This window comes from Arsenicicoccus sp. UBA6765 (assembly GCF_002453335.1).
Taxonomy (GTDB): domain Bacteria; phylum Actinomycetota; class Actinomycetes; order Actinomycetales; family Dermatophilaceae; genus Arsenicicoccus; species Arsenicicoccus bolidensis.
Map to the genome: position 1 here is coordinate 1 of NZ_DKGR01000036.1, position 43620 is coordinate 43620.

Annotated in this window: 37 protein-coding genes and 1 riboswitch; of the genes, 19 read left to right on the forward strand and 18 right to left on the reverse strand. The window is 72.2% G+C overall.

Annotated elements, in window-relative coordinates:
- Window positions 1–25: 25 nt before the first annotated feature.
- The gene (locus B4K29_RS10150; protein WP_286959249.1) at window positions 26–556 is read right to left on the reverse strand and encodes a GNAT family N-acetyltransferase; all 531 of its coding nucleotides are present in this window, start codon (window positions 554–556) and stop codon (window positions 26–28) included.
- A 98-nt stretch (window positions 557–654) separates the two neighbouring features.
- Entirely contained in the window at window positions 655–3708 is a 3054-nt protein-coding gene (locus tag B4K29_RS10155; protein WP_286967239.1) for a glycine--tRNA ligase, read from the reverse strand.
- 102 nt (window positions 3709–3810) lie between these two features.
- On the opposite strand from B4K29_RS10155, the gene pcrA reads away from it, so the two are divergent.
- Window positions 3811–6264, forward strand: coding sequence for a DNA helicase PcrA (gene pcrA / locus B4K29_RS10160; RefSeq protein WP_286967222.1), 2454 nt, complete (start codon window positions 3811–3813; stop codon window positions 6262–6264).
- A 363-nt stretch (window positions 6265–6627) separates the two neighbouring features.
- On the opposite strand, the gene B4K29_RS10165 is transcribed toward pcrA, so the two are convergent.
- A complete protein-coding gene (locus B4K29_RS10165) occupies window positions 6628–7494 on the reverse strand; it encodes a M23 family metallopeptidase (RefSeq protein WP_286959251.1) in 867 nt (288 codons plus the stop codon).
- A 185-nt stretch (window positions 7495–7679) separates the two neighbouring features.
- On the opposite strand from B4K29_RS10165, the gene B4K29_RS10170 reads away from it, so the two are divergent.
- From B4K29_RS10170 to B4K29_RS10190, 5 genes are all read left to right on the forward strand, one after another.
- On the forward strand, window positions 7680–8081 hold the full coding sequence (locus B4K29_RS10170; RefSeq protein WP_286959253.1) for a cobalamin B12-binding domain-containing protein: 402 nt from the start codon (window positions 7680–7682) through the stop codon (window positions 8079–8081).
- A 364-nt stretch (window positions 8082–8445) separates the two neighbouring features.
- Window positions 8446–10602 carry a M4 family metallopeptidase gene (locus tag B4K29_RS10175; RefSeq protein WP_286967223.1) on the forward strand — a complete coding sequence of 719 codons (2157 nt, stop codon included), beginning with the start codon at window positions 8446–8448 and terminating at the stop codon, window positions 10600–10602.
- Window positions 10603–10883: 281 nt separating this feature from the next.
- The gene (gene sucC, locus B4K29_RS10180; protein WP_286958046.1) at window positions 10884–12065 is read left to right on the forward strand and encodes an ADP-forming succinate--CoA ligase subunit beta; all 1182 of its coding nucleotides are present in this window, start codon (window positions 10884–10886) and stop codon (window positions 12063–12065) included.
- A 34-nt stretch (window positions 12066–12099) separates the two neighbouring features.
- Window positions 12100–12987 carry a succinate--CoA ligase subunit alpha gene (gene sucD / locus B4K29_RS10185; RefSeq protein ID WP_019285584.1) on the forward strand — a complete coding sequence of 296 codons (888 nt, stop codon included), beginning with the start codon at window positions 12100–12102 and terminating at the stop codon, window positions 12985–12987.
- Between the two features lie 160 nt (window positions 12988–13147).
- Window positions 13148–14359 (forward strand): DUF6350 family protein, encoded by a 1212-nt coding sequence (locus B4K29_RS10190; protein ID WP_286958049.1) that lies wholly within the window; start codon window positions 13148–13150, stop codon window positions 14357–14359.
- A gap of 61 nt (window positions 14360–14420) precedes the next feature.
- Here the strand turns inward: B4K29_RS10190 and B4K29_RS10195 are convergent, their stop codons facing one another.
- Window positions 14421–14915, reverse strand: coding sequence for a hypothetical protein (locus tag B4K29_RS10195; protein WP_239265224.1), 495 nt, complete (start codon window positions 14913–14915; stop codon window positions 14421–14423).
- A 37-nt stretch (window positions 14916–14952) separates the two neighbouring features.
- On the opposite strand from B4K29_RS10195, the gene purN reads away from it, so the two are divergent.
- From purN to B4K29_RS10220, 5 genes are all read left to right on the forward strand, one after another.
- On the forward strand, window positions 14953–15570 hold the full coding sequence (purN, locus tag B4K29_RS10200) for a phosphoribosylglycinamide formyltransferase (protein WP_286958050.1): 618 nt from the start codon (window positions 14953–14955) through the stop codon (window positions 15568–15570).
- 98 nt (window positions 15571–15668) lie between these two features.
- Window positions 15669–15746: riboswitch (ZMP/ZTP riboswitch) on the forward strand.
- A 35-nt stretch (window positions 15747–15781) separates the two neighbouring features.
- Window positions 15782–17431: a bifunctional phosphoribosylaminoimidazolecarboxamide formyltransferase/IMP cyclohydrolase gene (purH, locus tag B4K29_RS10205; protein ID WP_286967224.1), complete on the forward strand. Its 1650-nt coding sequence runs from the start codon at window positions 15782–15784 to the stop codon at window positions 17429–17431.
- Window positions 17421–18467, forward strand: a complete 1047-nt coding sequence (locus B4K29_RS10210) for a DMT family transporter (protein ID WP_286967225.1) — start codon at window positions 17421–17423, stop codon at window positions 18465–18467. Before purH ends, B4K29_RS10210 begins: the two co-directional genes overlap by 11 nt.
- Before the next feature lie 5 nt (window positions 18468–18472).
- Complete coding sequence (locus B4K29_RS10215) at window positions 18473–19336, forward strand: bifunctional methylenetetrahydrofolate dehydrogenase/methenyltetrahydrofolate cyclohydrolase (RefSeq protein WP_286967226.1); 864 nt, start codon at window positions 18473–18475, stop codon at window positions 19334–19336.
- Entirely contained in the window at window positions 19333–19611 is a 279-nt protein-coding gene (locus B4K29_RS10220; protein ID WP_286967227.1) for a DUF3017 domain-containing protein, read from the forward strand. Before B4K29_RS10215 ends, B4K29_RS10220 begins: the two co-directional genes overlap by 4 nt.
- 76 nt (window positions 19612–19687) lie before the next feature.
- Here B4K29_RS10220 and B4K29_RS10225 read toward each other — a convergent pair whose 3' ends face one another.
- The 3 genes from B4K29_RS10225 to aqpZ form a co-directional block, all read right to left on the reverse strand.
- Window positions 19688–20683 (reverse strand): hypothetical protein, encoded by a 996-nt coding sequence (locus tag B4K29_RS10225; protein WP_019285589.1) that lies wholly within the window; start codon window positions 20681–20683, stop codon window positions 19688–19690.
- Between the two features lie 206 nt (window positions 20684–20889).
- Window positions 20890–21870 (reverse strand): malate dehydrogenase, encoded by a 981-nt coding sequence (locus B4K29_RS10230; RefSeq protein ID WP_286967228.1) that lies wholly within the window; start codon window positions 21868–21870, stop codon window positions 20890–20892.
- Window positions 21871–22006: 136 nt separating this feature from the next.
- Window positions 22007–22804 carry an aquaporin Z gene (aqpZ, locus tag B4K29_RS10235; protein ID WP_029212054.1) on the reverse strand — a complete coding sequence of 266 codons (798 nt, stop codon included), beginning with the start codon at window positions 22802–22804 and terminating at the stop codon, window positions 22007–22009.
- A gap of 406 nt (window positions 22805–23210) precedes the next feature.
- Between aqpZ and B4K29_RS10240 the strand changes: the two genes are divergently transcribed.
- Window positions 23211–25433: an NADP-dependent isocitrate dehydrogenase gene (locus B4K29_RS10240; protein WP_286967231.1), complete on the forward strand. Its 2223-nt coding sequence runs from the start codon at window positions 23211–23213 to the stop codon at window positions 25431–25433.
- A 128-nt stretch (window positions 25434–25561) separates the two neighbouring features.
- Here the strand turns inward: B4K29_RS10240 and B4K29_RS10245 are convergent, their stop codons facing one another.
- From B4K29_RS10245 to B4K29_RS10285, 9 genes are all read right to left on the reverse strand, one after another.
- Window positions 25562–26452 carry a hypothetical protein gene (locus B4K29_RS10245; RefSeq protein WP_286967232.1) on the reverse strand — a complete coding sequence of 297 codons (891 nt, stop codon included), beginning with the start codon at window positions 26450–26452 and terminating at the stop codon, window positions 25562–25564.
- Between the two features lie 107 nt (window positions 26453–26559).
- Window positions 26560–27066: a hypothetical protein gene (locus tag B4K29_RS10250; protein ID WP_286961651.1), complete on the reverse strand. Its 507-nt coding sequence runs from the start codon at window positions 27064–27066 to the stop codon at window positions 26560–26562.
- Window positions 27067–27114: 48 nt separating this feature from the next.
- The gene (locus B4K29_RS10255; RefSeq protein WP_286961650.1) at window positions 27115–28704 is read right to left on the reverse strand and encodes a CapA family protein; all 1590 of its coding nucleotides are present in this window, start codon (window positions 28702–28704) and stop codon (window positions 27115–27117) included.
- A complete protein-coding gene (locus B4K29_RS10260) occupies window positions 28701–30680 on the reverse strand; it encodes a poly-gamma-glutamate biosynthesis protein PgsC/CapC (RefSeq protein ID WP_286960007.1) in 1980 nt (659 codons plus the stop codon). Before B4K29_RS10260 ends, B4K29_RS10255 begins: the two co-directional genes overlap by 4 nt.
- 18 nt (window positions 30681–30698) lie before the next feature.
- The gene (locus tag B4K29_RS10265) at window positions 30699–31031 is read right to left on the reverse strand and encodes a hypothetical protein (RefSeq protein WP_286967233.1); all 333 of its coding nucleotides are present in this window, start codon (window positions 31029–31031) and stop codon (window positions 30699–30701) included.
- Entirely contained in the window at window positions 31028–31885 is an 858-nt protein-coding gene (locus tag B4K29_RS10270) for a hypothetical protein (RefSeq protein ID WP_286967234.1), read from the reverse strand. Before B4K29_RS10270 ends, B4K29_RS10265 begins: the two co-directional genes overlap by 4 nt.
- On the reverse strand, window positions 31857–32006 hold the full coding sequence (locus B4K29_RS10275) for a hypothetical protein (RefSeq protein WP_019284199.1): 150 nt from the start codon (window positions 32004–32006) through the stop codon (window positions 31857–31859). Before B4K29_RS10275 ends, B4K29_RS10270 begins: the two co-directional genes overlap by 29 nt.
- Window positions 32007–32327: 321 nt before the next feature.
- On the reverse strand, window positions 32328–33623 hold the full coding sequence (locus tag B4K29_RS10280) for a C39 family peptidase (RefSeq protein ID WP_286961647.1): 1296 nt from the start codon (window positions 33621–33623) through the stop codon (window positions 32328–32330).
- 140 nt (window positions 33624–33763) lie between these two features.
- A complete protein-coding gene (locus tag B4K29_RS10285) occupies window positions 33764–35089 on the reverse strand; it encodes an APC family permease (RefSeq protein WP_019284197.1) in 1326 nt (441 codons plus the stop codon).
- 112 nt (window positions 35090–35201) lie between these two features.
- On the opposite strand from B4K29_RS10285, the gene B4K29_RS10290 reads away from it, so the two are divergent.
- The 4 genes from B4K29_RS10290 to B4K29_RS10305 all read left to right on the forward strand — a co-directional run bounded on the left by B4K29_RS10290 (window position 35202) and on the right by B4K29_RS10305 (window position 37788).
- Complete coding sequence (locus B4K29_RS10290) at window positions 35202–35786, forward strand: DUF2243 domain-containing protein (RefSeq protein WP_019284196.1); 585 nt, start codon at window positions 35202–35204, stop codon at window positions 35784–35786.
- A complete protein-coding gene (locus B4K29_RS10295) occupies window positions 35783–36610 on the forward strand; it encodes a cytochrome c oxidase assembly protein (RefSeq protein WP_286967235.1) in 828 nt (275 codons plus the stop codon). Before B4K29_RS10290 ends, B4K29_RS10295 begins: the two co-directional genes overlap by 4 nt.
- Window positions 36611–36677: 67 nt before the next feature.
- Window positions 36678–36890, forward strand: coding sequence for a hypothetical protein (locus B4K29_RS10300; RefSeq protein ID WP_029212063.1), 213 nt, complete (start codon window positions 36678–36680; stop codon window positions 36888–36890).
- Window positions 36883–37788, forward strand: coding sequence for an oxygenase MpaB family protein (locus B4K29_RS10305; protein WP_286960015.1), 906 nt, complete (start codon window positions 36883–36885; stop codon window positions 37786–37788). Before B4K29_RS10300 ends, B4K29_RS10305 begins: the two co-directional genes overlap by 8 nt.
- Window positions 37789–37975: 187 nt before the next feature.
- On the opposite strand, the gene galK is transcribed toward B4K29_RS10305, so the two are convergent.
- On the reverse strand, window positions 37976–39148 hold the full coding sequence (gene galK / locus B4K29_RS10310; protein ID WP_286967236.1) for a galactokinase: 1173 nt from the start codon (window positions 39146–39148) through the stop codon (window positions 37976–37978).
- Between the two features lie 128 nt (window positions 39149–39276).
- On the opposite strand from galK, the gene B4K29_RS10315 reads away from it, so the two are divergent.
- From B4K29_RS10315 to B4K29_RS10325, 3 genes are all read left to right on the forward strand, one after another.
- Window positions 39277–40659 carry a UTP--glucose-1-phosphate uridylyltransferase gene (locus B4K29_RS10315; protein WP_029212071.1) on the forward strand — a complete coding sequence of 461 codons (1383 nt, stop codon included), beginning with the start codon at window positions 39277–39279 and terminating at the stop codon, window positions 40657–40659.
- A 130-nt stretch (window positions 40660–40789) separates the two neighbouring features.
- The gene (gene trpS, locus B4K29_RS10320; RefSeq protein ID WP_029212072.1) at window positions 40790–41812 is read left to right on the forward strand and encodes a tryptophan--tRNA ligase; all 1023 of its coding nucleotides are present in this window, start codon (window positions 40790–40792) and stop codon (window positions 41810–41812) included.
- A 16-nt stretch (window positions 41813–41828) separates the two neighbouring features.
- The gene (locus B4K29_RS10325; protein ID WP_019284189.1) at window positions 41829–42371 is read left to right on the forward strand and encodes a 2'-5' RNA ligase family protein; all 543 of its coding nucleotides are present in this window, start codon (window positions 41829–41831) and stop codon (window positions 42369–42371) included.
- A 32-nt stretch (window positions 42372–42403) separates the two neighbouring features.
- On the opposite strand, the gene B4K29_RS10330 is transcribed toward B4K29_RS10325, so the two are convergent.
- Window positions 42404–43620, reverse strand: a 1217-nt coding sequence (locus B4K29_RS10330) for a D-alanyl-D-alanine carboxypeptidase family protein (protein ID WP_286967237.1), incomplete at its 5' end; no start/stop codon positions are given.

The following is a 43620-nucleotide window of genomic DNA, read 5'->3' on the forward strand; positions in this document are numbered from 1 at the left end:
CGCCGGGGTTCGCACGGGCGCCTCGTCACAGCGCGATCCAGTAGCGGCGCGTCCGCGCCCCCGGCGCGTGCTCGCGCACGTCCTCCAGCTCGCCGCCGTTGCGCTCGATGACCGCGGCCGACGCCAGGTTGGTGTCGTCGCAGGTCACGAGGATGCTGTCGAGGTCGAGCCGCCGGGCCCGGGGGAGGACCTCACCGAGCGCCCAGGTGGCCAGCCCGCGCCCGCGGGCCGACGGCCGTATGCCGTAGCCCACGTGGCCGCCGACCTCGAGCAGGTGCGGGTTGAGCGTGTGACGGAGCTGGATCGCGCCGAGGTAGCTGTCATCGTCCGCGACCCACAAGGTGGTGGCCGGCACGTAGCCGTGGGGACGCTCGGACGTCGGGTCGGCCTGCAGCAGCAGCTGCTCCACCCAGTCTGCGAAGCCCGCTGCGCTGCGGAGCGCAGGGACGTCAGCCGGGAGCGAGGCCCCGTCCTGGTGGACGCCCGGTCCCCACTCGTCGAGCGATGCCAGCCAGGAGCGGTGCAGACGGGTGGTCGGGGCGATCAGCTGCGGCATACGGCCCACCCTCCCAAAAGATCGTGAGGGTTTCCCCCAACTTCTTCGAGGAAACCCTCACGATCTCGGGTCAGGGGGTTCGGGTGGGGCGGGTCAGGTCAGGCCAGGGCCGTCGACAGCGCGGACCAGTCGACCTGGCGCGGCGCCGCGGCGCGGACCGAGGCCAGCAGCCCCAGCCGGGCGGCCCGCACCTCGGGGTCCTCGGCCATGACCAGGATGTCGTCGAAGAACCGCGCCACCGGGTCGACCAGCGCCTTGCCCTGCGCCGCGAAGGTCTCGAGGTCGGCGCTCGACCCCTCGGGCAGGCCCTCGAGGGCCTCGCGCAGCTCGACCTCGGCCGGCTCGGTGAGCCGGGAGGCGTCGTATGCCGTCGCGGTGCCCTCCGGCACGATCCGCCCGATGCGCTGCAGGGACGCCACGATCGACCGGAATCCCTCGTCGCCGCGCAGCGCCTCGGCCTGGGCGAGCGCCGTGGTGGCCTCGCCGGGGGTGGCGGCACCGGGCAGGACGGCGTCGATGAGGTGCACCGAGGTGCCCTCGTCGCGCAGCAGCTGGGCATAGCGCCCGACCGTGAACTCCAGCGCGGCGTCGACGGACTCGTCGGACACCTCGACTCCCTGGGACCGCAGCCGGACCGCGGCGGCCTCGAGCCCGGAGCGGATGGACAGGTCGGCGAGCGCCTGGCCGACGGGGCCCTGGTCGCGCAGGATCCGCACGACGCCGAGGGCGGCGCGGCGCAGGCCGAAGGGATCGGAGGACCCGGTGGGCTTGGCGCCGATGGCGAACATCGCCATGAGCAGGTCGAAGCGGTCGCCGAGAGCCAGCAGGGCGCCGGGCACGGACGCGGGCAGGGCGTCGGCGCTGGTCTTGGGCTGCTCGGTCTCGTAGAGCGCGTCCGCCACGGCTTGGGGCTCGCCGGTGCGGACGGCATACTCGCGGGCGACGAAGCCGGCCAGGGAGGTCATCTCGGTGACCATCTGGGTGGCGAGGTCGTACTTGGCGAGAGCGCCTGCGCGCGTGAGGGTCTCGCGGTCGGCGGCGCTGAGGCGGACCTGGTCGGCGAGGGCGCCGGCGACGTCGGCGATGCGGCGGGCGCGCTGCCCGACCGAGCCGAGGCGGTCCTCGAAGGTCAGCTGGTCCAGGCCGGGCACGAAGGACTCGACGGAGTCGGTCTGCAGGTCGGCGTTCCAGAAGAACAGCGCGTCCTCGTAGCGGGCGCGGATGACCGACTCGTTGCCGGCCTTGACGGTGGCGTCGTCGCAGCGGCCGTTGGCCATGGTGACGAAGTGCGGCAGCAACGCCCCGGACGCGTCCAGCACCGGCAGGTAGCGCTGGTGCTTGCGCATGACGGTGGTGAGGATCTGCGCGGGCAGGTCGAGATAGCGCTCGTCGAAGTCGCCGAGCACGCCGTGCGGCTCCTCGACGAGGTTGGTGATCTGGTCGACCAGGGCCGCCTCGGCCTCCACGTCGACCCGGCCGCCGGCCCGCGCGGCGAGGGCCTCGGCCTGCTCCACGACGGCGGCCCGCCTGGCAGCGGTGTCCAGCGCGATGCCTCCGCGGCCGATGGCAGGGAGCAGCTCGTCGGCCGAGGGCACCTCGACGTGGCCCAGCAGCACGCCGTCGCCCCGCTCCTGCCGCTCGACGCCACCGGTGGTGCGCTGCAGGTAGGTCTCGCGTCCCGCGACCAGGCGCGACACCTGCACGGGCACGACGGTCTCGCCCCACAGGGCCACCAGCCAGCGGATCGCCCGCGAGAAGGACAGGGACGGGTCGGACCAGCGCATGTTCTTCTCGGCGCGCAGGCCCGTCACGACCTCGGCGAACAGCGGGGTCAGCACGTCCATGACGGTGCGACCGGGCTGCTCGACCACGACGCATGCGTGCTCGGCGCCCTGCACCTCCAGGCGCTGGACCTGGTCGACCGAGACCTTCTGGCCCCGGGCGAATCCCTCGAGCGCCTTGGTGGGGTTGCCCGCGGCGTCATACGCGGCCTGCCACTTGGGGCCCTTGCGGACCTGCTCGGTGTCGGGCTCGCGCGCCGCGACGCCCTCGACGACGGCGACGATGCGCCGAGGCGTCCCGTCGACGCGGATGGCGCCGTGCTCGAGGCGGGTGGCGGCGAGGCGCTCCGTCAGGGCCGCGCGGACCTGCTCGACGGTCGCGGGCACGACGTGCGGGGGCAGCTCCTCGACGCCGATCTCGAGGGCCAGGGTCTGCGGCTCGGTCGGCAGCGCGGACTCGTCGACCGTGGGCGGCTCGGCCGCCGGCGGCTCGACGGACCGCATCAGCGGGTGGCCCAGCTCGGCGCGGCGCTCGATCCACAGGGCCGCCGTGTCGCGCATGAGCCGCCGCATCGTGGCGAAGGCGCGGGCGCGCTCGGTCGTCGAGATCGCGCCGCGGGCGTCGAGGACGTTGAACGCGTGCGAGGACTTGAGGATGTAGGAGTGCGCGGGGACCGGGAGGCGGGCCTCGACCATGCGCGTGGCCTCCGCGACATAGCTGTCGTAGAGCGCGCGGTTGGTGTCGACGGACGCGTCGTCGAGGTAGTAGCGGCTCATCTCGTACTCGGACTGGCCGAAGGCCTCGCCGTAGGTGATGACCTCGCCGGAGGGCTTGCGGGCGTAGGCGATCTCCTTGAAGTGCGTCACGCCCTGCACGGCCATGAGGATGCGCTCGACGCCGTAGGTCAGCTCGACGGGGATGGGGTCGAGGTTCTGCCCGCCCACCTGCTGGAAGTAGGTGAACTGAGTGATCTCCATGCCGTCCAGCCAGACCTCCCAGCCGAGGCCCCAGGCGCCGATGGCCGGCTGCGCCCAGTTGTCCTCGACGAAGCGCACGTCGTGGGCGGCGAGGTCGATCCCGAGCGCCTCCAGGGACCCGAGGTAGAGCTCCTGCGGGTCGCCGGGCTCGGGCTTGAGGATGACCTGGAACTGCGTGTGCGTCTGGAGGCGGTTGGGGTTCTCGCCATACCGGCTGTCGTCGGGCCGCACGGAGGGCTCGACGTAGGCGACGTCCCAGGGCTCCGGTCCGAGGACCCGCAGGACGGTCGCGGGGTTCATCGTCCCCGCTCCCACCTCGGTGTTGAAGGGCTGCACGGAGAGGCAGCCCCGCTGGGTCCAGTAGTCGGACAGGATGCGGAGGGCGTCTTGCATGGTCAGCACCCGCCCAGCCTACGTGGTTCGGCGGCGTCGGCCCGTCACCGAGACCCGTCCGGCGAGGGTCTGTCAGTGGTGGGCCGTAGTCTTGTCGCTGCGATGGAATCCCTCTTCGACGACCTGCCCATGTCCCCTCCCACCCCCGCGATGCGCCCGGCCGCGGCCTCCGGCGACGTCGACGAGTCCGGCCTGCCCGCCTGGGCGCTGTCCGACGACGTGCCGCCTCCGACGGACGCCGACGCTCCTCCGTTCGACGACGGGTCGTATGCCGCCGCGCCCGGCCTCCACGGGGGCACCGGACGGGGCGCGTTCGCCGCCTCGCGCGATCCCGAGCAGATCGTGGCGGGCCTCAACCCGCAGCAGCGCGAGGCCGTCGTCCACGAGGGGGGGCCGCTGCTCATCGTGGCCGGCGCCGGCTCGGGCAAGACCCGCGTTCTCACCCAGCGCATCGCCTACCTCCTGGCGGCGCGCGGGACCCAGCCGGGCGAGATCATGGCGATCACCTTCACCAACAAGGCGGCCGCCGAGATGCGCGAGCGCGTCGAGGCCATCGTCGGGCCGCGGGCCAAGGCGATGTGGGTGTCGACCTTCCACTCGGCGTGCGTCAAGATCCTGCGGCGCGAGGCCAAGGCGGTGGGGCTGAGCTCGAGCTTCTCGATCTACGACGCCGCCGACTCCCAGCGCCTGATGGCGATGGTGCTGCGAGACATGGACCTCGACCCCAAGCGCTACCCGCCGCGGTCGTTCAGCCACCAGGTGTCCAACCTCAAGAACGAGCTGGTCGACGAGGAGACCTACCGAGACCGCCTGGGGGAGAGCGCGACCCACCAGGAGCGCCTGCTCGGCGAGGCCTACGTCGACTACCAGCGCCGGCTGCGCCAGGCCAACGCGATGGACTTCGACGACCTGATCATGACGACGGTCAACATCCTGCAGGCCTTCCCGCAGATCGCCCAGCACTACCACCGCCGGTTCCGGCACATCATGGTGGACGAGTACCAAGACACCAACCACGCGCAGTACGAGCTGGTCCGGCAGCTCGCGGGCGGGCCGACGGTCGAGGGCGAGCTGCCGATGGCCGAGCTCGTCGTCGTGGGTGACGCGGACCAGTCGATCTACGCCTTCCGCGGCGCCACGATCCGCAACATCGTCGAGTTCGAGCAGGACTACCCGCAGGCGCGCACGATCCTGCTGGAGCAGAACTACCGCTCGACCCAGACGATCCTGCAGGCCGCCAACGCCGTCATCGCCAAGAACCCCGACCGGCGCAAGAAGTCGCTCTGGTCCGACCAGGGTGACGGCGCGCCGATCGTGGGCTACGTCGCGGACAGCGAGCACGAGGAGGCGTCCTTCGTCGCGCAGTCCATCGACCGGCTCGGCGACGAGCACGGGGTCAAGCCGCGCGACGTCGCGGTCTTCTACCGCACCAACGCGCAGTCCCGTGCCCTCGAGGAGGTGTTCGTGCGGGTCGGCCTGCCCTACAAGGTGGTCGGCGGCACGCGCTTCTACGAGCGGCGCGAGGTCAAGGACGCGCTGGCCTACCTGCGGGTGATCGCCAACCCCGAGGACACCGTCAACCTGCGCCGGATCCTCAACGTCCCCAAACGCGGCATCGGCGACCGCGCCGAGGCGTGCGTGGCGGCGCTGGCCGAGCGGGACCGCACCAGCTTCGTGGCGGCGCTGGGCCACCCCGAGGACGCGCCGGCGATCGCCACCCGGTCGGTGACGGCGATCAAGGGCTTCACCTCGCTGCTCGAGGGGCTGCGCGAGGTGCGTGACGCCGGAGGCGGCGTCGGCGAGCTGCTCGAGGCGGTCGTGGACCGCTCCGGCTACCTCGCCGAGCTGCAGGCCAGCCACGACCCTCAGGACGAGACCCGCATCGAGAACCTCAACGAGCTCGTCGCCGTGGCACGGGAGTTCGACGAGACCTATCCCGAGGGCGGGCTCGACGACTTCCTCGAGCAGGTGTCGCTGGTCGCCGACTCCGACGAGATCCCGGACGAGGACGACGGCTCCGGCGTGGTCACCCTCATGACCCTGCACACCGCCAAGGGCCTGGAGTTCCCGGTCGTCTTCCTCACCGGCATGGAGGACGGCACCTTCCCGCACAGTCGCGCCCTGGGCGACAGCAAGGAGCTCGAGGAGGAGCGGCGCCTGGCCTACGTCGGCATCACGCGGGCCCGCGAGCGGCTGCACCTGTCCCGGGCCGCCGTCCGATCCGCCTGGGGGCAGCCGCAGTTCAACCCCGCCTCGCGGTTCCTCGACGAGATCCCCGACGAGCTGCTGGACTGGCAGCGCACCGAGTCTGCCCTGATGGGGCGGTCCTCGGCGCCGACGGTCGCTCGCCTCGGCGGCATGCGGCAGGCGCGCGGCCCGGCCAGGCCGGTGCCGTCCCTGTCCGCGGGCGACCGGGTCAACCACGACTCGTTCGGCCTCGGCTCGGTCGTGCGCGTGGAGGGCGTCGGCCCCAAGTCCATGGCGACCGTCGACTTCGGCGGCGACACCGGCGTCAAGCGCTTCCTGCTCGGGATCGCCCCGCTCGAGAAGCTCTAGCGAACGGTCTGCCACCCGATCCCGGGCACGACACGACCCGCTCGACGGCCCCCCAAGGCCGGGCGCTCTTGGCGGACGGCACCCCGAGACCTCCGGGGCGTGCGGCAGCGCTCGCTCAGCCCAGCGGGGCGAAGCCCTGAGCGGTGAGCAGTCGCGCTATCAGGTCGTTCCCCTGCTGGGAGGGATGGGTGTAGTCCACCGCGGCGCAACCAGCTGCTGCACAACGGGCCGACGCTGCGGATGGGGCTGTTGCGGCACAACGGAATTCGTGGAACGACCACTCAGATATGCAGCAGTTGTGCACGCCGCGTGCCGTCGCGGCGGGGCGGCGTGGTGTGCCGGGTTCGCGCTGGGAGCGCGGGGTCAGACGCCGACCTTGCGCTTGCGGAGCTCGATCTCGGGGTCGGCGGCGTCCTTGAGGTTCGGGTCGCCGTGCGGGTGGATCTCGAGGTGCAGGTGCGGTCCGGTGGAGCGGCCGCTGTTGCCGGACAGCCCGATCGTCTGGCCGGCACCGACCTTGGCGCCCAGCGCGACGTCGGCGCGGCTGAGGTGGGCGTATCGAGCCAGGCTCCCGTCGGTGAACGTCACGTCGATGTAGGTGCCGTAGACACCGTGCCCCGTCTTGACGTCGGTGATCACGCCGGTGGACAGGGAGCGCAGGGGGGTGCCGATCGGAGCCGCGAAGTCCAGGCCGTGGTGGACGCCACCCCAGCGGGGGCCGAAGCGCGAGGTCAGGCGGTAGGGACCGCCCATGGGGCCGACCCACGCAGGGGGAGCGGGCTTGGCCGGGGTGGCGGCCGCGGGCGCGGCCGGGGGAGCGGCGATCGCCGCGGGGACGGTCACCGTCGACGGCGTCGTGGCGGCGCGGTAGAGCGCGCGGGGGACGGCGACGGTGCGGACCGAGCGGTCGGCGCGGTCCAGCCGGCTGGAGCGACGAGCGAGGAGCGAGGAGGTGTCCTCGGCCGGTGCGGGGGCCACGGCGGCGGGAGCCAGGGCGACCGGGGCCGCGGCGGGCACGCTCGCCGCGACGCGAGAGGCGGCCTGTGCCGACCCGGTCCGGGCGTCGTCGCCACCCACGGTGGTGACGGTGACAGCCACGGCGACGGCCGTCAGGGTCGTGACGGCTCCTGCCGTGGCGAGGCGGGGGCGAGGACGGGTGCTGCCGCTCGCGCGGTGCCGACCGGAGCTGCCGTGGACGTGCGCAACCTCGGACAGAGGGGGGAGGGGCATGCGGGTTACCTGACATCGGCGGGCGAGGGGGCAAGTCAGGCTAACCCGTGATGTTTTCGTTACGCAATGCGAGCGTACGGGTGAAGCGGTGCGTCTGACCTGCGCAGATCCACGTCCAGGCTCCGCCACGTGGCACGCATCACCCCGCCGGTGCCGAGCGGGTCCCCCTGGGCTAGGCTGGCGGCATGAGCGAGTCCAGGTTGCGAATCCTTGTGGCCAAGCCGGGTCTTGACGGCCACGACCGTGGTGCAAAGGTGGTGGCTCGCGCGCTGCGTGACGCCGGCATGGAGGTCGTCTACACCGGCCTGCACCAGACCCCCGAGCAGATCGTCGAGGCGGCGATCCAGGAGGATGCCGACGGTGTCGGTCTGTCCGTCCTGTCCGGCGCCCACATGACCTTGTTCAAGAAGGTCATCGACCTCCTGCAGGCCAAGGAGGCATCCGACATCGTGGTCTTCGGCGGCGGCATCATCCCCGAGGACGACATCAAGCCGCTCAAGGACATGGGCGTGGCCTATGTCTTCACCCCTGGGGCCACCACCACCGAGATCGTCGAGTGGGTCACCTCCAACGTCGACGCCCACTGAGCTCAGCAGATCGCACCGCACCCCTCTGGACCATCAGGGGCATCCTCGCCGGACCGGCGAGGGTGCCCCTTCCTCATGCCGCCGTCACGGCCCCCGTGCGGGTGTGCCGTTGCCTGGATGCGACCTGGTAATGACCTGACCACATGTAACGCCATGTCACACATTCCCGGGTAATCGGCTTGAAGTGGGTCAAATCGCCACCCGTTCGGCCCAACTTGGCTCACCGGTATTTACACCCGAACGAGGGTGTGTGAGATTCCGTGCACCGGTCGGCGGGCCCATCAGGACAGCTCACGTCCCCCACCTCCGGTCCCCCTCGGCAGCGCTCTGCTCGGCGCTGCCGCGTACCCGCAGGAGCCATCTCATGAAGCGAATCACCATCGGAGCTGCGTTCGCGATCGCGTGCGCCACGGCCGCCACGCCCCTGGTCGTCACGGGCGCCCAGGCCGCCGACCAGAGCGGCAGCGGCAACGACAAGGCCACGGTCTTCGTCGCCGCCGACGCCCGCGCAGGCCTCGTCAAGACCGCCCAGGCGGACTCCGCCGCGCTCGTCAGGGCCGTCGGCCTGTCCGCCGACGACGCGTTCGTCGTCAAGGACGTCATCAAGGACGCCGACGGCAGCTCGCACGTCCGCGTCGACCGCACCTACAAGAAGGTGCCCGTCGTCGGCGGCGACCTGGTCATCCACCGCGACGCGTCCGGCAAGGTCACGGGTCACGACGGCACCTTCGACGGCGCCATCACGATCGACCTGTCACCCAAGGTGTCCAAGGCCCAGGGTGAGGCCAGGGCGCTCGCCGCGGCCAAGGAGCACAACGGCGACAAGGGCCTGGCGGGTGCCGCCGTCAAGCAGACCGGCCTGGTCCTCTACGTCGACGGCGCCGGCACGCAGCACCTCGCCTACGAGGTGCGCACCACGGGCGTGGAGAAGGACAAGACGCCGTCGCGCATCGCGAGCCTGGTCGACGCCGACACCGGGGCCAGCCTGCGGTCGTACGACGAGATCCACCAGGGCAGCGGCACCGGCATCTACGTCGGCGGCGTCCCGCTGTCGACGACCTACTCCGGCGGCACCTACTCGCTGCGCAACCCCTCGACGGGCAACTACACGACGGACTCGGGCAACACCACGACGACCGGCACCACGATGACGGACGCCGACGACCGCTGGGGCACCGGCTCCAACAGCAACCGCCAGAGCGCCGCCGTCGACGCGCAGTTCGGCGCCGACAAGACCTTCGAGTACTTCAAGACGACCATGGGCCGCAACGGCATCTGGAACGACGGTCGTGGTGCCCGCTCGCGGGTCCACTACGACAGCAACTACACCAACGCCTTCTGGGACGGCAGCCAGATGACCTACGGCGACGGGGCCGGCAACGCCAACCCGCTCACCGAGATCGACGTCGCCGCCCACGAGATGACGCACGGCGTCACGCAGAACACCGCCGGTCTCGTCTACTACGGCGACGCCGGTGGCCTCAACGAGGCGTCCTCCGACATCCTCGGCGCCGGCGTGGAGTGGTACGCCAACCTGGCGGCCGACAGCCCCGACTACCTCATGGGCGAGCAGATCGACCTCAACGGCAACGGCACCCCGCTGCGCTACATGGACAAGCCGTCCAAGGACGGTCAGAGCTACGACTGCTGGAACTCCTCGATGAACAGCTGGCCGGCCAAGGGCACGGGTGACCCCCACCTGACGTCCGGCCCGCTCAACCACTGGTACTACCTCGCCTCCGAGGGCTCGGGTGCCAAGAGCATCAACGGCGTCTCCTACAACAGCGCCACCTGCAACTCCTCGACCGTGACGGGCGCGGGCCATGACAAGATCGAGAAGATCTGGTACCGCACGCTGTCCACCAAGCTTACCTCCGCGTCGCGCTACACGGCGGCCCGCGAGGGAGCCATCCAGTCGGCGATCGAGCTGTATGGCGCCTCGAGCCAGGCCTGCGCCTCGGTGGAGAAGGCGTTCAGCGCGATCAACGTGCCCGCCGGCACGGCCAGGTGCTCCAGCACGACGCCCACCCCGACGCCCACGCCGACCCCGACGCCCACCCCGACCCCGACCCCCACGCCTACGCCGGGCAGCAACGCGGTCGTCAACGGCGGCTTCGAGTCCGGCCAGACCGGCTGGACCGGCACCACCGGCCCCATCACCAACAACGCCGGACGCCCCGCCCACACCGGCACCTGGAAGCTCTGGCTCGGCGGCAACGGCACCACCGCCACCGAGTACCAGCAGCAGACCCTGACCGTCCCGGCCGGCGGCAAGCTCACCTACTGGGTCGCCGTCGACAGCGCCGAGACCTCCGGCTACACCGCCTACGACAAGGCCACCGTCACCATCAACGGCTCCGCCGTGGCGTCCTACTCCAACCTGACCAAGACCAACGGCTACGTCCAGAAGACCGTCGACCTGTCCAGCTACGCCGGACGCAGCGTCACCCTCAAGATCACCGCCACCGAAGACTCCTCCGCCCAGTCCAGCTTCGTCTTCGACGACATCACCGTCCAGTAACCCCAGCACCACAAGAGTCACGCACGAGGCCGTATGCCGGGACCCCCCTTCCCGGCATACGGCCTCGTCGTCCGGCACCGCCCCCCAGGCACAGCCCACCGGATCACCCGACCGACCCCGGTCCAGGAACCGACCGGGTGGACCGACCGGCTCGCCCGACCCGCGCGGGCGCGCCCTCGGTGTGGCATCGGTCGCAGGGGGACGGTTGGCGTGGGCCGGTGCGTCGGAACCGCGTTATCCTCGCGAAGACACTCCACCACCTAACCCAAGGACGGATGAGCGTGGATCTTTTCGAGTACCAGGCACGCGACATGTTCGAGAAGCACGGCGTGCCGGTCCTGGCGGGCCAGACCGCCGAGACCCCCGAGCAGGCTCGGGCCGCCGCAGACGAGATCGGGACCAGGAGCGGCGGGGTCACCGTCGTCAAGGCCCAGGTCAAGACCGGAGGTCGCGGCAAGGCGGGTGGCGTCAAGGTCGCCAAGTCCGCCGACGAGGCCGAGCAGCACGCCCAGCAGATCCTCGGCATGGACATCAAGGGCCACACCGTCCACACCGTGATGATCGCGCAGGGCGCCAAGATCGCCGAGGAGTACTACTTCTCGCTGCTCCTGGACCGCGCCAACCGCAACTACCTGGCGATGTGCAGCAAGGAGGGCGGGATGGAGATCGAGCAGCTCGCCGTCGAGCGCCCCGAGGCCCTCGCCCGCATCGCCGTCGACCCGCAGGTCGGCATCGACGAGGCCAAGGCCACCGAGATCGTCGAGGCCGCGGGCTTCGACGCGGAGACCGGCGCCAAGATCGTGCCGGTGCTGCAGAAGCTGTGGGACGTCTACCGCGAGGAGGACGCCACGCTGGTCGAGGTCAACCCCCTCGTCAAGACCGAGGACGGCGACATCATCGCCCTGGACGGCAAGGTCACCCTCGACGACAACGCGTCCTTCCGCCAGGCCGACCACGCAGCCCTGGTCGACGAGAAGGCCGCGGACCCGCTGGAGGCCAAGGCCAAGGCGATGCACCTCAACTACGTCAAGCTCGACGGCAACGTCGGCATCATCGGCAACGGCGCAGGCCTCGTGATGAGCACCCTGGACGTCGTCGCCTACGCCGGCGAGGACCACACGGGCGGGGCCAGCAAGCCCGCCAACTTCCTCGACATCGGTGGCGGCGCCTCGGCCGAGGTCATGGCCAACGGCCTGGACGTCATCCTCGGCGACGAGCAGGTCAAGGCCGTGTTCGTCAACGTCTTCGGCGGGATCACGGCGTGCGACGCCGTTGCCAACGGCATCGTCGGCGCCCTCAAGTCGCTGGGCGACCAGGCCACCAAGCCGCTCGTCGTCCGTCTGGACGGCAACAACGTCGTCGAGGGTCGCCGCATCCTCGAGGACTACAACCACCCGCTGGTCACCGTCGAGGAGACCATGGACGGCGCTGCCCGCAAGGCCGCCGAGCTGGCCGCCAAGTAAGCGTTCGAGCGAGAGAGACAGGACTACACAACCAATGGCTATCTTCCTCAACGCCGACTCCAAGGTCATCGTCCAGGGCATGACCGGCTCCGAGGGCATGAAGCACACCACGCGCATGCTCGCCTCCGGCACCGACATCGTCGGTGGCGTCAACCCCAAGAAGGCCGGCCAGACGGTCGACTTCCCCGAGGGCAAGCAGGTCCCCGTCTTCGGCTCCGTCAAGGAGGCCATGGACGCGACCGGCGCCAACGTCTCGGTCGTGTTCGTGCCGCCGGCCTTCACCAGGTCCGCGGTCGTCGAGGCCGTCGACGCGGGGATGCCGCTGCTCGTCGTCATCACCGAGGGCATCGCGGTCAAGGACTCGGCCGAGTTCTACAACTACGCCGCGGCCAAGGGCACGACCCGCATCATCGGCCCCAACTGCCCCGGCATCATCAGCCCCGGGCAGTCCAACGCCGGCATCATCCCCGCCGACATCGCGGGCGCCGGCCAGATCGGTCTGGTCTCCAAGTCGGGGACCTTGACCTACCAGATGATGTACGAGCTGCGTGACTTCGGCTTCACCACCGCCGTCGGCATCGGTGGCGACCCGGTCATCGGCACCACGCACATCGACTGCCTCGAGGCCTTCGAGAAGGACCCGGAGACCAAGGCGATCGTCATGATCGGCGAGATCGGTGGCGACGCCGAGGAGCGCGCGGCGAAGTTCATCCAGGACAACGTCACCAAGCCGGTCGTCGGCTACGTCGCGGGCTTCACCGCCCCCGAGGGCAAGACCATGGGCCACGCCGGCGCCATCGTCTCGGGTGGCGCGGGCACTGCCGCCGCCAAGAAGGAGGCCCTCGAGGCCGCCGGCGTCAAGGTCGGCAAGACGCCGTCCGAGACCGCCGAGCTCATGCGCGAGATCATGAAGTCCCTCTGACCCTCACCGGTCACGGCGAGAGCCGGTCACCCCTCCTCGGGGTGGCCGGCTCTCGGCATACGACAGCCTCCGCCGGGGCGGGCCAGGTGGCTCCGGTGGCCGCCGGACCGGCGAGCCGGGTCGGGCCGCGGGGCCCCGGTGGGAGACGATGAGGGCACCCATGACTGACTCGCCCCGCCTCCGCCCCGCCGCCGTCCCTGCCACCCGGGCCGTGCGCGCGGCCGCCGTCGCCGTCGTGACGAGCTGGCTGCCGCTCGTGCTCCTCTCCGTCGTCGCCTGGGCCGGGTCGGCGGGTGCCACCGGGGGGTGGCCCGCCGCGCTGGGCGTGGGGTCGCTGGCCTGGGTCGCGGCGCACGGCGGCTCGGTGCGCCAGGCCGGGGTCGTGCTGTCGCTGACCCCGCTGCTGCTGACGGCGCTGGCCGTCGCGTCGGCCGCGGTCGCGGCGCGCACCCTCGCCGGGCCCGTCGAGGACGACCGCTCGCCGCGGCTCGGCTGGCTGGGCGGGATGCGCTCCGGGGTGGCCCGGCTCGTCGGGGCCTTCATCGGCTCGTATGCCGTCCTGGGGCTTCTCGTGGCCCTGCACGCGTCGAGCCTCGCGATCCGGCCGTCCTGGCCGTCCACGGTGCTGGGCGACGTCGTCGTGCCGCTGCTCGGCGTGCTGGTCGGGCTGCGGCACGCGTGGGCCCGGCCGGCCGCCGCTCCCGGGTGGCACGACCAGGTCGTCGGGCTCGTCCCCGTGGCGGTGCGCCGCGCCCTGGGGGAGGGGCTGCGCGGCGTGGGTCTGCTGCTGCTGGCCGGTCTGGTGCCCGTGGTCCTGGGGTTCGTGACGCACCTGGGGCGCGTGCGCGACCTGACGTCGTCGCTGGACGCCGGCGCGGTGGGCAACGTCCTGCTCGCCGTGGTCCAGCTGGCCTGGCTGCCCGACGCGGCGGCCTGGGGCCTGTCGTGGCTGGCGGGGCCGGGGTTCTCGCTGGGGCTGGGCTCGACCTACACCTGGTCGCAGGCCCAGTCGGGCCTGCTGCCCATGGTTCCGTTCCTCGGCTCGCTGCCGGACAACGGGGCGCTGCCGTGGTGGGCGCGGCTCGCGGGGCTGCTGCCGGTGATCGTGGGGGCCGTGGTCGCGCACCGGGCGATCGGTCGGCTGGCGACCCTGTCGACGTTGGGCGCCAAGGCGCTGGCCGCCGCCTCGGCCTGGCTGGTCATGGTCCTCGGGTCGCTGGTCGTGATGCTGCTGTCGAGCGGCTCGATGGGCTCGCGGGCGCTGGTGTCGGTGGGGCCGCACGCGTGGTGGGCGACGCTGGCGCTGGCCGGCGAGCTCGCGGTGGGGGCGCTCCTGGCGCTCCTGCTGACCTGGCGCCGCTACCACCACTGACCTACCTGAGGTAGGCACATCGACCCGGGTTGGACGCCAAGCCGGTCAGACGCGGAGCCGGTCAGAGGCCGAGCGCGCCCGACAGCCAGGACGGCACCGACTCGTCGAGACGGGCGTCGCACTGCGCCTGCGCCACGCGAGTGTTGGCGCCGGCGGTGCACGTCGACCAGGTCGTCATCTGCGTCGGATAGATCGACTGCAGGGCCGCCGTGAACAGCAGGTAGCCGCCCAGCGTGACCCCCACGAGCTGCCACGACGCCCAGCCGTAGCGCTTGGCCCGCAGCTGCAGCGCGACCGCCCGCCCCGCGAACCACATCGCGGCCAGGCTCGTCGCCACCGCCAGCAACGACCAGGGGTGGTGCAGCGACAGCAGCGGCACCGTGACCACGATCGCCAGCGCCGCCCGCATGCCGTCGGTCGCCCCGGGTGGTGGTGCCGGTCGCCGTCCGCCGTCAGCAGGGCCTCGCCCGCCACCGGCCCCAGGGCCTCGCCCGGCGTCGTCCGGGCGCCGCTCGTCGTCGGACGGGCGCGGTCTGGGGGCTCGGTCGGCAGGCACGCGCCCCATCATCCCCCATGCCACTAGGGTGCTGGCTGTGAGCGACTCGCCCCAGCCCGTGCCGATCGTCGTCCTCGTGTCGGGCTCCGGCACCCTGCTCCAGGCGCTCATCGACGCGAGCGCCGACCCTGGCTATGGCGTGCGGATCGCTGCGGTGGGGGTCGATCGCGACGGCACGCTGGGGCAGGAGCGGGCCGAGCGCGCGGGGATCCCGACCTTCGTCGTCCGCCCCGCCGAGCACCCTGACCGGGCTGCCTGGGACGCCGCCCTCGCCGCTGAGATCGCCCGTCACGCACCGCAGCTCGTGGTCAGCGCCGGCTTCATGCGGATCCTTGGGCCGCAGGTCCTGGCCGGTCCGACCGTGATCAACACCCACCCCGCGCTGCTGCCGAGCTTCCCCGGCGCGCACGGCGTCCGTGACGCCCTCGCCCACGGCGTGGCCGTGACTGGGACGACCTGCCACGTCGTCGACGCCGGTGTCGACACCGGGCCGATCATCACCCAGCGGGCGGTCGCCGTCGAGGACGACGACACCGAGGAGTCCCTCCACGAGCGGATCAAGGTCCAGGAGCGCGAGATGCTCGTCGACGTCGTGGGCCGTATGGCGCGCCACGGCCACCGCCTCGACGGCCGCCGCGTGCGCCTCGGCCGCTGAGAGGGCGGGCGCTGCGGCATACCGGCTCACGACCCGCCCCCGGCGGGATCATCGGCCTGGCGGACGACGGCCGGTCGATGCCTTCGCCCCCGGTAGGGTTGGAGGCACACGACTGGCGCAGGTGGACCACCACCGGGGAGTGACGATCGTGGGCATCGCCCGCCTGGGTGCCCGCACCGATCCAACCGCAACCGCTCGCAGGAGTGACCTGATGACTGCCAACGACCGCACCGCTGCGTCCGCGACGACCGAGCAGGGGCGGCGACCGATCCGGCGCGCCCTCGTCTCCGTCTACGACAAGACCGGCCTCGAGGACCTCGTCCGCGGCCTGCACGACGCCGGCGTCGAGCTCGTCTCCACCGGCGGCTCGGCCGCCCTCATCGACGGACTCGGCCTGCCCGTGACCCGCGTCGAGGAGCTGACCGGCTTCCCCGAGTGCCTCGAGGGGCGGGTCAAGACGCTGCACCCGCGCGTCCACGCCGGGATCCTCGCCGACACCCGCAAGCCCGACCACCTGCGCCAGCTCGAGGAGCTCGAGGTCGCGGCGTTCGAGCTGGTCGTCGTCAACCTCTACCCCTTCACCGCGACGGTCGCGTCCGGCGCCAGCCCCGACGAGTGCATCGAGCAGATCGACATCGGTGGCCCCTCCATGGTCCGCGCCGCCGCCAAGAACCACCCGAGCGTTGGCGTGATCACCTCGCCGGACGACTACGCGTCGGTCCTGGCCGCGGTCGGCGCCGGCGGGTTCACCCTCGACGAGCGGAAGTCCTTGGCCGCCAAGGCGTTCGCGCACACCGCGGCCTACGACGTGGCCGTCGCCTCGTGGATGGTCTCGTCCTACGTCGGCGACGCCCAGACCTTCCCCGAGTTCGCGGGGGCGACCTGGTCCAAGGTCTCCGACCTGCGGTATGGCGAGAACCCCCACCAGCGCGCCGCCCTGTATCGAGGCGAGGGCCCGGGCGTGGCCTCCGCCGAGCAGCTGCACGGCAAGGAGATGTCCTACAACAACTACGTCGACACCGACGCCGCCGTGCGGGCCGCGCACGACCACGGCCACCGCCCGACCGTCGCGATCATCAAGCACGCCAACCCGTGCGGCATCGCGGCCGGCGCCCCCGACGAGCCGATCGATGCCGTGCACCGGCGCGCCCACGAGTGCGACCCGCTGTCGGCCTTCGGCGGCGTCATCGCCACCAACCGCCCGGTCACGGCCGCGATGGCCGAGACGGTCAAGGACATCTTCACCGAGGTCGTGGCGGCTCCCGACTTCGAGCCCGAGGCGCTGGCGATCCTCACGGCCAAGAAGAACATCCGGCTGCTGCGCCTGCCCGCCGACGTCCGCTCCGGTGCCTCTGCCCTCGAGCTGCGCCCCATCTCGGGTGGCCTGCTCGTGCAGGAGGCCGACCGGATCGACGCGGTGATCGAGCCGACGGAGGACGACAAGGAGACGGCGGGCCACGGCGACGCGCCCCTGCACTGGACGCTCGTCGCCGGCGACTCCGTCGACGACCGCACGCTCGTGGACCTCGACTTCGCCTGGAAGGCCGTCCGCGCCACCAAGTCCAACGCGATCCTGCTCGCCCGCGACGGCGCCTCCGTCGGCATCGGCATGGGCCAGGTCAACCGCGTCGACTCCTGCCGCCTCGCCGTCCAGCGGGCGGGGGAGGAGCGGGCCCGTGGTGCGGTGGCGGCGTCGGACGCGTTCTTCCCGTTCGCCGACGGCCCGCAGCTCCTCATCGACGCCGGCGTCCGCGCCATCGTGGCCCCGGGCGGGTCGATGCGCGACGCCGAGACGATCCAGGCCTGCCAGCAGGCGGGGGTGTCGTTGTACTTCACGGGCACGCGCCACTTTGCCCACTGACCCCCGCGAGGGCGGACGCGAGGTCGCCGGAGCTCCCGGCAGCCCCGGCGACCCCGACGGCCACCACGAGGAGGGCCGGCCCGTCGTCGTCCTGTCGGCGGCGGCCGCCCTCCTCGCGGGCGCGCTGTCCTCGCTGCAGTCCCGCGCCAACGGGACCCTGGCGCACGCCTTCGCCAGCCCGGTGGACGCGTCGCTGTGGAGCTTCGGTTCCGGGTGGGTCGTCCTGCTGGCCGCGCTCGTGGTCCTGCCCGGGCCGCGGCGGGCGCTGCGCGAGGTCGTCGGCGCGGTCCGCTCGGGCCGCCTGCCGTGGTGGCAGACCCTGGGCGGGCTGAGCGGCGGCTTCTTCGTCGCCGTCCAGACCAACGCCGTGCCCGTCCTCGGCGTCGCGCTGTTCACCATCGCCATCGTCGGCGGGCAGACGACCAACGCCTTGCTCGTCGACCGCCTCGGCATCGGGCCGGCCGGCCACGTGCCGGTGACCGTGGGTCGGGTGCTGGCCGGCCTGACGACCTTCGTGGGGGTCGGCGTCGCCGCCTCGGCCCGGTCCGGGAGCGGCGGGGCGGACGGCATACCTCTGCTGCCTGTCGCCCTCACCGTGCTCGCCGGCGCCGCGATCGCCCTCCAGCAGGCGCTCAACGGGCGCGTCAACCGCGTCAGCGGCGACGTCGTGGTCACCTCGACCATCAACTTCACCTGGGGGCTCGGGCTGCTGCTCGGGTGGGCCGGCCTGCTCCTGGCGCGCGGCGGTCTGCGGGCACCGGCGACCTGGGACCTGCCGTGGTGGGCCTACGTCGGGGGACTGATCGGGATCGTGTATGTCGCCATCGGCGCCGTCGTCGTGCACCACCTGGGGGTGCTCGTGGCCACCCTCATGACGCTCACCGGTCAGCTCGTGTCGGCGGTGCTGGTCGACCTGCTGGACCCCGCCGCCCGCTCCCACGTCGGGCCGCAGCTGCTGGCGGGCGTCGTGATCACGCTCGGCGCGGCCGTCGGGGCAGGGGTGGCCGCGCAGCGTGCGAACCGGGTGGCAAGATGAACGACGTGACTGCGACGATCCTCGATGGCAAGGCCACCCTCGCGACGATCAAGACCGAGCTCGCCGAGCGCGTCCGCGCGCTGCGGGAACGCGGCATCACCCCGGGACTCGGCACGGTGCTCGTCGGGGACGACCCCGCCAGCACGTGGTACGTCGGCGCCAAGCACAAGGACTGTGCCGAGATCGGTGTCGCCTCGATCCAGCGGCACCTGCCCGCCACGGCCACCCAGGCCGAGGTGGAGGCGGTCGTCGACGAGCTCAACGCCGACCCCGACTGCACCGGCTTCCTCGTGCAGCAGCCCACCGGCCTCGACGACAGCGCGATCCTGGCGCGCGTCGACCCGTCCAAGGACGTCGACGGCCTCAACCCCGTCAACCTCGGCAACCTCGTGCTCGGCATCCCCGCGCCCCTGCCCTGCACGCCGATGGGCGTGGTCGAGCTGTGCCGGCGCTACGACATCCCGCTCAAGGGGGCGGAGGTCGTCGTCATCGGCCGCGGCATCACGGTGGGTCGCCCGCTCGGCCTGATCCTCACCCGTCGCTCCGAGAACGCCACGGTCACGTTGTGCCACACCGGGACTCGTGACCTGGCCGCCCACACCCGCCGCGCCGACATCGTCGTGGCGGCGGCCGGGGTCCACAACATCCTGACGCCCGACATGGTCAAGCCCGGGGCCGCCGTCTTCGACGTCGGGGTGTCCCGCATCGCCGGCGAGGACGGGAAGTCCCGGGTCGCCGGCGACATCCACCCCGACGTGATGGAGGTCGCGGGCTGGATGTCGCCCAACCCTGGTGGCGTCGGCCCCATGACCCGCGCGCTGCTGCTCAGCAACGTCGTCGAGTCCGCCGAGCGGGCTGCTTCCGCGTGACGTCCGTGGGGCCGGGGCGCCTCGCCCTGTGGTGGGTGCTCGGCCTCGGCTGCGTGCTGGCGCTGGCCGTGGTGGCGGTGGTGTCGCCGCGGCTGGGCGGCAACCTGCTGGCGGGGGCGCTCGCTACGGCGGCCGTGCTGCGCCTGGTGGTGTCCGACGCGGCGGCCGGCGGGCTCGTCATACGGTCCCGAGGTCTGGACGTGCTGATGTATCTCTCGCTCGCCGTCGTGGTCGCGGTGGGTGCCAACGCGGTCAACTGGCACCCCACCCGCTGACCTACCGCGGGTAGAGGCATCGACCGGCCTTCGTTCCCCAGGCGGGTGTGACCAAGGCCGGTCGATCGGGCTTCGTTCATCCGGTCGCGCCCCACCCTTGTCCGTTCGGGCGCGTCCGCGCCGACAACGCCGGCGGGGTTGGCTTTTGCAAGGCATCTCCCGCGTGCTGGACCACCAAGGGCCGCAGCGTGTCCCGGGCGGCGATGTCGTCCATCGACAGGTGCACGACCCGATGACCGGTCGACTCCAGGGCGCGATCCCTGGTCCGGTCCCCCCGGACTCGGGAGGTCACCAGCCGGCCCTGCTCGTCGAGGTACTTCGCCACGCCGTCCAGCTCGATCAGCGTGGCGGTGCCGCGCACCCGCCAGTCGGGCCTGAACCACCCGATCGACGTCTCGACCCACACCTGGGACTCCAGGTCGAACCCCACCTGCACCAGCGCGAGCCGCGCCTTGCTCTCGCCGCCGTTCTCGGCGAGCGGATCGAGCAGCCCGGGGAGCATCGACACCCGTCGTATGCCGTTGCGGCCGCCCCGTCGACCGATGGCCGCCGTGATGCCCTCGACCGTCGCCACGCCCGCACGCAGCGCCGCATCTCCGGCGGCCACGCCGGCCGGGAGGCCCGACTGGAGCGCGTACTCGACCACCGCTGCGGCCGGTGTGAGCACCGGCGCACGGTCGTCGACATCCTCGGGCCGGCAGCTCGACCGGATGAGGACCCGGCTCGTCGAGGTGCCATGGGCTGCCGGGGTCGCGCCGTCGTCGGAGGCCCGTCGCGTGACCATGACGCGGGCGAGGTCACGATCGTCGACCGGCAATCCGTGGTAGAGGCAGGCCGACACCGCCGAGGTGACCAGGCGACCCTCGTGCTCGAGATGGGTGGCGGCGACGGTCTCGAGGTGTCGGTCGACGGGCGATGCCGGGGACGGGCCGTGGGCGTACCACCCGCGCAGCACGCTGTGGCACCATCCGGCAGCGCGTGCCTCGGCCAGGGTGCGCCGGCACCAGCCCATCGCATAGGCCTGGGCGGTGGAGAAGATCGGATCCGGCGGCAGGGCATGTGTGATCTCCATGACCGCAGCCTGCTGGCTGGGCGGGCACGCGCGAAGGCCCGCGTCGTCACCTGTGGACGACGCGGGCCTTGACGCGACAACCTGGGGAAAACCTGCCCCCGGTAGAGGCATCAGCCTGGCGAACGAAGGCCGGTCGATGCTTTTACCCCCGGTAGAGGCATCAGCCTGGCGAACGAAGGCCGGTCGATGCCTTTACCCCCGGCGGGTCAGGAGATGAGGCCGAGGGCCTTGACCTGGTCACGCTCGGACTCCAGGCGAGCGGCGGACGCCATGATCCGCTCGCGCGAGAAGTCATTGAGCTCCAGGCCCTGGACGATCTCGTACTTCCCGTCCTTCACGCGGCAGGGGAACGAGGAGATGATGCCCTCGGGGACGCCGTAGGACCCGTCGGACGGCACCGACATCGACACGATCTCGTCGGTGCCGAGCATCCAGTCGCGCATGTGGTCGATCGTCGCGTTGGCAGCCGAGGCGGCCGACGAGGCACCGCGCGCCTTGATGATCGCGCCGCCGCGCGTGGCGACGGTGGGGATGTACTCCCCGGTGATCCAGGCCTCGTCGACGAGCTCGGTCGCGGCCTTGCCGTTGACCTTGGTGTTGAACAGGTCGGGGTACATCGAGTCGTCGTGGTTGCCCCAGATCGCGAGGTCCTTGATCTCGGCGACGCCGACGCCGAGCTTCTTGGCGAGCATCGACTTGGCGCGGTTGTGGTCCAAGCGCGTCAGGGCGTTGAACTGCTCGGGCGCCATGTCGGGGGCGTTGTTCATCGCGATGAGGGCGTTGGTGTTGGCCGGGTTGCCGGTGACCAGGACCTTGGCCTTGGGGGCGACCTTGTTGAGGGCGGCACCCTGGCCGGTGAAGATCTTGCCGTTGGCGGCGAGCAGGTCGGCGCGGTCCATGCCCTCCTTGCGCGGCATGGCGCCGACGAGCATCGCGGCGTCGACGTCCGCGAAGATCCGCTTGGGGTCGTCACCGATGACGACGCCGGCGAGCGTCGGGAAGGCGCAGTCGTCGAGCTCCATGACGACGCCCTCGAGCGCCTTGAGCGCGGGGGTGATCTCGAGCAGCCGCAGCTCGACGGGGGTGTCCTTGCCGAGCAGCTCGCCGCTGGCGATGCGGAAGAGGAGGCTGTAGCCGATCTGGCCGGCAGCGCCGGTCACGGCGACCTTGACGGGAGTAGCGCTCACGAGTTCGTCCTTCACGCGGGTGGTCGAATGGGTACCGCTCGAACCTATCAGCCACCTCCGACACCCTCACCTCCTGGTGCGCCGGCGTGACGCAGCAGACACCAGCCCTCCGGCCGTATTCCGAGCGCCCGCCGGGTCAGGCGCGGGTGGCGCCGTCCTCGCGGCCGGTGCCGCGGGAGTCGACCTCCAGCTCGCCCTGCAGGTCGATGCCGGAGCGGTCGTTGCCGGTGATGGCGGTGTAGGTCAGGCCGGCGATGACCGCACCGATGATCGGGGCGACCCAGAACAGCCACAGCTGGCCGAGCGCGCCGTCCTGGTAGAACGCGACGCCGAGCGAGCGGGCCGGGTTGACCGAGGTGTTGGACACCGGGATGGAGATGAGGTGGATCAGGGTCAGGCCGAGGCCGATGGCGATCGGGGCGAAGCCGATGGGGGCGCGGTCGTCGGTGGCGCCGAGGATGATGTAGAGGAAGAACATGGTGCAGACGACCTCGCACACGAGGACGGCGAGCATCGAATAGCCGGCGGGGGAACCGGTGCCGTAGCCGTTGGCGGCGAAGCCCTTGGACGCGTCGAAGCCGTCCTTGCCGGAGGCAATGAGGTAGAGCACGCCGCCGGCGGCGCAGGCCGCGAGGCACTGGGTGACGATGTAGGGCAGGACGTCCTTGACGTCGAACCGGCGGGCGGCGGTCAGGCCGAGCGTGACGGCCGGGTTGAAGTGGCCGCCGGAGACCTGGCCCACGGCATACGCCATGGTGAGGACGGTGAGGCCGAAGGCCAGGGCCACACCGGCGAAGGCGATGCCCATGTTGACCGGGTCGGACTTGTGCATGACGTGGGCCGCGAAGATCGCGGAGCCGCAACCGCCGAAGACGAGCCAGAAGGTGCCGAGGAACTCGGCGCCGAGGCGCGAGGCGAGCTTGGGCTGGGACACGGTGGTGCTCCTGTAGTGATGAAGGTGGTGGGTGGGGAGCGTCCCGGGGCGCACGATCGAGCTGTCCGTGGTGGCACCTCGGCGTGGTCGGCCGGTGGGCCGATCCCCGCGGGACGCGCGTCGTCGCGGTCTCATGGTGGCACGCCGACGCGGTGAGCGTGCGGTGTTCGGGTGAACTGCCGGGCGATTCGTCCAGGTTCCACCCGGTGGTGAAGCGGCCGCATCGTCACTGAGCGTATGGAATGACGCCGGCCCCGCAGGCGGTTCGTCATACCGGCTGGATAGGGTGAGGGCACCGCCCGCCGGGCCGCACCAGGTCGTCCTGGGCCGATATCTCGACGTTGAGATATCGTGGGCGTGAGCCGTGCCGACGGCACGCACCGCAGCGACGACTTTGGAGACTCTCATGACGTCACAGAAGATTGTGTGGACGAAGATCGACGAGGCGCCGGCTCTCGCGACCTACTCCCTCCTGCCGATCGTGCAGGCCTTCACCGGTGCCGGTGGCGTGGAGGTCGAGACGGCGGACATCTCCCTCGCGGGCCGCATCCTCGCGCAGTTCCCCGAGCGGCTCACCGACGAGCAGCGGGTGCCGGACAAGCTGGCCGACCTGGGTGCGCTGGCCCAGTCGCCCGAGGCCAACATCATCAAGCTCCCCAACATCTCCGCCTCCGTGCCGCAGCTCAAGGCCGCGATCAAGGAGCTGCAGGACAAGGGCTACGACATCCCGGACTACCCCGAGAGCGCCACGACCGAGGAGGACAAGGACGTCCAGGCGCGCTATGCCAAGGTCCTCGGCTCGGCCGTCAACCCCGTGCTGCGCGAGGGCAACTCGGACCGCCGCGCCCCCCAGTCGGTCAAGAGCTTCGCCCAGAAGCACCCGCACCGGCTCGGCGCCTGGGGCCAGGACGCCAAGGCCCGCGTCGTCGACATGGCGGGCGGCGACTTCTACGGCAACGAGAAGTCGATGGTCATGGACCACGACTCGACCCTGACGATCACCCTGCGCGGCGCGGACGGCTCCGAGACGGTCCTCAAGGACGGCGTCGACGTGCTCGCGGGCGAGATCGTGGACGGCACCTTCCTGAGCGCGGCGGCGCTGCGCTCCTTCTACGACGAGCAGATCGCCGCCGCCAAGGCCGAGGACCTGCTGCTGTCGCTGCACCTCAAGGCCACGATGATGAAGGTCTCCGACCCGGTCCTGTTCGGCCACGCCGTGCGCGCGTTCTACGCCCCGGTGCTCGAGGAGTTCGCGGCGGACCTCGAGCAGGTCGGCTTCAACCCCAACCAGGGCATCGGCGACCTCTACACCAAGATCTCGGGCCTGCCCCAGGACACGCAGGACGCCATCACCTCGGCGATCGAGCGGCTGTATGCCGAGCGCCCGGCCCTGGCGATGGTCGACTCGGACCGCGGCATCACCAACCTGCACGTCCCGAGCGACGTCATCGTCGATGCGTCGATGCCCGTCGTCATCCGCGACTCCGGCCAGATGTGGAACGCCCAGGGCGAGCTGCAGCCGACCCTCGCGATGATCCCGGACCGCTCCTACGGCCCGATGTACCAAGCGGTCATCGAGGACTGCAAGCGCAACGGCGCCCTGGACCCCGCCACCATCGGCACGGTCCCCAACGTCGGGCTCATGGCGCAGAAGGCCGAGGAGTACGGCTCCCACCCCACGACCTTCGTCATCCCGAGCGCCGGCACGGTCGTCGTCACCGACGCCGAGGGCACCACCCTCATGGAGCACCAGGTCGAGGCGGGGGACGTCTGGCGCCAGGCGCGGGTGCGTGACATCCCGGTCCAGGACTGGGTCAAGCTCGCCGTGACCCGCGCCCGCGCGACCGGCGCCCCAGCCGTGTTCTACCTCGACCAGGGCCGCGCCCACGACCGCAACGTCATCGCCAAGGTCGAGCGGTACCTCCAGGACCACGACACCGACGGCCTGGAGATCCAGGTGCTCGCGCCGGTCGAGGCGATCACCTACTGCCTCGAGCGGATCCGGGCGGGCGAGGACGCGATCTCCGTCACCGGCAACGTGCTGCGCGACTACCTCACCGACCTGTTCCCGATCCTCGAGCTGGGCACCTCCGCCAAGATGCTGTCGATCGTGCCGCTGCTCTCGGGCGGCGGGCTCTTCGAGACCGGCGCGGGCGGCTCGGCGCCCAAGCACGTGCAGCAGTTCGTCAAGGAGGACTACCTGCGCTGGGACTCGCTCGGCGAGTTATCCGCGCTGGGCGCCTCGCTCGAGCACCTCGCCTCGACCTTCGACAACGCCAAGGCCCAGGTCCTGGCGGACGCTCTCGACGTGGCGATCGGGCGTTTCCTCGACGAGAACAAGTCCCCGGCCCGCAAGGTCGGCCAGATCGACAACCGCGGCAGCCACTACTACCTCGCGCTGTACTGGGCCCAGGCCCTCGCCGCGCAGGACCAGGACGCCGAGCTCAAGGAGCGGTTCACGTCCGTGGCCGAGGAGCTAGCGGCCAAGGAGGAGCAGATCAACACCGAGCTGATCGGGGTGCAGGGCAACCCGGTCGACCTGGGCGGCTACTACAAGGTCGACGACGCCAAGGCGTCCGCGGCGATGCGGCCGAGCGCCACGCTCAACGCGATCATCGACGCGATCTGATCGGACGTCGCGGGCGTCAGCCTGCGCTGCCTCGAGAGGCGACAGATCGGGGTCATCCGGTGCGGACAACCCCGATCTGTCGCCTCTCGACGTGGGGGAAGGGCAGGGGCCGGGCGGGTCAGCAGGTGTCAGCCGAGCCCTGTGGCGATGGCCTGCGCCGCGCGCGAGCGCAGCGCGGGGTCCGCTCGGACGGACCGCTCCAGCTCGACGTGCACGAAGTCAGCACCGACCGCCCGGGCGTGCTGCCCCTGGACGTTGGTGCGGGCGGCGAGGTCGGCGCACGTGGTCCCGTCATACACGCAGGTGCTGATGCCCTGGGACTCCAGCTCGCGGGCCACCCGCGTCGCGGTGGCGCCGGGCGTCGCGGTGCCGCTCGACACCACCGCGTCCGGATAGCCGGGGTGCCGGCGACGCGTGAACCCGTGGATCTGGACGACCACCCAGTCCTTGCGCACGAGCAGCATGTCGGTGCCGGCAAAGGCGGCGTCGGGTGCGTGGGCGACGTCCGCGTCGTCGCCGGCGCCGCGATCGGCCCCGGCCATGAGCAGGTAGCGCGCCGTCGAGCGGGCGTAGACGTCGGCGCCGATCTGGTCGGTCCAGGCGTCCGAGCGGGGGTGGGGAACCTCGATGGTGACCGGGCGGCTGCCCTGCTCGGGCCGGGCGACGTAGAGCCCGTCACCCGTCGTGGGCGTGCCCTGGGGCACGAGGGCGGCGACCCGCTGGTCCTTCCCGTCCAGGCGGAGCCCCGTCACGGCATACCCCTCGGGCACCCCCGGAGGACTCGCGAGGCTCGAGGGTCCCGGTCGCGCGGCCACCTGCGGCAGCTGCGCGGTCGCCTCGGCGATGGCCCGGGCCGGGTCCGTCGGGCCGGTGCTCGCGGGGGCGCGGTCCTGCACCGAGATGACGACGTCGACCAGCCGCTCCACCGAACCGCCGTCACCCTGGCCCGGCGTGCGGGCAGGCGAGGGCGCGGGCGCGGGCTGGGTGCAGGCCGCGGCGGCGGCCACGAGTGCTCCCACGGTCGTCAGGCGCAGGGCTCGGGGGGTGCCCCGACCCGACCCGTGGGGCCGACCCGACCCGTGGGGCCGACCCGACCCGTGGCGCCCGTCGGACGCAGGTGCCACCGTCACGGGCGCTCCGTCTCCTCGGTCCTGGGCAGGCTCGGCTCCGTCGCGCCGGCGAGGGCCGTGACGGGGCTGCTCGTCGCCCGCAGCACCGTGGGTTCGGTGGCGGCGGTCGGGGTGACCTGCTGCAGGGTGACGGCGGTGGCGCGCTCGGCGAGGACCGTGTCGAAGCGGGCGCTCGAGCCGCCCTCCTCGCCCCAGCGCACGAGGGACACGTCGTCGACGGCGAGGCGCGACCCGCGCACCGAGCTCTCGGGCGGCAGGAGGCGCAGCGCCGGCTGGACGAAGGTCGTGCCCGCGGGCGCCGTGACGTCGACGCGCACCTGCCGGCAGTCGTCGGCGTCGGAGCTGCTGGGCGGCACGGTCACCTCCGTCGTGGCGCTCGAGGGGCCTTCGGCTCCTGCATACCACGCGAGGGTGGCGCGCGACCCGGGGGAGGCGTGCCGCACCGCCGCGACGAAGGTCAGCCGTTGGCCGGCCTTGACCGGGATGCGGTGCTCTGGCGTCACGAAGGCGTCCTGGGTGCTGAGCGGGCTGCGGACCAGCTCGACGCCGTGCTAGGCCACCGCCTCGCTCGGTGTCGGTGCGCAGGCCGCGGCGTTGGTGCGGCGGGTGTTGGCGCCGAGGGTCCACAGCGCCGGCCCGCTGCCGCTGCGGGCGTCGGCCTCGAAGCGCCCGCTCCCGAAGAGCAGGTCGCTGCCCGCGAGGATGCCGTCAGGCCGGCCGGCGAGCTGCCAGCCCGGCGCCAGCGAGGTCGGCACGCCGGGGGTGAGCTGGACCGCGCGAGGCCTGGGCTCCAGCAGGGCGGAGCCGATGGTCGTGCCGGTGGCGTCGGCGTTGGCGGTCGTCGCGACGGAGCCGGCCGCGATGCGGCCGACCGCGTCCGCCAGGGCGGTGGTGGCCGGGCGCGGGGCGTAGCGGTCGATGACGAGCGGGTCGGCCTGCGTGTGGACGGGCCGACCGTCGTGCAGGTCGACGCGCACCAGGTAGGTCGGGAAGGTCGACCACAGGTCCTGGTCGAAGAGCAGGTTGCCGAGGCTCTCCGCGACGACCGCGCCGGACTGGGTGGTCAGCCCGCCGACGACGTGCGGGTGGCCGTTCATGACGGCGGTGGCGCCGGCCTCGGCGGCCACCTGGGTCAGTCGTCGTATGACGGGCCGCTGCTGGCGCTCGTACTCCACGGCGCCATGGATCATCACGACGACGTCGTGACCCGCGGCGCGCTGCCGCTCGACGGTGCGGCGCAGGCGGCCCTCGGAGCACCGGGCGGCGCCGCCGGAGCTGCCCTGGGCGACGTACGGGTGGGACGAGGGCAGCCCGTCGACCGTGGTGCAGCCGACGTAGGCGACCGTGCGACCGCGGACCGGCACCTCGAGCGGCGTCCACGCCTCGTCCTCGGTCCGCCCCGCGCCGAAGTGGCGCACACCGGCGTCGTCGAGGGCCGTGAGGGTGCTGGCGATCCCGGCCGCCCCACCGTCGTTGACGTGGTTGTTGGCGAGGGACACGACGTCCACGCCCGCGTCGCGCAGGGCCTGCGCGGTCTTGGTGCTGCTCGCGAAGGCGATCTCCTTGGTCGGGTTGAAGCCGTCGGGCCGCTTGGCGCCCTCGGGCCAGTAGAGCTTGGCGACCAGGGGCGTCTCGAGGTTGACCGCGGTGAGGTCGGCGTCCTGCAGGAGCGGGGTGATGCCGTCGAGCAGCCGGCGGTGGTCCTCGACCGTGGAGGCCTCGGTCAGGAGCGCGGGCCCGGAGGCGCTGGGCTCGTAGAACCGCCGGCCCATCATGACGTCGCCGCCGAATCTCAGCGTGACGGTGTCGAACCCGCTGGCGGGCAGGACGGCGCGGGAGGCCTCCGCGGCGTGCAGGCGCAGGGTCCGCTCGCCGTGCCCGGACGCCTCGACGTGGGCGTAGCCGTCGCGGGACAGCGGCACGGCCGCCCGCCCGGCGGCGTCGGTGGTGGCCGACCCCTCGTCGGTGCGGACCCGGGCGCCGGCCAGCGGGGTCCCGCGGTCGTCGACGACGTCGACCGACACGGTGGGGCCGGTCGGGCCGGGGGCCGGAGCCTGCTCGTGGACGAGGCCGAGGGTGCCGGCCACGACGAGGGAGGCGGCGACGACGGGCCCGCCCCAGCGGGTGAGGTGGGTGCTCACAGCCAACCTCCTGCGGTGGCGATCGCGGCGGTCAGGGTGGCTCCGGCATACACGCCGGTGGCGGTGAGCCCGGTGCCCCAGACGGTGCGCTCCCAGCCCTGGCGCTGCACGTCGTTGGCGATGAGGGAGGGGACCATGATCGTGGCGGCGGTGAGGCCGCGCCACGGCACGAAGTCGCCGTGGCTGAGCCAGGTCATGGTGATCTCGGTGGCCCAGGCGACGACCGAACCCACGAGGAGCATCGCAGACAGCTTGCGCCGGCCGAACAGCAGCAGCCGCGGCATGAGGACGTGGACGACGACCGCCCACGTGACCAGGGCGACGACGGCGGTGACGAGCAGGTCGGACCAGCGTGGCCCGACGAGGGCGAGGTAGGCGCCCGTGATGAACCCGCCGGAGCGGAGCCCGAGCTTGGAGTAGACCGCCATGCCGACGAGCACGCTCATGGCCACGGCATACAGCAGCAGCTCGCGGGGGTCGCCGAGGACCGAGGCGAGGTGCTGGGGCTGGTCGACGTTGGAGCCGGGGGCGATCGCGAGGACCGCGGAGGCGAGCCAGGCGACGACGCCGAGCGAGCAGGCGGTGGCGATGACGACGCCGACGGTGCGGCCGGGCTTCTGGCGGGCCATGTCGTGGGCGAGGATCCCGGGGACGAGGAAGCCGATGCCGGTGATGCCGAGCAGCATCGGGTCCAGCCGTCCGCCGAGGTGCGCGAGCCCGGTGGTGACCATGATCAGGGCGAGCCCGACCAGCACCTCGATCTCGAACTTCCTGCGGCCGTAGAGGATCCGGCGGCGGCCGATCACCTTGTTGACGATGAGGTAGGTCAGGTAGCCGAGGGCGATGGTCACGATCACGGCGATGGGCCGGCTGAGGGCCAGCGAGAGGTAGGCGGGGACGATCGCCCCGCCCGTGGTCAGCTGGATCCGCTCGTAGACGAGCATGCTGACGACGACGCCCGCGAGGATCGTGAGGCGAACGACCTCGGGGGTGAAGGAGTACTCAGGCACGCAGGGCCTCCGCGCGGCGGGTGTGGCTGATGCCGGACACGATCCGCTGACGTCCGAGCGGCGCGCGGGCGAGCAGCGGGCCTCGGCGATCTCGTCGTCCTGCGCGTCGCCGAGCAGGTGCGCGAAGTGCTCGATGAGCAGCTCGGCCTGGTCGGTGTGGATGTTGACCATGCCGACGAGCACGCCGTCGCGGCCGGGCACGAGGTCGACGATCGTCTGCAGGATCTGGTCGAGCGACGGCTGGACGGTCTCGCCGAGCTGGTGGATGCGCTCGCGGCCGTAGCCGCGCTCGACCATGGTGGCGGTCACCGTCTCCTCGTAGGCCCCGAAGGTGATGACGTGGTCGAGGAACTCGTCCAGGTCGTCGGGGACCATGTGGGAGAACAGCTCGGCGCGCCGGCCGCGGTCGTGGCGGTTGTTGAGGATGCCGATGACGGGGGCGTCCGGCGGGAACTGCGCCTGGAGGTTCTGGAAGGTGAGGATCACGCTCTCGCGGTCGTTGGCCGCGAACAGCGGGACCCACAGGATGCGCTTGCCGAGGATGTCGTAGGTCCGCAGCCGCACGACACCCACGTCCGGCACCGACTTCCACATGCCGCGGATCGCCACCTCGCGCGGGATGTCCAGCAGCCGCGCGACGGTGAGGCCGATGGCGACGTTGTCGCGGAACTGCAGGTAGTCGAAGCCCCGCATGTCCTCGTCGGTGACCTCGGCGGGGTCGGCATACATCAGGGTGCTGCCACGACGAGCCGCGTTGACCGCCAACCGGTCTCGCAGGTGCTGGCGGCCCTCGCCGGTGACCAGGATGCCGCCGGTGGGGATGGTCGCGGACAGCGAGTCGGCGATCTCCTCGAGGGTCTCGCCCATCTCCTCCTGGTGGTCCTCGCGCACGTTGGTGATGACCGTGATGTCGGAGCGGACCATGAACTCCTGGGAGTACTGCTGGTAGAGCGGGCGCACGGCCATGCACTCGATGACCAGCGCCTAGACGTCGCGCTGGACGTGCTCGGCGACGACGTCGATCTGCTCGTTGATGGTGGCTGCGCCGCGGCGGGCGATGGGCGTCTCGTGGCCGTTGGGGGCGATGACGCGGGCGGCCGAGCCGGTCGTCTTGGCCACCGTGACGTAGCCGCCCTCGCGCAGGACGCCCGCGAGCAGCCGCGTGACGGTGGACTTGCCGCGGATCCCGTTGACGTGCAGCCGGACGTCGAGCTGGTCGAGGCGGCGGCGGTGGGCCTGGGTGGCGCTGCGCCAGTAGGTCATGATCGCGATGCAGAGCAGCAGCAGGACCCCGACGCCGACGAGCGAGCGGGTCATCGCGCGACCTCCACCGGCTGCTCGTCGCGCAGGGTCGCACGGGCCTCGTCGAGCAGGTCCGAAGCGGTCGTATGCCGACCCGCCAGCTCCACGACGGCGCACCGCACGGTGGCGACGGACCCGACCTCGACGGCACCCCCACGCCCGCGGTCGCGGACGGACAGCGCGGGGGCCTCCTGCACGAGGAGCCCGGCCAGAGCAGCGGCCCCCCGCTCGTCGGTCTCGGGGAGGACGGCGGCGACGCTGCCGGCGTCGAGCGCGAACGGCGCGTCCGAGCGGCGGAGGCGGTGCTCGACGAGGCGGGCGACGGCGCGGCGGGTCGCCTGCAGCAGCGCCTCGTCCACGTCGGCGGAGCGGGGCTCGACCTCCAGGGCGACGACGGCCAGCGGGCGGTCGTGGCGGCGGGCGCGGGCGATCTCCTCGTCGGCGCGCAGCTCGGCGACGTCGGCGGGGAGCAGGCCGAGGGAGGCCAGGGCCGGCTGCACGTCGGCGGGGCGGCCCCGCTCGAGGGCCCGCCGGTGGGCGCGGGCGGAGGCGCCGAGCAGGCCGGCGACCCAGCCGAGCACGACGAGGGCGCCGACGATCATGACGAGGGCGGTGAAGTGGGCGTTGTCCCAGGTGCCGAGGCGCTGGATCGTGACGACGCCGGCCGCGGCGGTGGCCACGCCGACCCCGAGCCCGAGGAAGCCGTCGGTGAGGAGCCCGGCGACGACGGTGACCACGACCAGCCCGACGAGGACCGGCCTGGCGGCCCCCGACTGGGACATGACGGCGGCGCTGGCGGCCGCGGCGGTGACCGCGAGCAGGGCCGCGCCCGTGTGGAGCTCAGTCCAGCGGTGCTGCGTCGGTGCCACGTGCGGCCTCCTTCGGGGCGAAGCGGAGGCGGGCGAGGGCGTAGGCGGCGGCGAAGACGGCGCCGGCGCCGACGGCGTGCAGCAGCAGGCCGGCGGCGGGGCCGTCGAGGGGGAGGGGCATGAGGACTCCGGGCGAGCGGGCAGGGGCATGCGTCAGCCCGGACCTTGAGGGGCCCGGGCTGGCGTCTATGGCGTATGGACTAGAGAGTATGACGCTGCGTCACACCCACAGGTTATTTGAAGGATCAATGATCCAGTCGGCCCTTGTCCTGCGCGTACAGCAACCATTGGTCACGGCTCGCGATTCATTCCACGCCCCGCTCGGACCTACCTCAGGTAGGCACGTCCGCCTGGGTTCGCACGCCAGGCGAGTGTGACTACCTGAGGTAGGTACATCCGCCTGGGTTGGCACGCCAGGCGAGTGTGACTACCCGAGGTAGGTTCACCAGTTGCGCTGCGTCAGAGCCGTCGGCAGGGCCTTCCAGGTCGGTCGCATCACGTAGGTCGTGCCGCCGGAGCGGGCCCACGCGTTCTCGAGCTGCGCGCGGTTGTAGGTCTTGCGGACGTAGGCGTTGGACGCCCGCATCCCCGACGCCGGGTCGTTGACCACGACGTTGCCCGCCGAGTCGAAGCCGACGATCACCATCAGGTGCCCGTTGGTCCCGAACCCCGCGCCCGACAGCTGCGAGCTGGTGAACGACGTCGAGATCGCCAGCGGGATGCCCGCCTTGATGAAGCGCTCGGCCTCGTTCAGCGACCGCAACCGCGTGACGAACGCGTCCAGGCCCCGGGTTCCGGCATACGCGGTGTTGAAGGCCCAGTTGCCCGAGCCGTTGTAGCCGTAGTCGAAGACCTTGGCGACGGCATGGTCGACCTGCGGGTTGGCGTGGGGCTTGGGGTTGACCCAGGCGACCTCGGTGCTGGTGGGGCCGGCCTTCCAGTAGTCGAGGATCATCGCCGTCGACGTGCCCGAGCACCAGGCCTCGCCTCCGCCGTTGAGGGACGGGTAGTGGCCGGTGTGCACCATCTGGCTGTAGGTCGGCACGCCGAGGACGACGCCGCGGGCCACGCCGACCGGGCTCACCGGGACGCTGCTCGTCGAGCCGGTGGGGATGGCCGAGGACATGACGTTGGCGGCGGTGACGGTGGGGGTCGCGGTCCAGCCGGCGGGGCGATAGAGGGTCACCCGCAGCCGCCAGCTCTTGAACGCGTAGCCCGCCTTGGCGCGCAGCGTGTCCGTCGCGACGGTGGCGTAGGCGTCGGACTGACCGTTCACGGTCGTGCGGTAGGGGGAGCCGGGCTGGATGTCGGACCAGCGCCCGAGCGAGAACCATGCGGTGGTGGCGCCGGTGGTGGTGATCGCCTGCACCCAGACAGAGATCCAGGTGCCGCCCGGCGTGATGGCCCGCCACGAGGGGATGACCTGCGTCATCGCGAACTCCGGCGTGTACCACCCGGTCGTCCACGTGCCGTGGTCATAGGTCCGCGTGGTGCGCGGGCCGTAGGGGTCGGTGTAGGTCGTGCGCCCCTGCGGGCTGCCCATGACGATGGAGCCGTTGGTGTAGCGGGTGCCCGTGTGGTAGCCGCCGCTGAGGGCGGAGCCGAGGCAGCGCCAGAGGCGGACGTTGCGGGCGGCGGCGGCCTGAGCCGTCGGGATGCCGAGGGGGAGGGCGAGGGTCGCGGCGGCCGCACCGGCACCGCCGAGCAGGGCCCGACGTGAGGGGGAGAAGTCGGTCATGGGGGGACTGTATGACGCAGAGTCATCATCCGTCACGCAAAGTGTTGAACGTTCACCCGCCGGCGGCAGGTGCATCGACCGGTCTTGGTTCCCCAGGCTGATGCCTTTGCCCGCGGCGGGTCAGGCGGGCGTCATCGGGGTCAGGCGGGGGTACGGCGGCGCCAGGCGGCGATCCCGGCCAGCAGTGCACCCACCGCGAGGAACGGCAGTCCGTAGCGCCAGGTCTCCGCATCCACCCGCGTCGCCAGCAGCAGGCACGAGAGCAGTCCGAGCACGGGCAGGACCACCGGCGCGCGGAAGTGGCGCTGCGAGACCTCGTCGCGGCGCAGCACGAGCACCGCGAGGTTCACGGCGGAGAAGACCACGAGCAGCAGCAGGACCATGGTGCTGGCCAGCACCTCGATCGTGCCCGTCAGCGCGAGCAGCAGCGACAGCGCCGTGGTGGCCAGGATGGCGACCCACGGGGTGCGGCGCTGCGGCAGCACCCGCTCGAGCGCCGAGGGCAGCAGGCCGTCGCGAGCCATGCCATAGGCGAGGCGCGAGGACATGATGCCGGTGAGCAGGGCACCGTTGGCGACGGCGACGAGCGCGATGACCGAGAACAGCACCGGGGGTATGCCGCCCGCCGCCTTCACGATCTCCAGCAGGGGAGCGCTCGAGGACGCCAGCTGGTCGGTGGGCACGATCGCGCTGGCGGCGACGCCGACGCCGGCATAGACCAGCCCGGCGACCACGAGGGCTCCGAACAACGCCCGCGGGTAGGAGCGGGCGGGGTCCTTGGTCTCCTCGGCGACGTTCGCGCTGGTCTCGAAGCCGGCGTAGGCGTAGAACGCCAGCACGCTGCCCGCCAGCACGGCGCTGATCGGAGAGTGCTCCGCGGTGCCGAGCTGGGTCAGCCGGCTGAGGTCGCCGTCGCCGCGCGCGATGACGACGATCCCGAGGATCACGATGAGCACGAGGCCGCCGACCTCGATGATCGTGGCGACGGCGTTGGCGCCCATCGACTCGGAGATGCCACGCGCGTTGAGCGCCGCCAGCAGGGCGAGGAAGACGACCACGACGCCCACCGTCGGTAGCGTCACGAAGGCCGCCAGGTAGTCGCCCGCGAAGCCCAGCGCCAGCGCACCGACCGAGACGATGCCGGCCGCGAGCATGCAGAAGCCGACCAGGAAGCCGACGAACGGCCCGAACGCGCGCGTGGCGTAGTGCGACGAGCCGCCCGCGCGCGGGTACTTCGTGGCGAGCTCGGCGTAGGACGCCGCGGTGAGCAGCGCCAGCAGCAGGGCCACCACCAGAGGCACCCAGACGGCGCCTCCCGCGGTGCCGGCGATCTTGCCGGCGAGGACGTAGACGCCCGCCCCCAGCACGTCGCCGAGGATGAACAGGAACAGGCCGGTCGTCGTGACGGCGCGGCGCAGCGTGGGGGTGCCCGAGGACGTGGCCTCGGGGGCGTTCTGGGTGGGCATGCGGTCACGGTACGACCTGGCGCGGGCCGTGGGCGGCTTGGCGGTCGATGGGTCCTGGCGAGCGGCGTCGCGCAAGCGCCCGCCAGCTCGTTCGGCGCCCTAGCGTGGTCGCATGGCAGCGTCCAGCGACCCGCTCTCGCCCGGATCTTCCGAGCCGCGGAGCATCACCCTGCCCGGCATCCTCCTCGGTGTGGGCCTCGGCGGCTTCGTCGACGGGATCCTCCTGCACCAGGTGCTGCAGTGGCACCACATGCTGACCAGCGCGTCGACGGCCAACATCCCCATCGGCGACTACCCGGCCACCACGGTGCACGGGCTGCAGATGAACACGCTGTGGGACGGCCTGTTCCACACCTTCACCTGGCTCTGCGTCCTGGCCGGGCTGGGGATCCTCTACGCGCGGATCACGCACGACCACCGCCGGGCCTGGGCCTCCCGTGTGCTCTGGGGCTGGATCCTGGCGGGGTGGGGGCTCTTCAACCTCGTCGAGGGCATCGTCGACCACCACGTCCTGGGGATCCATCACGTCGTCAGCGGCCCCCACCAGACACTGGCGGACCTCGCCTTCCTGGGGCTGGGCGCTCTTCTGGTCCTCGGCGGCTGGCTCTTGCAGCGGTCGGCTCGGCCGGGCGTCGTGGCTGACGGCGCGGTGGTCATCGGCCGGGAGGGCTCACCCGGCGACCGAGGCCCGCGGTGATCCTTGCTCATGGCGGTGCCGCCTCCACCGGTGGGCCGGAGGCCTTCCTGCCCGCCGTCGTCCTGGGTCTCACCGCTGCTGCTGCAGGGTCGTATGCCGTGCTGGCCCGCCGCCAGGCGCGCCGGCACGGGTCCTGGAGCGGCTGGCGCACGGTGAGCTTCGTCACCGGGGCAGGCCTGCTCGGGATGGCGCTGGTGCCCGCGCTGTCCCCGTTCCCGGCCGGCGATTTCCGGGGGCACATGCTGCAGCACCTGCTGATCGGGATGTACGCACCGCTGCTGCTGGTCATGGGTGCCCCTGCCACGTTGCTGCTGCGCACGCTGCCGCCACGGCACGGGCGGGTGCTCGGACGACTGCTGCACGTGGCGCCGCTGCGCGTCGTAATCCACCCGGTCACGGCCCTCGTGCTCAACCTCGGCGGTCTCCTCGTCCTGTACCTCACCCCCCTCTACGTCGCCACCACCCAGCGTCCTGTCCTGCACCACCTCGTGCACCTGCACTTCCTTGTCGCCGGGTATCTCTTCGCCCACGCCATCGCCGGCCCTGACCCGGCCCCGCGTCGACCATCCGTCACCGCCAGGCTGGTCGTCCTCGGGGTGGCTGTCACCGGGCACGCGGTGCTGTCCCAGCTGCTGTATGCCGGAGCGCTCGTCCAGGTGCCCGTCTCGGCGGTCGAGCTGCGGGGCGCGGGGGAGCTCATGTACTACGGCGGGGACATCGCCGAGCTCCTGCTGGCGCTCGCGATGCTGACCACGTGGCGCCGGCCCAGAGCCGCCGGCCGGCGTCATCTCGCTGCGGGGCGGCAGGCGACCGCACAATGGTGAGCACCGGGGCCACCCACCGGCGCGCACCTCGCCGCCGCGACCGGCCCCTCCGTCGAGAGGCACCGACATGAGCGACACGACCGGCCAGCGCGCGGCGAACGACGAGGACCGACGCGACGAGGCTCGACGCGACGAGCGGGTGGAGGGCGCCGACGGCACGGCCGGCGACGGCGGGGGCGAGGTGTCCGAGACCGGTCTCGGCGGCACGGCTCCCGACGGTGGCGCGGACGCGGTTCCGAGCGAGCACACCACCCCCGGCCAGGACGGAGCCGATGTCTGAGCACGGGGCCGACCCAGCGCCCGCAGCGCCCACCTCGCTGCCTAGGCCCTTGTCCAGCGCGCTGTCCCTGCCCCGATCTCTGCAGCGTCGCATCGGCGAGGCCGTGCGGGAGAAGGTCGCCGGCGCCGACGCCGTGGCCGCCCACGACCGCATCTGGGGCACGCCCGGCGAGCGGTGGTTCACCGAGGACGACCCGATCTGGCGCGTGCACGGTGACGCGTCGATGTTCGCCGCCGGGATCACGGCGCTGCTGCTCCAGTCCCTGCACCCCTCCGCCATGGCCGGGGTCGCGGGGCACAGCGGCTATCGCGGCGACCCGTGGGGGCGGCTGCAGCGCACCAGCCACTACCTGGCGACCACGACCTTCGGCACGATCGAGCACGCGGAGCAGGCCATCGCCACCGTCCGCAGCGTGCACGAGCGCGTCCGGGGCAAGGACGACCTCGGCTGGCCCTATCGCGCGAGCGATCCGCACCTCCTGCGTTGGGTGCACGTCGCCGAGGTCTGGTCCTTCCTGACCGGGCACCAGCGCCACGGTTCGCGGCCCCTCACCCCGGCCGAGGCCGACACCTATGTCGCCCAGACCGCCATCCCCGCCGCCCGCCTCGGGGCCGGGGACCTGCCGGCGACCGTCCGCGAGCTCGAGGAGGCGTTGGCCGGCTACCGGCCCGAGCTGCGGGTGACTCCTGCTGCCCGGGACGCCGCCGACTTCCTGCTGCGCGAGCCGCCGCTGCCGCGTCCGGCGCGTCCCGGCTATCAGCTGCTGGCGCGAGGCGCGGTCGACCTGCTGCCGGGGTGGGCCCGCGACGAGCTGGGCCTCGCCCGCCCCGCGCTCGCAGCCCCCGCCGGTGCAGTGGGCACCCGGCTCGTCCGCTGGGGCCTCAGCGCCGTTGGCTGACCCGCCCCGCCCTCTCGCCCCGCACCCCCACCAGCCCCGCACCCGCACTCGCACCCGACGCCATTGGTCACCAATCACGTCCCAGCGGCCCTTATGAACGATCCAAAACGTCACTGGTGACCAATGGAGTCGGGGTGCGGGCGGTGCGGGCGGTCTGCGACCACTCTGGCTCACCCCAGCGACAAGATCAGGCGAGGCGCTCGGCCGGAGCCGCCGCCGTGGCCACGAAGTGCTGCGGCGCGCCCAGCCCCGCCTCGGCGAAGGCCCGCGCCACCGCGGCCGCCACCTGGTCACCGGTCCCGCGGCGCACCAGGGCGATCGCGGAGCCGCCGAACCCGCCGCCCGTCATACGCGCTCCCAGGGCACCCTCGGCGCGGGCGGTGTCGGCGACCAGGTCGAGCTCGGTCCCCGTGACCTCGTAGTCGTGGCGCAGCGACTCGTGGGACGCGTCGAACAGCCGCCCCACCTCGGCGAAGTCGCCGGCCGAGAGCGCCTCCACGCAGTCGCGGACCCGCTGGATCTCGGTGACCACGTGCCGCACCCGACGGCGCTGCACCTCTTCGTCCAGCCGGGACAGCGTCGACTCCAGCTCGGAGGACGCGATCTCGCGCAGCGACACGATCCCCAGCGCCTCGGCGGCGGCCTCGCAGGCGCTGCGGCGCTCGCCGTACTGGCCGTCCGTCAGGGCATGCGTGGCGCGGGTGTCGACGACGAGCAGCTCGAGGTCGTGCGCGTCGAGGTCGAAGGGCACCAGGCGCGTCGACCCGTCGCGGCAGTCGAGCAGCAGCGCGTGGCCCTCGGCGCAGCGCATCGCGGCGGCCTGGTCGAGCCCGCCGGTGGGGGCCTCGGCGATGACGTTCTCGGCGCGCATGCACACCTCGGCGAGCCGTGATCGGCCCTCGTCGGAGTCGAGCAGCCCGAGGCCGAAGAGGTCCGAGGCGGCGGCCCCCACGCAGCCCTCGAGCGCCGCCGAGGAGGACAGGCCCGCCCCGATCGGCACGTCGGAGGCCACGGCGACGTCCAGGCCGTGCACCTCGTGACCCGCGTCCCGCAGCGCCCACAGCACCCCGGCCGCATAGGACGCCCACCCGCCCGGCGTGCCGGCGGCGACGTCGGAGAGCTCCACCTCCGCGCGGCTGTCCGGTATGTCGGCGGACACCAGCACGAGCCGGTCGTCGTCACGCCGTCGGGCTGCGGCATACGCGCGGTGGGGCAGGGCGATGGGCAGGCACAGGCCGTCGTTGTAGTCGGTGTGCTCGCCGATGAGGTTGACGCGTCCGGGGGCCGCCCAGACCCCGGACGGCTCGGCCCCGAAGGTCTCGCGGAAGGTCTCCTCGGCGCGGTCGCGTGCGCTGGTCACGGTGTTCTCCTCACGGTGCGATCCTCACTCCGGCCCGGTGGGGGCAGCTCGACCCTACCGGCGCACTCTCGGCCGGGCACGGGCGCCTCGAGTTGCCCCCGACACCCCCTGGACACGAAAGTGGTGCCATGAGCCACGACGGACTCGCGCGCGCGCAGCAGGTCATGACCGACGCCGGGGTCCACCCCACGGCGATCGAGGTCTTCAGCCACTACTACGGCGAGCTGGAGGGCGGGGCCACCGGCGTCATCCTGGAGGACTCGATCCGGCCGTTGACCGACCCGCCGTCGTTGGAGGCGGCCGACATCGACGAGGAGACGGCGCGCGAGGCGCTGGGCCGGACCGTCGTGATCAAGCTCAACGGCGGGCTGGGCACGTCGATGGGCATGAGCAAGGCCAAGTCGCTGCTGCCCGTGCGGGACGGCAAGTCCTTCCTGGACATCGTGGTGCAGCAGGTGCTGGCGGCGCGCGAGCGCTACGGCGTGCGGCTGCCGCTGCTGCTGATGGACTCCTTCAACACGCGGGCCGACACGCTGGCTGCCCTGCAGCGCTACCCCGACCTGCAGGTCGAGGACCTCCCGCTGGACTTCCTGCAGAGCCAGGAGCCCAAGCTGCGCACGGACGACCTGACGCCCGTCGAGTGGCCGGACGACCCGCAGCTCGAGTGGTGCCCGCCGGGCCACGGCGACCTCTACCCCTCGCTGCTGTCCTCCGGCATCCTGGCGGCGTTGCTGGACAAGGGTTTCCGCTACGCCACGGTCAGCAACGGCGACAACCTCGGCGCCTCCCCGGACGCCCGCCTCGCCGGCTGGTTCGCGTCCTCGGGCGCGCCCTACGCCGCCGAGGTGTGCCAGCGGACCGCCATGGACCGCAAGGGCGGTCACCTCGCGATCCGCAAGGACGACGACCAGTTGATCCTGCGCGACACCGCGCAGACCGCGGACGACGAGATGGACTTCTTCACCGACGAGCACCGCCACCCGTTCTTCCACACCAACAACCTGTGGCTGGACCTGCAGCGCCTGCACGACGAGCTGACCGCGCGCGACGGCGTCCTCGGGCTGCCGCTCATCCGCAACGTCAAGACCGTCGACCCCAAGGACTCCAGCAGCCCCGAGGTCTACCAGATCGAGTCCGCCATGGGCGCGGCCGTCGAGGTCTTCGAGGGGGCCCAGGCCATCGAGGTGCCGCGCAGCCGCTTCCTGCCGGTCAAGACGACCAACGAGCTCATGCTGCTGCGCTCGGACGTCTACGACCTGCGCGAGGACGGCACGCTGGCGATGCAGGTCGACGCGGCGCCGGTGATCTCCTTGGACAGCAAGCACTTCAAGCGGATCGGCGACTTCGAGCAGCGGGTGCCGGAGCGCCTGCCGTCGCTGCGCGAGGCGACCCGGTTCACCGTCGAGGGGGACTGGTCCTTCGGGGACGACGTCGTCGTCAAGGGCGACGTCACGCTCCCCGACGAGGGCGCGCCCAGCCGCGTCGAGGACGGCGCCGTCCTGCAGGGCTGAGACACCGGCCGTATGCCGGGGACCGAGCGGTTCCGGCATACGGCCTGGGCTCCTGCCACCCCTGACCGGACCCGCCCGCACGACCCACCACCGCCCGGACCACCCCGCCCGCCCTGCCAGAATGAGAGCCATGTCCTCCCAGCCCACCGCCCGCCCACGCACCCTGTCCGGCATGCAGCCGACCTCCGACTCGCTGCATCTCGGCAACCATCTCGGCGCGCTGGTCAACTGGGTGGCGCTGCAGGAGCAGTTCGACGCGTTCTACTTCATCGCCGACCTGCACTCCCTCACGGTGGCGACCGACCCCGAGCTGATCCGGCGACGCACGCGCGTCACGGCGGCGCAGTACCTCGCGGCGGGCGTCGACCCCGAGCGCTCCACGCTGTTCGTTCAGAGCCACGTCTCCGAGCACACCGAGCTGTCGTGGATCCTGTCCTGCCAGACCGGGTTCGGCGAGGCCAGCCGCATGACGCAGTTCAAGGACAAGACCGCCAAGGGCCACGCGGCCAACGTCGGGCTGTTCACCTACCCGATCCTCATGGCGGCCGACATCCTGCTCTACGACGCGGCCAAGGTCCCGGTAGGCGAGGACCAGCGGCAGCACTTGGAGATCACCCGCGACCTGGCGATCCGGTTCAACCAGCGCTACGGCGACACGCTCGTCGTCCCCGAGCCGCACATCGTCAAGGAAGGCGCCAAGATCCAGGACCTGCAGGACCCGACGGCCAAGATGAGCAAGTCCGCCGCCAGCGACAAGGGCCTGATCAACCTCCTGGACGACCCGGCCAAGAGCGCCAAGAAGATCCGCTCCGCCGTCACCGACACCGAGGCGGTCGTGCGCTACGACCCCGAGACCAAGGCGGGCGTGTCCAACCTGCTGACGATCCACTCGGTCCTGTCCGGCACGCCGGTCGCCGAGCTCGAGGCTCACTTTGAGGGCAAGATGTACGGCGACCTCAAGAAGGAGACCGCCGAGGTGCTCGTCGAGTGGGTCACACCGTTCCGCGACCGGGCCAACGAGCTGCTCGAGGACCCCGCCGAGCTCGACCGCATCCTCGCTGCCGGTGCCGAGCGCGCCCGCGAGGTGGCCTCGGCCACGCTGGGTCGGGTCTACGACGCCGTCGGCCTGCTGCGACCAGCCGGGCACCGCTGAGCCTGGAGGAGTGACGGTGCCGGTCATCGGAGTCTCGATCGCCATCCCCGAGCCCTGGGGGTGCGAGCTGCAGCGCGCGCGGCTGTCCTACGGCGACGAGCAGGCGCGCGGCATCCCGACGCACGTGACGGTGCTGCCGCCGACGGAGGTCGACGACGCCGCGATGGACGGCATCCACGAGCACCTGCTGCGGTCCGCCGCGTCGGTCGCGCCGTTCACGCTCGAGCTGCGCGGCACCGGGACCTTCCGCCCGGTCTCGCCGGTGGTGTTCATCCAGGTCGCGCGCGGGATCCCGGCCTGCGAGCAGCTCGAGGCGACGGTCCGGCGCGGTGTGCTGGAGCGCGACCTGAGCTTCACCTACCACCCGCACGTGACGGTGGCGCACGGCCTGCCGGAGGACGCCCTGGAGCAGGCGTTCGTCGAGCTCGCCGATTACCACGCGCAGTTCACCGTCGGCGAGTTCTCGCTCTACGTCCAGGGCGACGACGAGGTATGGCGTCCCATCCGCCGCTACCCGCTCGGGGACGCCAGCCAGGCCTACGTCAGCTGCGGCAGCTGATCCTGCCCGCTGCGCTCAGCGCCCGCGACTGCTCAGCGCTTGCGCCCGAGGCGCCGCGTCAGGAGGGCGCCGGCGGCGAGCACCAGCACGGCGAGCACGCCTGCGCCCCACCACGTCTGGAGGGCGCGTGCCACACCCGTCGGCTGCGACGTCTGTCCCGCGGTGGGGGAGCTGGAGGTGGGCGCCGGCACTGGCGTCACCGTGGGCGGCACCGAGGGGGAGGCGCTAGGCGTGCCGGTCGGGGTCGCCGGCGGCGTCGTGTCCAGGGTGCCCACGCCGCTGACCTTGGTGCCGTGGGCGAACGCCCAGTCCATCATGGCGGCCACGTGGTGCCAGTCGGCCGTGTCGGAGCACATGAAGCTCACGACATAGGACCGGCCACCCCGCGTGGCGGACCCGATGAACGTGCGGTGGGCCCCCGTCGTGTAGCCCGTCTTGACCCCCGTCGCGCCCGGGTAGTTCATGAAGAAGTGGTTGAGGTTGGGCACGGCATAGGGCGTCACCACGGTGCCGTCGGGCTGCTTGGCGCCGGGGAAGGGCATCTCGCGCGTGCCGACATACGACCGGAAGTCCTTGCGCTGCATCGCCGCTCGCCCGATCACGACCAGGTCGTAGGCGCTGCTGCGCTGCCCCTGTGCGTCCAGCCCTGACGGGTCGACAGCCACAGTGTCGCGGGCGCCGAGCCCGGCCGCGGTGGCGTTCATGCGCTGCAGGGTGCCCGCGACGCCGCCCGGCGCCGACCGGGCCAGGGCATAGGCCGCGTCGTTGGCGGACTGCATCAGCAGCGCGCCGTAGAGCTGGTGCACGGGATAGGGGTTGCCGGCCACCATGCCGACCCGCGTGCCCTCGGCGGCCTGGTCGGACGCGGTCGCGGTGACGACCCGCTTGGGGTCGAGCTGCGGCATGACGGTGAGCGCGGTGAGGGTCTTGAGCGTGCTGGCGGGATAAAGGTGGGCGTGGGGGGCCTTGGCGGCCAGGATCGTGCCGGTCTGCTGGTCGGCGAGCACGTATGACGTCGCGTCGAGCTGCGGGGGCTGCGGCACGCCCGCGGGCACCGCCGTGACGATGCCGCTGGTGCCGAGTTGGTCGCCGCCGACGGGGTGCTCACCGGCTCGGACCACTGGCGCGGGGTAGTAGCTCGGGCTCGGGGTGGCCGTGGGCGTCGGCGTCGGGCTGGCCGTGGCGCCGGCGCGGCCACGGCGGGTGGGCGGTGCAGGTGGTGGCGGCACGCGCGTGCCGGCGCACGGGG

What these genes read in the sequence shown, in the direction of transcription:
- trpS (WP_029212072.1), top strand. Translation starts at nt 40,790, where the DNA reads ATGTCCTCCCAGCCCACCGCCCGCCCACGCACCCTGTCCGGCATGCAG.
- sucD (WP_019285584.1), top strand. Translation starts at nt 12,100, where the DNA reads ATGGCTATCTTCCTCAACGCCGACTCCAAGGTCATCGTCCAGGGCATG.
- B4K29_RS10305 (WP_286960015.1), top strand. Translation starts at nt 36,883, where the DNA reads ATGTCTGAGCACGGGGCCGACCCAGCGCCCGCAGCGCCCACCTCGCTG.
- B4K29_RS10175 (WP_286967223.1), top strand. Translation starts at nt 8,446, where the DNA reads ATGAAGCGAATCACCATCGGAGCTGCGTTCGCGATCGCGTGCGCCACG.
- B4K29_RS10190 (WP_286958049.1), top strand. Translation starts at nt 13,148, where the DNA reads ATGACTGACTCGCCCCGCCTCCGCCCCGCCGCCGTCCCTGCCACCCGG.
- B4K29_RS10240 (WP_286967231.1), top strand. Translation starts at nt 23,211, where the DNA reads ATGACGTCACAGAAGATTGTGTGGACGAAGATCGACGAGGCGCCGGCT.
- B4K29_RS10290 (WP_019284196.1), top strand. Translation starts at nt 35,202, where the DNA reads ATGGCAGCGTCCAGCGACCCGCTCTCGCCCGGATCTTCCGAGCCGCGG.
- B4K29_RS10165 (WP_286959251.1), bottom strand. Translation starts at nt 7,494, where the DNA reads ATGCCCCTCCCCCCTCTGTCCGAGGTTGCGCACGTCCACGGCAGCTCC.
- B4K29_RS10155 (WP_286967239.1), bottom strand. Translation starts at nt 3,708, where the DNA reads ATGCAAGACGCCCTCCGCATCCTGTCCGACTACTGGACCCAGCGGGGC.
- B4K29_RS10170 (WP_286959253.1), top strand. Translation starts at nt 7,680, where the DNA reads ATGAGCGAGTCCAGGTTGCGAATCCTTGTGGCCAAGCCGGGTCTTGAC.
- B4K29_RS10150 (WP_286959249.1), bottom strand. Translation starts at nt 556, where the DNA reads ATGCCGCAGCTGATCGCCCCGACCACCCGTCTGCACCGCTCCTGGCTG.
- B4K29_RS10275 (WP_019284199.1), bottom strand. Translation starts at nt 32,006, where the DNA reads ATGCCCCTCCCCCTCGACGGCCCCGCCGCCGGCCTGCTGCTGCACGCC.
- B4K29_RS10225 (WP_019285589.1), bottom strand. Translation starts at nt 20,683, where the DNA reads ATGGAGATCACACATGCCCTGCCGCCGGATCCGATCTTCTCCACCGCC.
- B4K29_RS10265 (WP_286967233.1), bottom strand. Translation starts at nt 31,031, where the DNA reads ATGACCCGCTCGCTCGTCGGCGTCGGGGTCCTGCTGCTGCTCTGCATC.
- purH (WP_286967224.1), top strand. Translation starts at nt 15,782, where the DNA reads ATGACTGCCAACGACCGCACCGCTGCGTCCGCGACGACCGAGCAGGGG.
- B4K29_RS10260 (WP_286960007.1), bottom strand. Translation starts at nt 30,680, where the DNA reads ATGGCCGTGCGCCCGCTCTACCAGCAGTACTCCCAGGAGTTCATGGTC.
- B4K29_RS10280 (WP_286961647.1), bottom strand. Translation starts at nt 33,623, where the DNA reads ATGACCGACTTCTCCCCCTCACGTCGGGCCCTGCTCGGCGGTGCCGGT.
- pcrA (WP_286967222.1), top strand. Translation starts at nt 3,811, where the DNA reads ATGGAATCCCTCTTCGACGACCTGCCCATGTCCCCTCCCACCCCCGCG.
- B4K29_RS10315 (WP_029212071.1), top strand. Translation starts at nt 39,277, where the DNA reads ATGAGCCACGACGGACTCGCGCGCGCGCAGCAGGTCATGACCGACGCC.
- B4K29_RS10300 (WP_029212063.1), top strand. Translation starts at nt 36,678, where the DNA reads ATGAGCGACACGACCGGCCAGCGCGCGGCGAACGACGAGGACCGACGC.
- B4K29_RS10285 (WP_019284197.1), bottom strand. Translation starts at nt 35,089, where the DNA reads ATGCCCACCCAGAACGCCCCCGAGGCCACGTCCTCGGGCACCCCCACG.